The 53,459-nt window shown below is 41.4% G+C and carries 48 protein-coding genes; 10 read left to right on the forward strand and 38 right to left on the reverse strand.

Going from position 1 to position 53,459, the window contains the following annotated elements:
• The first annotated feature begins 197 nt into the window (after positions 1-197).
• Complete coding sequence (cysK, locus tag C1E99_RS05215; protein ID WP_105106482.1) at positions 198-1,124, forward strand: cysteine synthase A; 927 nt, start codon at positions 198-200, stop codon at positions 1,122-1,124.
• Positions 1,125-1,574: 450 nt separating this feature from the next.
• Entirely contained in the window at positions 1,575-1,730 is a 156-nt protein-coding gene (locus tag C1E99_RS14665; protein ID WP_161943136.1) for a hypothetical protein, read from the forward strand.
• A gap of 612 nt (positions 1,731-2,342) precedes the next feature.
• Here the strand turns inward: C1E99_RS14665 and C1E99_RS05220 are convergent.
• The 10 genes from C1E99_RS05220 to C1E99_RS05265 form a co-directional block, all read right to left on the reverse strand.
• Positions 2,343-3,572 carry an LCP family protein gene (locus C1E99_RS05220; protein ID WP_105106483.1) on the reverse strand — a complete coding sequence of 410 codons (1,230 nt, stop codon included), beginning with the start codon at positions 3,570-3,572 and terminating at the stop codon, positions 2,343-2,345.
• Positions 3,569-4,096, reverse strand: a complete 528-nt coding sequence (locus C1E99_RS05225) for a GNAT family N-acetyltransferase (RefSeq protein WP_105106484.1) — start codon at positions 4,094-4,096, stop codon at positions 3,569-3,571. Before C1E99_RS05225 ends, C1E99_RS05220 begins: the two co-directional genes overlap by 4 nt.
• Positions 4,089-4,529 (reverse strand): tRNA (adenosine(37)-N6)-threonylcarbamoyltransferase complex ATPase subunit type 1 TsaE, encoded by a 441-nt coding sequence (gene tsaE / locus C1E99_RS05230; protein WP_105206858.1) that lies wholly within the window; start codon positions 4,527-4,529, stop codon positions 4,089-4,091. The genes C1E99_RS05225 and tsaE overlap by 8 nt, the downstream gene beginning before the upstream one ends.
• A gap of 100 nt (positions 4,530-4,629) precedes the next feature.
• Positions 4,630-6,294, reverse strand: coding sequence for a DAK2 domain-containing protein (locus C1E99_RS05235; RefSeq protein WP_105206827.1), 1,665 nt, complete (start codon positions 6,292-6,294; stop codon positions 4,630-4,632).
• 2 nt (positions 6,295-6,296) lie between these two features.
• Positions 6,297-6,662, reverse strand: a complete 366-nt coding sequence (locus C1E99_RS05240) for an Asp23/Gls24 family envelope stress response protein (RefSeq protein ID WP_105206828.1) — start codon at positions 6,660-6,662, stop codon at positions 6,297-6,299.
• A gap of 124 nt (positions 6,663-6,786) precedes the next feature.
• Positions 6,787-7,689 (reverse strand): ABC transporter permease, encoded by a 903-nt coding sequence (locus C1E99_RS05245; protein WP_029187387.1) that lies wholly within the window; start codon positions 7,687-7,689, stop codon positions 6,787-6,789.
• Between the two features lie 13 nt (positions 7,690-7,702).
• Positions 7,703-8,659, reverse strand: a complete 957-nt coding sequence (opp4B, locus tag C1E99_RS05250; RefSeq protein ID WP_105206829.1) for an oligopeptide ABC transporter permease — start codon at positions 8,657-8,659, stop codon at positions 7,703-7,705.
• A gap of 1 nt (position 8,660) precedes the next feature.
• Positions 8,661-9,602 carry an ATP-binding cassette domain-containing protein gene (locus C1E99_RS05255; RefSeq protein WP_029942771.1) on the reverse strand — a complete coding sequence of 314 codons (942 nt, stop codon included), beginning with the start codon at positions 9,600-9,602 and terminating at the stop codon, positions 8,661-8,663.
• 2 nt (positions 9,603-9,604) lie between these two features.
• A complete protein-coding gene (locus C1E99_RS05260) occupies positions 9,605-10,603 on the reverse strand; it encodes an ABC transporter ATP-binding protein (protein WP_029187384.1) in 999 nt (332 codons plus the stop codon).
• 273 nt (positions 10,604-10,876) lie between these two features.
• Positions 10,877-12,670, reverse strand: a complete 1,794-nt coding sequence (locus C1E99_RS05265) for an oligopeptide ABC transporter substrate-binding protein (RefSeq protein WP_105206830.1) — start codon at positions 12,668-12,670, stop codon at positions 10,877-10,879.
• Between the two features lie 214 nt (positions 12,671-12,884).
• Here C1E99_RS05265 and pbp3 point away from each other — a divergent pair, with 214 nt between their 5' ends.
• Positions 12,885-14,126, forward strand: a complete 1,242-nt coding sequence (pbp3, locus tag C1E99_RS05270) for a D-alanyl-D-alanine carboxypeptidase PBP3 (protein WP_105206831.1) — start codon at positions 12,885-12,887, stop codon at positions 14,124-14,126.
• A 376-nt stretch (positions 14,127-14,502) separates the two neighbouring features.
• Here pbp3 and sufB read toward each other — a convergent pair whose 3' ends face one another.
• The 8 genes from sufB to C1E99_RS05310 all read right to left on the reverse strand — a co-directional run bounded on the left by sufB (position 14,503) and on the right by C1E99_RS05310 (position 22,838).
• Entirely contained in the window at positions 14,503-15,918 is a 1,416-nt protein-coding gene (gene sufB, locus C1E99_RS05275) for a Fe-S cluster assembly protein SufB (RefSeq protein ID WP_105206859.1), read from the reverse strand.
• Between the two features lie 241 nt (positions 15,919-16,159).
• Positions 16,160-16,600 (reverse strand): Fe-S cluster assembly sulfur transfer protein SufU, encoded by a 441-nt coding sequence (gene sufU, locus C1E99_RS05280; RefSeq protein WP_105206832.1) that lies wholly within the window; start codon positions 16,598-16,600, stop codon positions 16,160-16,162.
• Positions 16,587-17,810: a cysteine desulfurase gene (locus C1E99_RS05285; protein WP_105206833.1), complete on the reverse strand. Its 1,224-nt coding sequence runs from the start codon at positions 17,808-17,810 to the stop codon at positions 16,587-16,589. Before C1E99_RS05285 ends, sufU begins: the two co-directional genes overlap by 14 nt.
• A 3-nt stretch (positions 17,811-17,813) precedes the next feature.
• Positions 17,814-19,076, reverse strand: coding sequence for a Fe-S cluster assembly protein SufD (gene sufD / locus C1E99_RS05290; protein ID WP_105206860.1), 1,263 nt, complete (start codon positions 19,074-19,076; stop codon positions 17,814-17,816).
• A 16-nt stretch (positions 19,077-19,092) separates the two neighbouring features.
• Positions 19,093-19,866, reverse strand: coding sequence for a Fe-S cluster assembly ATPase SufC (gene sufC / locus C1E99_RS05295; RefSeq protein ID WP_024376584.1), 774 nt, complete (start codon positions 19,864-19,866; stop codon positions 19,093-19,095).
• A gap of 79 nt (positions 19,867-19,945) precedes the next feature.
• Entirely contained in the window at positions 19,946-21,130 is a 1,185-nt protein-coding gene (locus C1E99_RS05300; protein WP_105206834.1) for a glycosyltransferase family 4 protein, read from the reverse strand.
• Positions 21,130-21,849, reverse strand: coding sequence for an adaptor protein MecA (mecA, locus tag C1E99_RS05305; RefSeq protein WP_105206835.1), 720 nt, complete (start codon positions 21,847-21,849; stop codon positions 21,130-21,132). The genes C1E99_RS05300 and mecA overlap by 1 nt, the downstream gene beginning before the upstream one ends.
• A gap of 152 nt (positions 21,850-22,001) precedes the next feature.
• Positions 22,002-22,838, reverse strand: a complete 837-nt coding sequence (locus C1E99_RS05310; protein WP_105206836.1) for an undecaprenyl-diphosphate phosphatase — start codon at positions 22,836-22,838, stop codon at positions 22,002-22,004.
• A 126-nt stretch (positions 22,839-22,964) separates the two neighbouring features.
• Here C1E99_RS05310 and C1E99_RS05315 point away from each other — a divergent pair, with 126 nt between their 5' ends.
• Positions 22,965-24,530 (forward strand): ABC transporter substrate-binding protein/permease, encoded by a 1,566-nt coding sequence (locus tag C1E99_RS05315; protein ID WP_105206837.1) that lies wholly within the window; start codon positions 22,965-22,967, stop codon positions 24,528-24,530.
• The gene (locus C1E99_RS05320) at positions 24,523-25,266 is read left to right on the forward strand and encodes an amino acid ABC transporter ATP-binding protein (RefSeq protein ID WP_105206838.1); all 744 of its coding nucleotides are present in this window, start codon (positions 24,523-24,525) and stop codon (positions 25,264-25,266) included. The genes C1E99_RS05315 and C1E99_RS05320 overlap by 8 nt, the downstream gene beginning before the upstream one ends.
• Positions 25,267-25,799: 533 nt before the next feature.
• Here the strand turns inward: C1E99_RS05320 and C1E99_RS05330 are convergent.
• From C1E99_RS05330 to C1E99_RS05355, 6 genes are all read right to left on the reverse strand, one after another.
• Complete coding sequence (locus C1E99_RS05330) at positions 25,800-26,009, reverse strand: hypothetical protein (RefSeq protein WP_009910800.1); 210 nt, start codon at positions 26,007-26,009, stop codon at positions 25,800-25,802.
• An 82-nt stretch (positions 26,010-26,091) separates the two neighbouring features.
• Positions 26,092-26,997 carry an SPFH domain-containing protein gene (locus tag C1E99_RS05335; protein WP_105107774.1) on the reverse strand — a complete coding sequence of 302 codons (906 nt, stop codon included), beginning with the start codon at positions 26,995-26,997 and terminating at the stop codon, positions 26,092-26,094.
• 13 nt (positions 26,998-27,010) lie between these two features.
• Positions 27,011-28,261, reverse strand: a complete 1,251-nt coding sequence (gene ilvA, locus C1E99_RS05340; protein ID WP_105206839.1) for a threonine ammonia-lyase IlvA — start codon at positions 28,259-28,261, stop codon at positions 27,011-27,013.
• 322 nt (positions 28,262-28,583) lie between these two features.
• Positions 28,584-29,606 (reverse strand): ketol-acid reductoisomerase, encoded by a 1,023-nt coding sequence (gene ilvC, locus C1E99_RS05345; protein WP_105107776.1) that lies wholly within the window; start codon positions 29,604-29,606, stop codon positions 28,584-28,586.
• A gap of 190 nt (positions 29,607-29,796) precedes the next feature.
• Positions 29,797-30,273: an acetolactate synthase small subunit gene (gene ilvN, locus C1E99_RS05350; protein ID WP_105206840.1), complete on the reverse strand. Its 477-nt coding sequence runs from the start codon at positions 30,271-30,273 to the stop codon at positions 29,797-29,799.
• Positions 30,266-31,969: an acetolactate synthase large subunit gene (locus tag C1E99_RS05355; RefSeq protein ID WP_105206841.1), complete on the reverse strand. Its 1,704-nt coding sequence runs from the start codon at positions 31,967-31,969 to the stop codon at positions 30,266-30,268. Before C1E99_RS05355 ends, ilvN begins: the two co-directional genes overlap by 8 nt.
• 223 nt (positions 31,970-32,192) lie before the next feature.
• Between C1E99_RS05355 and C1E99_RS05360 the strand changes: the two genes are divergently transcribed.
• The 5 genes from C1E99_RS05360 (at position 32,193) to C1E99_RS05380 (ending at position 36,905) form a co-directional block, all read left to right on the forward strand.
• Entirely contained in the window at positions 32,193-33,245 is a 1,053-nt protein-coding gene (locus C1E99_RS05360) for a bifunctional glycosyltransferase family 2/GtrA family protein (RefSeq protein WP_105206842.1), read from the forward strand.
• Entirely contained in the window at positions 33,232-34,167 is a 936-nt protein-coding gene (locus tag C1E99_RS05365) for a phosphodiester glycosidase family protein (RefSeq protein WP_105206843.1), read from the forward strand. The genes C1E99_RS05360 and C1E99_RS05365 overlap by 14 nt, the downstream gene beginning before the upstream one ends.
• Positions 34,142-34,564: a hypothetical protein gene (locus C1E99_RS05370; RefSeq protein ID WP_105206844.1), complete on the forward strand. Its 423-nt coding sequence runs from the start codon at positions 34,142-34,144 to the stop codon at positions 34,562-34,564. Before C1E99_RS05365 ends, C1E99_RS05370 begins: the two co-directional genes overlap by 26 nt.
• 157 nt (positions 34,565-34,721) lie before the next feature.
• On the forward strand, positions 34,722-36,437 hold the full coding sequence (gene ilvD / locus C1E99_RS05375; RefSeq protein WP_105143996.1) for a dihydroxy-acid dehydratase: 1,716 nt from the start codon (positions 34,722-34,724) through the stop codon (positions 36,435-36,437).
• 54 nt (positions 36,438-36,491) lie between these two features.
• Complete coding sequence (locus C1E99_RS05380) at positions 36,492-36,905, forward strand: DUF6176 family protein (protein WP_105206845.1); 414 nt, start codon at positions 36,492-36,494, stop codon at positions 36,903-36,905.
• A 150-nt stretch (positions 36,906-37,055) separates the two neighbouring features.
• Here C1E99_RS05380 and C1E99_RS05390 read toward each other — a convergent pair whose 3' ends face one another.
• From C1E99_RS05390 to C1E99_RS05450, 14 genes are all read right to left on the reverse strand, one after another.
• Complete coding sequence (locus tag C1E99_RS05390) at positions 37,056-37,397, reverse strand: metal-sulfur cluster assembly factor (RefSeq protein ID WP_105206846.1); 342 nt, start codon at positions 37,395-37,397, stop codon at positions 37,056-37,058.
• 127 nt (positions 37,398-37,524) lie between these two features.
• A complete protein-coding gene (locus tag C1E99_RS14950) occupies positions 37,525-37,689 on the reverse strand; it encodes a hypothetical protein (RefSeq protein WP_162840731.1) in 165 nt (54 codons plus the stop codon).
• Between the two features lie 9 nt (positions 37,690-37,698).
• Entirely contained in the window at positions 37,699-39,012 is a 1,314-nt protein-coding gene (gene gtfB, locus C1E99_RS05395) for an accessory Sec system glycosylation chaperone GtfB (protein ID WP_105206847.1), read from the reverse strand.
• A gap of 3 nt (positions 39,013-39,015) precedes the next feature.
• Positions 39,016-40,515: an accessory Sec system glycosyltransferase GtfA gene (gene gtfA / locus C1E99_RS05400; protein WP_105206848.1), complete on the reverse strand. Its 1,500-nt coding sequence runs from the start codon at positions 40,513-40,515 to the stop codon at positions 39,016-39,018.
• A 19-nt stretch (positions 40,516-40,534) separates the two neighbouring features.
• Complete coding sequence (gene secA2 / locus C1E99_RS05405) at positions 40,535-42,919, reverse strand: accessory Sec system translocase SecA2 (RefSeq protein WP_105206849.1); 2,385 nt, start codon at positions 42,917-42,919, stop codon at positions 40,535-40,537.
• Positions 42,916-43,473, reverse strand: a complete 558-nt coding sequence (asp3, locus tag C1E99_RS05410) for an accessory Sec system protein Asp3 (protein ID WP_105206850.1) — start codon at positions 43,471-43,473, stop codon at positions 42,916-42,918. Before asp3 ends, secA2 begins: the two co-directional genes overlap by 4 nt.
• Positions 43,473-45,050: an accessory Sec system protein Asp2 gene (gene asp2, locus C1E99_RS05415; RefSeq protein ID WP_105206851.1), complete on the reverse strand. Its 1,578-nt coding sequence runs from the start codon at positions 45,048-45,050 to the stop codon at positions 43,473-43,475. Before asp2 ends, asp3 begins: the two co-directional genes overlap by 1 nt.
• A complete protein-coding gene (gene asp1 / locus C1E99_RS05420; protein WP_105206852.1) occupies positions 45,047-46,618 on the reverse strand; it encodes an accessory Sec system protein Asp1 in 1,572 nt (523 codons plus the stop codon). The genes asp2 and asp1 overlap by 4 nt, the downstream gene beginning before the upstream one ends.
• Positions 46,619-46,628: 10 nt before the next feature.
• Positions 46,629-47,888 (reverse strand): accessory Sec system protein translocase subunit SecY2, encoded by a 1,260-nt coding sequence (gene secY2, locus C1E99_RS05425; protein WP_105206853.1) that lies wholly within the window; start codon positions 47,886-47,888, stop codon positions 46,629-46,631.
• 117 nt (positions 47,889-48,005) lie between these two features.
• Positions 48,006-48,890, reverse strand: coding sequence for a glycosyltransferase family 2 protein (locus tag C1E99_RS05430; protein WP_105206854.1), 885 nt, complete (start codon positions 48,888-48,890; stop codon positions 48,006-48,008).
• On the reverse strand, positions 48,891-50,636 hold the full coding sequence (locus tag C1E99_RS05435) for an SP_1767 family glycosyltransferase (protein WP_105206855.1): 1,746 nt from the start codon (positions 50,634-50,636) through the stop codon (positions 48,891-48,893). It abuts the gene before it with no gap.
• Entirely contained in the window at positions 50,633-51,634 is a 1,002-nt protein-coding gene (locus C1E99_RS05440) for a sugar transferase (protein ID WP_193441792.1), read from the reverse strand. Before C1E99_RS05440 ends, C1E99_RS05435 begins: the two co-directional genes overlap by 4 nt.
• Positions 51,635-52,513, reverse strand: a complete 879-nt coding sequence (locus C1E99_RS05445) for a glycosyltransferase family 2 protein (RefSeq protein ID WP_105206856.1) — start codon at positions 52,511-52,513, stop codon at positions 51,635-51,637. It abuts the gene before it with no gap.
• Positions 52,514-52,609: 96 nt separating this feature from the next.
• Positions 52,610-53,335, reverse strand: a complete 726-nt coding sequence (locus C1E99_RS05450) for a polysaccharide pyruvyl transferase family protein (protein ID WP_105206857.1) — start codon at positions 53,333-53,335, stop codon at positions 52,610-52,612.
• Positions 53,336-53,459: the final 124 nt, after the last annotated feature.

Below are 53,459 nucleotides of genomic sequence, written 5' to 3' on the forward strand. Positions count from 1 at the left end.
AAGAAGGCCTTTTTATTTTGTCCAGATGAGGTGGTTTAAGCACCAAAACAGCTATTTTTCCCTAAAAACAGTAAAAAAGACAAACACCAAAACGATGTTTGTCTGCAATCTGAGACTATCGTTATGATAGTTTTTTTATATTATACTTTTTTCATTTTCTAACTTATACTAATAGTAACATTATTTGGAGGTGCCTTATGGCTATTTATCAGAATATTACGCAACTAGTTGGAAAAACTCCGATTATCAAACTGAACAATATTGTTCCTAAAGGAGCTGCTGAGGTCTATGTCAAATTGGAAGCTTTCAACCCAGGTTCTTCTGTCAAAGACCGTATCGCCTTGGCTATGATTGAAGATGCTGAAAAGGCTGGTACAATCAAACCTGGAGATACCATTGTCGAGCCAACCAGCGGAAATACTGGTATCGGTCTTGCTTGGGTCGGGGCAGCAAAAGGCTATAAAGTGATTATCGTTATGCCTGAAACCATGAGCATTGAGCGTCGTAAAATCATCCAAGCCTATGGAGCTGAGCTTGTCTTAACTCCTGGTAGCGAGGGAATGAAGGGGGCTATTGCCAAGGCAAAAGAGATTGCGGAAGAAAAAAATGGCTGGGTACCATTCCAGTTTGCTAATCCATCCAATCCAAAAGTTCACGAAGATACAACAGGACAGGAAATTTTGGAAGATTTTGGGGCAACTGGTCTGGATGCCTTTGTATCTGGTGTTGGTACTGGTGGAACTGTTTCAGGTGTTTCGCATGTATTAAAAGCTGCAAACCCAAACATCGCCATCTATGCCGTAGAAGCTGATGAATCGGCAGTCCTATCTGGTGAAGCACCTGGTCCACACAAGATTCAAGGAATTTCAGCTGGTTTCATTCCTGATACGCTGGATACAGCAGCCTATGATGGCATTATTCGTGTTAAATCAGATGATGCTTTAGCAACAGGTCGAGCAATTGGTGAACAGGAAGGTTTCCTTGTGGGTATTTCATCTGGAGCAGCAATTCACGCAGCTATTGAAGTTGCGAAGGAATTGGGAGCCGGTAAAAAAGTATTGGCTATTTTAGCAGATAACGGTGAACGGTACTTGTCTACTGCCCTCTACGAATTTGATAATTAAAAATTTAGTTTGCTCTTTCTATCAAAATTATTAAATCAATCATTTTGTTATCGCATTTTGAATCGTCTCATAGTTAGATTTTTTCTGGCTAACTTCGAGAGGTGGCCGTATATAAAAAGATGATAAAAACAATCATATCATAAGTATTGTAATCCCTTCATAGTTTTCAGTGAAAAACAAAAATTTCAGTGAAAACTATGAAGGGAGTTTTACTATGTCCAAAAGAATTCCAAAGTTTGTCTCTGAGAATCTAGAAATTGTTTTCAATCACTCGGAAAAAGTGAAATCACTTAGTTGTTAGTTAAGAGCACCGACCATCTTAATTGATCGGGAAGTCTCAAGGTGTGACAGAAAAATATGGAATTTCTAGTCATTATGTTTTCAGAGCATGGATAAATAGTTGTACTATTGATAAAGATATTGAAAACTACTAGTAGAGGAATGAGTCGCATGAAAAAAGGATGTAAGACAACATTTGAAAAACATGTTAAGATTGTCAACCACTCCCTTGCTCATGAGAAAGACTATCAAATAGCTGTCGAACGATTACCGACAAGCATATTCTCATATACGGATGATTGGAAGGAAATGACTCACAAAGACTAATAAATCGGTGCGGAGAGGGAATGGAAAACAATCCGCATCTCACTGAGGCTGAAGAATCCCAGCTCAATATCAAGCAACTGGAATAACAAAATCATAGTTTAGAATAGAGGTAGGATTTCTAAAAAAGTATAACTCCATCCAACAATAAAACCGTCGCCGAGACTAGACAGATTCTTAGATAAGACCAAGATCCATCCAGCCAAATAAAAAACCTGACTCCTCTATAGTTCAGGAATCAGGTACTTAATATCTTTCATTTTTTCATTGTCTACTAGAAAGGGAACTGTTCAAAATATTTAATGATTTTTTCGAGAGAAGGTTGACTAAAAAATTATAACAAACCAGCAAACGATGGTTTGAACAAAGGCAACTTATCTATAACAACAGAAACTGATCAGTAGCTAACCAATACCGTCTATGCTGAGATGCTAACACGAACTATGTAAGGTACGGTAGACTGTTCCCACCATCTAGAACGTTAATTGTCACTCACTACTCTAGATAAAGGGCCAAAAACTTTCCTCATTTACTCCATGAGCTCCAAAAGCGGGAATGGTTTTATATCAGTTAAAATCCTTACTCAAGAATGTCGAGAACTAGCCAACAGCACATTTACTGATTACTTGTTTCTGTTTGTGTACTAGTTCCGACAATTGTATCTGTAGAAATTCCCTGATTATCATTAGATTTAGTATTTATTGTACTACTTACACCACTAGGATCACTAGCAGCTGTTCCAGTAATCGCTTCTATGTCAAACGCTTCTACACCTGGACTTGCTTCTACTTCTAATAAATCGGTAAAGGCATTATAAATGTTAATCGGAGTTGGAATTCCCATTTGCGCTTCGTACACTTTAACGTTTGTTACCAAGTCTGTCGATTCTTCTAGGCCAATAGATTTTTTCAAAATGTTTTGCATATCCAATAAATGCTGACTTGGTGGTAATTGATAGTAGACCTCATTAACTAACTCATCCATACCTCTCAACTGGTAGGACTGCAAATTTCCGATTGAATCACGATAACCCAGCAAACTTGGAATTGTTGCTGTCGTTATTTCAATATTGGTTCTCATATTATTGGAAATGGCCTTCAAAATTTTCTTATATTGAGACATTCCATCCAATTGCAAGAGCTTTTTAACAATGGCTGTAATAACTTCACGTTGACGCCGTTGACGACCGATGTCTCCTTCAGGATCATCGTAACGCATCCGAGCATATACAAGAGCCTGATCACCATTCACCAATTGTTTACCTGTTGGTACAATAGCTGTATAGGCTGGCTCATACTCTGAGATGGAGATAGGGAAGCCCAGTGTGTTATTGACCTCAATCCCACCAACTGCATCGACAAGCTCTACTAGACCATCCATATTAATTTCGATATAGCGGTCAATATTGACATCCATCATTTTCTCAATGGTTGCGATTGCCATTGGAGCTTGTCCATAGCTATAGGAATGATTTAATTTCTCAATTGTTCCACTGGATTCCCCGTTCGCCTCCGCAATTTCAACCATAATGTCTCGCGTCAAGCTCATCATAGTGGTTTCTTTTGTCTGCGGATTTACCGTGACCAAGATCATTGAATCACTACGTCCTTCTTTCCAATCACCTCCACGAGTTGCCTGGTCCATATCCACACCCATCAAAAGTATGGTCAATGGTTCTGTTGCATCGATTGGTTTCACTTCGTCTTCACCATCAAGCTGTTTAAAGGTTTTTGAAATAATATCCGTAGAGAAATTCAATAAACTCGCACCATAGATCAAGCCAGCTCCAAGCGTCAATCCTACAATTGCCAAAGCCATTAAAACTATTTTTTTTCCAATTGTCATACTTCACCGATCAGCCTGCCCATATAGTAAAGGTCAAGCCATTCTCCTTCATCTGTTCTAGCTCCTCTTACTTGAGTACCTTCAATTCTAAAACCAAGTTTCTGGTATAAATGGACTGCTGCTTGATTGCGGACCTGAACCGTCAATTCCAATCGTTTCAAGACATCCATTTCTTCTGCCCAATGAATCACTTCATCTAGCAAAATAGTGCCAATTCCATGCCCCCAATAAGCTTTTTTAACCGCAATGAAAATATTTCCAATATGACTAATCCGAAACTGCTTAGAGGACTTAACAGAGATGGCACCAATCACTTCTGAACCAACTTTGGCCAGCAGGCACAGTTCACCAGGATTTTCAATACTCGCTTCAAAAATCCTTTCCATTTCTTCGGGACTAAAGCGAAATCCTGTCTCATCCATAACCAGATAGTCCGTTTCTCTAGCCACTTGATTCATAAAATCAATAAAGGCTACCGCATCGGCTGGTTCAGCCTCGCTGAAATATATTTCCTTTTTAGACATTTTGAATTTCCTCTGCTAAGACTAGACTAGTCAGGCCATGAGCTTCAAATGTCAGACGACGACCGTCACCCTCTTTTTCAATCCGAATGAGCAAATAGTCATCCAAAAGACTAGCATCCAACAATTCGCCCCATTCGATAACCGTCACACCACCACCATAGAGAAAATCATCCAGATCAATGGAATCTGGGTCATCACCAATCCGATAAACATCCAAATGATAGAGTGGCATGCGCCCCTCATACTCTCGTACAATCGTATAGGTTGGACTTTTTATCATCTGGTCAATTTCTAAGCCTTTAGCCAATCCTTTGGTCAGGGTCGTTTTGCCAGCTCCTAAATCACCTGATAAGACTAGTACCTGGTTAACTTTACAAGCCTTGCCTATTCGCTTACCAATGGCAATCAATTCATTTTCATTATGACTATACATGTCTATCATTATACCATAGCCATCTAGCTTTGTCATAGGTCTACTGGAATTTGTAGACAAATCGATAGAAAAAATCGCAAGCCAGAGCCTGCGATTTTGTTTATTCTACGCTGAAAAGATATGGGTAGACTGGTTGATTTCCTTGATGAATTTCGACCTCGACATCTTCAAATTGTTCTTCTAGCTGTTCAGCAAGAGTTTGAGCCAATTCTTCATCACCATCTTCACCGATATAAATCGTCACGATTTCGCTGTCTTCATCGAGCATTTTCTCAAATGTAGCAACAAGCGTCTCCATCATATCTGGATTAGAAACCACAATCTTGCCATCAACCATACCAAGGTTGTCATTTTCATGGATTTCAAGACCATCGATGGTTGTGTCACGGACTGCAGTTGTCACGCTACCGCTTTTCACCTCTGCAAGAGATGCCGTCATAGCCTCAAAGTTACTTTCCAAATCACGACTTGGATCAAAGGCAAGCAAGCTAGTGAAACCTTGTGGTAGAGTCTTGGTTTCCACAACCTTAACTGCAACTTCCGCAACTTCTGCTGCAGTCTGAGCCGCCATCAAGATGTTCTTGTTATTTGGCAACAAAATGACATTGCGGGCATTGACCAATTCAATAGCATTGACAAAATCTTCTGTTGATGGGTTCATGGTCTGACCACCTGAGATCACATAGTCAACGCCTTGTGATTTGAAGATTTCTGTCAATCCCTCGCCTGCCGCAACAGCAATAATGCCGTATTCTTTTTGCTCAGCTGGTTTTTGGAAAGCTTCTTCTTTCTCAACCTGCGCTTCATGTTGCTCACGCATGTTGTCCACTTTTACCTTGACCAAGCTACCATATTGAAGACCTGCCTGCATGACCAAACCTGGATCTTCTGTATGGACATGGACTTTAACGATTTCATCATCGTTGACAACTAGGAGAGAATCCCCAAGGTCATTCAGATAGTTGCGGAATTCTTCATAATCAAAGTCCTTCACATAAGTAGGGCCTTGACGAAGAGCTACCATGATTTCTGTACAGTAACCATAGGTAATATCCTCAGTCGCTACATGACCTGCAACTGACTTGTGGTGCTCAGCATTGATCATCTCAGACATAACAGCTGGAGTTGCTTCAAAATCCTCTGACGCAATGTACTCACCTGTCAAAGCTGACAAGAAGCCTTCGTAGATGTAGACCAGACCCTGGCCACCCGAATCAACAACCCCAACCTCTTTCAAGACTGGAAGCATCTCAGGTGTTTTCTTGAGGGCACGATTGGCACCTTCAAGTGTCGCACGCATTACTTCCACAGCATCATCAGTTTCTTCTGCTTTTTTCAAAGCGGCAGTGGCTGCCCCACGAGAAACCGTCAAGATGGTTCCTTCAACTGGCTTCATAACGGCCTTATAAGCCACTTCCACACCATGTTGGAAGGCTTGTGCCAAGTCTTTACCATCCAATTCAACCTTGCCTTTGACAGATTGACCAAAACCTCGGAACAATTGTGAGGTAATAACGCCAGAGTTTCCACGAGCACCCATAAGCAAACCTTTTGACAAGATTTGAGCAGCTTCACCAACTGTATTTGCTGGCTTATCTGCCACTTCTTTGGCACCATTTGTAATGGTCATGCCCATGTTAGTTCCAGTATCGCCATCTGGTACCGGGAAGACGTTCAAAGAGTTTACATATTCAGCTTGTTTATTCAGACGAGTAGATGCTGCCTGCACCATTTCTTGAAATAAACTTGTTGTAATTTTAGACACAATTATTCTCCTACGACTTTAATATTTTGGATAAAAACATTAACGGCATCAACAGAGATACCCAATTGATTTTCCAAGTTGAACTTCACTCGTTCTTGGATATTGCGAGATACTTCACTGATTTTCACACCGTAACTCATAACAGTGTAAACGTCGACTGCAATGCGACCATCTTCCAAGGTCTTAATGACAACACCCTTAGAATAATTTTCTTTGCGCAAAAGTGCCTGAAAATTATCCTTAATCGCAGACTTACTAGCCATACCGACAACACCGAAAATCTCAGTCGTAGCACCACCGACAACTGTGGCAATCACTTCATCAGTCAATTCAATCTGGCCGTCTTTTGTATTGATTTTTACAGTCATAATTCCTTACCTCAAATAGTTTTATCACTCCATTTTACCACATTTTCCAGATTCTGTAAAAAACAAGCTTGTGACAGCTGAAAGGGACAGAAAAAGAGTTCCCGAAGGAACTCAAAATTTTTGTTTACCCTAAACGTTGTTTTGCATCTGCAGCACGTTGGAAAGCCTGACCAACGTAGTTGATACAAAGCATCATAACAAGGATAAAGATAGCCGCTGGCAACCAAATCCAAGTCTTGTTTTCCAAAATGTCTGCGTTACGAGCATTTGAAATCAAAGTACCCAAACTTGGAACTGTTGATGGAAGACCGAATCCTAAATAAGTCAACGAAGTTTCGATACCGATGTTACCGGCAAAATTGAGGGTCAAGTTGACAATAATCAAAGAACTCAAGTTTGGCAAAATCTCACGGAACATAATCATAAAGTCGCTTGTTCCAAGTGTTTTGGATGCATTGACATAATCCAAGCTTGCCTCTGACAAGGTTCTTGTACGGAAGAGACGGGCCTTGGCTGTCCAATAAAAGGCACTCATAATCAAAATAAAGTGATAGATGGTGTAGTTTTTAATTACTGTTACAAAAACAATAATAAGCATGGTTACTGGCAAAATCATAATGAAATCTACAATTCGCATCAAGAAACCGTCTAAACGACCACCATAATAACCTGAGATTAGACCAACTGAGATACCAACAATACTAGTAATAATAGTAATGGTAAAACCAATAATAATCGAATTACGGGCACCGATAATCAACTGGCCAAAGATATCTTTACCACCTTCATCGGTTCCTAAGATATAACCATCAACTCCTGGTTCCAAATAACGCCCTAAAAGATTGACTTTCATCACTTGTTCTTGATCTAAAATCAATGCTCCAATGAAAACACCTAAAAGAACTGTTACCAAGATAATCAATGAAGTCAAAGCCAGCTTATCCTTCATAAATTCTCGTGCAATGACACGAAAACCACCTGGAGGAGTTGAAGCTGATTGTACTTGTTTTTTATTTTCTTTACTCACCTTACTCCTCCTTCTATTTCACACGGATACGTGGATCTACAATACTCATGATAATATCTGAAATCAAAGTTCCCAACAAAGTTCCCATACCAAAGATTAACAAGAGGGCCAAGATGACACTGTAATCACGGCTTGAGATAGAGTTGAAGAACAATTGACCAATACCAGGATAGGTAAAGATATTTTCGATAAAAATAGATCCACCAATCAAACCTGTCAATTCGTAACCCAAGAATGATGCAATAGGCAAAATAGAGTTACGGAAAATGTGACGGTTGTATACCACGCGTTCCGGCACACCTTTAGCACGAGCTGTACGGACATAGTCCTGGCTCTTGGCATCAATAATACCTGTACGAAGATATTGGATAGTAACTGTTGTTGACAAAATCGCCATCGTAATCGCCGGCAAAATCATATGATGGAGACGACTTAATATAGCTGCAAATCCTTCTACCCCACCACCGATAGAGCCACGTGTTGGGAACCATCCTAAACTAAAACCAAATAACCAGAGCATCAAAATTGCAAATACAAAAGTTGGAGTTGAGAAAGTCAAGAAATTATAAACACCAATGATTTTATCAGCAAGTGAATTTTGATAACGACCCGCAATCATACCTAAAGGAAGGGCAATAGCATAGGTCAAAATCATGGTAAGCAATGATAACCAAATTGTGTTATTCAAACGCTGCATAATCACATCGATAACTGGTTGTTTAAAGAGGAAACTTTGTCCAAAATCACCCTGCAGGAGATTTCCCACCCAGCGGAAATATTGAATAGGTATTGGATCGTAGTATCCAGCTGCAATCCGTTTTTGTTCAATAATTGCAGGGTCAATATTTGGGTCAATCATACCGGTAAATGGATCACCAGGCATCATTTTTGCAACAAAGAATGCAATGACACTCAGAATGATAATCTGAGGAATCATCATGAGTAAACGTCGTAATACTGTTTTCCACATCTTAGTTCTTACCTCCTTCTGGAAGGGCTACTTGATGAGTTGCTGAAAAAGCTTTCAAATCGTACACACGACCGTTTTCATCATAGTACTGACCTTGTTTTTCTTGGTACTCCTTTTCTGCAGCCAAACGCTTCTCTTTATTTTTCAAGCGATTCACTGGATCAATGGACGGAATAGCTGATAGGAGACGTTTGGTGTAGATATGCTGGGGATTATTATAAATATCGTTTTTATTTCCCGTTTCTACAAAACGACCACGATACATGATGAACAACTCATCACACATGTGTTGTACCACACCAAGGTCATGGGAAATAAATAGATAACTGAGTTTGAACTCATCCTGGATACGTTTCATGTAGTTCAAGACCTGCGCTTGAACAGACAAGTCTAAGGCAGAAACAGGCTCATCGGCAATAATCAAACGAGGATTACTTGCCAAGGCACGTGCCACGCCTATACGCTGACGCTGACCACCAGAAAACTCATGCGGATATTTAATTAAAGCTTCTTCATTTAGACCAATCGTATCCAATAATTGAAGAACCTTTTTCTTTTCCTCATCTGGAGACAGACGGTCAAAGTTACGAATAGGCTCTGCAATAATGTCTAAAATACGCTTTTTAGGGTTGAAACTAGAAAGTGAATCTTGGAAAATCATCTGCACATCGCGGTTAAAGTTTCCTTTTTTACCACGTGATTTATTGGTTACATTTTGCCCTTCATAGATGATTTGTCCCGAAGTAGCACGTTCCAAACCAATAATTGCCTTACCGATTGTTGATTTACCTGAACCTGATTCACCAACCAAGCCATAGGTCTTACCTTCTTCAATTTCAATATTTACACCATCTACAGCGTAGACATGGTCTGTGACACGGTTAAAGAAGCCACTACGAATTGGATAATGGACTTTTAAATCTTTTACTTCAATAAATCCCACTATTAGGCCTCCCCTTCAAAATAGAATGTCTCATGACATGTACAACGCACAAAATGGTCAGGACCAATCTCATGCATCACTGGATTTTCTTCATGAGCTGCTGCATCAATCCACGGAATACGTGGTGCAAAACGACAACCCTTACGCAACATCTTCGTAATTGGCGGTACAATTCCATCAATTACGTGCAATTCGCCACCTTCACTACCAGATTGTGGATTTGACTTCAAGAGTGAACGAGTATATGGATGTTTTGGATTGGTAAAGAGTTCCTCAACGGGAGCTACTTCGACAAACTGACCACCATACATAACTGCTACACGGTCTGCCGTTTCTGCTACTACACCCAAATCGTGGGTAATCAAGATAATACCTGAACCTGTTTCAGCCTGAATATCATTCAAAAGGTCCAAAATCTGTGCCTGAATGGTAACGTCCAAGGCTGTAGTTGGCTCATCCGCAATAATAATCGGTGGTTTACAAGAAAGAGCCATCGCAATAATAATACGCTGACGCATACCACCTGAAAGTTCATGTGGATACTGCTTAAAGGTACGCTTAGGATTCGGAATACCTACTTGAGCCAACAATTCCAAAACACGCTCCGTACGGGCATTGGCATCCAAGTCTGTATGGTAGAATAAGGCCTCGTCAATCTGTGCACCAATGGTCATCAATGGATTTAAAGAAGCCAAGGGATCCTGGAAAATCATACCAATATCGTTACCACGTACTGTGTTATACTTGGCTTCATCCATTCCAATCAATTCCATATCATTGTACTGGATGCTGCCTGTAATTTTAGTATTCAATGGATTGTGCAAACCCATAATAGTTGTTGCCAACGTTGACTTACCACAGCCAGATTCCCCAACAATTGCTAAAATTTCATTCTTTTGTAAGGAAATATCAACACCATCGACTGCATCAAAATAGTCATCTCCGATGCGGAATCCAACGTGTAAATCCTTAATGTCTAAAAGCGGTTTTTCAGTAGCCACGCTTTTTCCTCCTTTGTTCGTCAGCTATCCCAACTTCATTCATCGTTCGAGTCAAGTACCTTTCGGTATGTGGAAAGTGACCTTTTTAAATCTTCTTTAACAAACCTACCAAGTCCATATAGAGTTTGATAACGTTTACTAAACATTCAAAAATAATATATATCATTTTTGTGTACTGGTTCTACTATACCATAATTATCTGAAAATTCCAATAGCAATCTGAAAAAAGCCAACCAAGTTGGCTTTTTCAGATTCTATTGTTATCTGCTAATATTATTCTGCAGCTACACCTTTGTCAGCAGTCAATTCGATATTTTCAAGAGCAATACCCTTACCTGAAGCTGAACCATAGTTTGAATCATAGTTTTTCACGCGTTTGTTAAGCGCAGTAATTGACTCAGACTCAAATGTTGGAATCGCAAATGCTTGCTCATGAGCGTATTGTTGCCATGCTTTGTAGTTTTTGATGTTTGTTTCTTCATCGAATGAATCGGTAGAGCTAATAGCATCCAACAATTTTGTATTTTCTTCAGATACGAAACGTGACATGTTGAAGGCAGCGATAGGACCCCAAGTACCTGTTGGGTTTGGATCGTAACCAGTAGACCAGCCACCAGCATACATATCGATAGCAGGATCGTTCGCTTGAAGTGCATCGTAGAATGAGTTGATTTCAACTGTACGACCTGTGTACAATTCAACGTTCAAGCCGACTTCTTTCCACCAAGCAATGTACTGTTGTACAAGGGCTTCGTTAGCTTCAGTACGTTTACGAGCTGCAAAGGTAATCTTGAATTCTTTACCATCTTTGCCTTCACGGATTCCATCGCCATCTACATCTTTATAGCCAGCTTCGTCCAAGAGTTTCTTAGCTTTTTCTGGATCGTATGTGTATCCTTCCAATTCAGAATCATGGATATCACCGAAGAATGAGATGATCAATGAGTTAGCTGGGTGGTAAAGACCATTGTACAATGACTCGCCTGCTGTCTTGGTATCAATAGCATAGGCAATCGCTTGACGAAGATTCACATCATTCATCTTAGCATTCTCATCCATAACGTTCTTGCCAGCAGCTTCGTCATATTTACCAAGGTTGAATGAAATATATTCGTAAACTGAATCCAAAGATCCAACGATGTTCAAGTTAGAAGCATCTTTGTATGAATCCAATTGATCAACAGGCATATCTGCGATATCGTAGTTACCAGCCTTCATTTCAGAAACGATAGTATCAGGAGATACGATATCAATCTTCAATGAACTTGTTTTTGGCGTTGTACCTTTGAAGAAGTATTCGTTTGGTACGTAAGTGATAGACTCACCGTTTACGATTTCCTTGATTTTCCAAGGTCCCATACCAACAAGTTTAGCTGTACGTGAGTACTCGCTCTTTTCCCAATCTGCAACAGGAATGTCTTTATAGATATGTTCTGGTTGGATATAGGCAGGTACATCACCACCGGCATACATCATAGAAGGTGACATTTCTTTCACAGTCAATTCTACTGTGTAGTCGTCAACTTTCTTAATACCAGAGATGTCTGACGCTTTTCCGTCAACAAATTCCTGCATACCTTCAATGTTCAAGAATTTGTCATCAAAACGGACACCAGTATAGTCTTTGCTTGCCATTGACTTGATAGTGAAAATGTAGTCATTGATAGTAAATGGCTGACCATCAGACCACTTGTAGTCTTTACCAGTCAAGCTAACAGTGATTTTCTTGCCTTCTACATCAAACTCAGCTTTTGCAAGACCTGAATCATCCAACTTACGATCTCCATCGTAACCGAACATTGAAATATCAACCATTCCACCAAATGTTGAATCGATTGTATTTTCAGTCAATTCGTCAATCAAGAGACCAGATGAAGTTGTAGCTGACACCAACGCGTATTTCAATTGTGCGTCCGCAACAGCTGAACCATCTTGTTTCACTTCTGACGGGAATGATAATTCTTGTTTTTGTGAGCTAGAAGATGACTTAGAGCCACAAGCTGCCAAAACAGATGCAGATAAAAGAGTAATACCTGCTAGAGCAAAGAGTTTTGTTGTCTTTTTCATAAAACACCTCTGTTTTTCTTTTTCTATGACACATAATCTTATGTCGTTATGAAACTTATTATATCATAAAATTTTCTTAAATAAAGTCTTTTTGTCAGAAAATTTTGTAAAAACATAAATTTTCATTATTTTCTATTTTTTTGCAATTCTTTTCCTTATTTTTCTTAGATTTCTTGTGTTATAATGGGATAGATTAAATTCAGAAGGAATCTTTATGCGCAAAATTATACTACTTTTATTTACATTTTTCTCACTAACCTTTGGGATTCGCCCTGTATTGGCTGATGATTTTTCTGTGGCTGCCAAGCATGCTATTGCTATCGAAGTAAATTCTGGAAAAATTCTTTATGAACAAGATTCCGAAACAAAAGCAAGTGTCGCATCAATCAGCAAACTCCTCAGTGCCTACTTAGTCTATGAAGCAATAGGAAAAGGCGAGATCACTCTTGATACTATGGTAGACATTTCTGACTATCCCTACAGTCTCACAACAAACACGGAACTCAGTAATGTAAATTTAGATGCAAGATCGTATTCTGTGCGCGACCTATTAAATGCCTCTCTCATCAATTCTTCAAACAGTGCAATGATTGCCTTAGCTGAAAAAATTGCTGGGAGTGAAGCTGCATTTGTCGATCGTATGAAGACAAAGGTCGAAGAGTGGGGAATAAAAGATGTTAAAATTGTCAATGTCTCCGGTCTTGATAACTCCGATCTGGGTGAAAACATCTATCCAGGATCCAGTCCAGAGGATGTAAACATGTTTTCAGCCCTTGACGTTGCAATCATTGCCAGACGATTAATCCTCGACTTTCCACAGGTACTAGATATTACCTCTCTAAATGCCTATGATTTTGGTGGTATAACCTATTACAACACCAACCAAATGTTAAGCGAAGGCACCCATGCTCGCGGTGGTGTTGATGGACTAAAAACTGGAACGTCTGATTCAGCTGGATCAAGTTTTGTTGCGACAACAAACCAAGCCGGTATGAGAATTATTACCGTGGTGCTGAATGCCACAGATGGTCTGACCTCACCTGATAACCGTTTTGTCGAAACAAATAATCTTATGAATTATGTTTATGCAAATTTCTCCGTTCAACCTTTAGTAAAACAGGGTGAAGTGTTTGAAAATAGTCATATAAAGGTTTTCAATGGTGAAAAAGAAAGTGCTCCAGTAGTTGCTGCTGCCGACCTCTATGTCGTTAAGCGAAACCAAACAGACAAAACCGTCACTGCTACTTTTACGAGTGAACTGACAGAGATTGATGCACCGTTAACAGCTGGAACCTACATCGGTAAACTGCAATTGAATGACCAAGATTTAATCGGAAAAGGTTATATCGAGGATCAAGCCTCGGTAGACATGGTATTAGCCAACGATATGAAGGAAGCTGCTTGGCCCATCTCCTGGTGGAACCAATTTGTCCGCTTTGTCAACGAAAAATTATAAAAATAGTATGCCGAAAATCATTCGGCATACTATTTTTATACGATTACAAAGAAGAGCGACTCCCGTCGCTCTCTATTTCCAACGAGCGTTGGTATTTTAATGTAGAGTAGCATTCGCTACTCCCTATCTCCCACCTCGGTTGGAGAGTAAGTTGGTGAGAGTTCCTACCGGACTCCTTATTACATATCGTTTTCTTACAGAAATCGACGAGCGTGGAAGGTAACAATTCCATTTGTCAATTTATAAAGAAGAGCGACTTCCGTCGCTCCTTATCTCCAACCTCGGTTGGAGAGAGTTTCTGCGAAACTCCTTATTACATATCGCTTCCTTACAGGAAGCGACGCCAGTAGGATAAAAATAGTCTCCCAGACTATTTTTATCCTACTGACCCCTCCATTTCATATGCAATCAGTCTGTTGAGTTCGACTGCGTATTCCATTGGGAGTTCTTTTGTGAATGGTTCGACAAAGCCCATGACAATCATCTCTGTAGCTTCGGACTCGGATAGGCCACGACTCATGAGGTAGTAGAGCTGTTCTTCGGAGATTTTTGATACTTTGGCTTCGTGTTCGAGGGCCACTTGTGAGTTGTGGATTTCATTGAATGGGATGGTATCTGATTTGGAGATATCATCCATAATAATGGTGTCACACTCGATGTGGCTGATTGACTTGGCTGATTTTTTAGCAAAGGTTACTTGGCCACGGTAGTTGACTTCTCCACCGCCACGGGCAATGGATTTGGATACAATTGAGGACGATGTCCGTGGTGCATTGTGAATCATCTTAGCACCGGTATCTTGGACTTGTCCTTTATTGGCAAAAGCTATTGACAACATGGTACCACGAGCACCTTCACCTTCCAAGTATACCGCAGGGTATTTCATAGTCGTCTTGGCTCCAAGGTTTCCGTCAATCCACTCAACTGTGGCATTTTTCTCAGCACGGGCACGCTTGGTTACTAGGTTATAAACGTTATCTGACCAGTTTTGAATAGTGGTATAACGCATGTAGGCACCTTCGTGGGCAATGATTTCCACAATAGCTGCGTGGAGGCTGGCCGTTGAGTAGGTCGGTGCTGTACAGCCTTCTACATAGTGAACACTTGCCCCTTCATCTACGATGATAAGGGTGCGTTCAAACTGACCTGTTCCTTCGTTGTTGATACGGAAGTAGGTTTGCAACGGAATATCCAACTTAACACCTTTTGGTACGTAGATAAAGGTGCCACCTGACCAAACCGCTGAGTTGAGGGCAGCCAGTTTGTTATCTGACGGCGGAACAAGTTTTCCAAAGTATTTTTTGAAGAGTTCTGGATGTTCCTTGAGAGCCGTGTCGGTATCTGTAAAGATAATGCCGTGCTTGTCGTACTCTTCTTTCATATTGTGGTAGACTACTTCTGATTCGTACTGGGCAGAAGCTCCTGCCAGGTAGGCACGCTCAGCTTCTGGAATACCGATGCGTTCAAAGGTTTCTTTGATTTTGTCTGGCACATCGTCCCAGCTCCGTGCTGGTTTATCTGACGGTTTTTGATAGTAAACAATATCATCAAAATCCAGTTCAGACAGGTCTGCTCCCCAAGTCTGCATCGGCATTTTCTTGAAGGTTTCATAGGATTTCAAACGGAATTCCAACATCCATTCAGGCTCGCCTTTGATACGGGACATTTCACGAATGACTTCTTCGCTCAAGCCCTTACCAGTCGAAGCCACCAGTTCCACGTTTTCATCATGGAAACCGAATTTGTATTCCCCAAGGTCAATCGGGGTTGGTTCAATTCTTTCTTCTGACATAATATAAGATACTAAGCCCAAAAAGTATGAAAATAGCAGTTACGCTTTCTTCAAAGCTTGCTGGGCCTGTTCAATTCCAATCAGAAACTGAACAATCCTTTCTGTATGATTTTCATTTTTTGTTTATTTATAGTCTTTTAGTTTACTTTTAGTACTAGGCAACGAGCTGCAGACAGTACTGGAGTACGGCAAAGCGAGTTAACGAAGTAATAAAAGAAAAACTAAATGACTATATTGATGCTCAGTTAGCACTCTCACTTCGTTCGATTGCTTTCTTCAGGGCATTCCACGGTAATGTGGCACATTTGATGCGTTGAGGAAATTTGGCGACACCTGCAAGGAGAGAGGCGTCCCCTAGTTCCTTCTGGCGTGGGTCTTCTTGGCCTTGGACCATTTGTGAGAAGATTTCTGCTAGTTCTTGAATCTGACTGATTTCTTTGCCAAGCACTGCTTCAGTCATCATGGATGCCGAGGCGGTTGAAATGGTACACCCAACTCCGTCAAAAGCAATATCGGTAATCACATCATTTTCAATCTTGACTGATAGTTCAATCACATCGCCACAGGTTGGGTTGTGGAGCTCTAACTTTTCCACTCCGTCCAAGCTCCCGCGGTGACGAGGCGACTTGGAGTGTTCAGACACAACTGCCATATAAAGAGAATCTAATCTAGATAGGGCCATTGAAAAACTCCTTTGTCTTGATGATTGCCTCGACCAACTTATCACAGTCAGCCTTGGTATTGTAAATGTAAAAACTTGCTCGTACAGTAGCAGGCACCTGCAAATATCTGAGAAGCGGTTGGGCACAATGGTGGCCTGCCCGCACAGCAACACCTTCATAGTCCAGAGCAGTTGCTACATCGTGTGGATGCAAGTCGTCCAAGTTAAAGGCAATAACTCCCGTCCGCTTGGACAGGTCCTGACTACCATAAATGGTCAAGCCTGGAATAGCCTGCAATTTTGGAAAGACATAGTCAACCAGCTCTGCCTCGTGGGCCTGGATAGCGTCCATACCAATTTCGGTCAGGTAATCAATGGCTGCTCCCAGACCAATGGCACCTGCAATATTGGGCGTTCCTGCCTCAAACTTCCAAGGCAATTCCTTCCAAGTGGCTGACTGCTCATAGACAAAGTCAATCATCTCACCGCCGAATTCAACTGGCGACATGAGATTGAGCAATTCTTCCTTGCCGTAGAGAACGCCAATTCCTGTCGGTCCTAACATTTTATGACCCGAAAAGGCATAGAAATCCACGTCTAATTCTTGCACGTTGACGGCCATGTGGGGAACTGACTGTGCTCCGTCCACCACCAAGTAGGCACCGACTTGATGCACCAGCTCTGCTATTTCCCCAATAGGAACCACGCCACCTAGGACATTGGATACGTGAGCTAGAGAGACGAACTTGGTCTTTTCGGAGAGCATGGACTTGAGGCTGTCCACATCCAACTCGCCATCTTTTAGGGTTACATAGCGGAGCTTGGCACCTGTTTGCTGACAGGCTTGCTGCCAAGGGATGATATTGGAGTGGTGCTCTTGCACCGAGATAATCACTTCCTGGTCTGGCTGGAGAACTTCCTTAGCAAACCGGGACACCCAGTTGAGACTGGTGGTCGTTCCTCTGGTGAAGAGGATTTCCTTGCTAGACTTGGCCTGGATAAAATCAGCCACCTTCTGCCGAGCCGCCTCATAGCGAGCCGTTGCCCGTTCCGAAAGGGTGTGAACGCCACGGTGAACATTGGCATTGTCCTTCTGGTAATAATCCGCCAGCACATCTAGTACCTGCTGCGGTTTTTGAGTGGTCGCCGCATTGTCCAAATAGACCAGCGGCTCATCGTTAACAACTTGGTCTAAGATTGAAAAATCCTTGCGAATGCGTTCCAAATCCATATCTTATCTCTTTGTTAGTTTTTCTTCAATGACGGCAATCAGTTGGTCACGGACTTCCTTAACAGGAATTTCTGTGATAACAGATCCTAGGAAACCTCGAATAACCAGCCGCTCAGCAGTTGCTCGGTCTAGGCCACGACTCATAAGGTAGTACATGTCTTCTGGAGCCACCTGACCGATTGAGGCTGCGTGTCCAGCTGTGACCTCATTCTCATCGATAAGGAGAATTGGGTTAGCATCTGAGCGAGCCTTGTCAGACAGCATGAGGACACGGCTTTCCTGCTGGGCATCCGCACCTTTAGCACCACGAACAATGTGTCCGATACCATTAAACGTCAAGGTTCCACTTTCTAAGATAACCCCATGTTGCAGGATGTGACCAACCGAATTATGTCCATAGTTGGTCACGCGCGTATCCACACCTTGGACCTGACGACCTGATGACAGTCCGACAACCTTGAGGTTGGCATGGCTGCCGTTTCCTTTCAATTCGCTGTCCAAATCGGCAACCACATTTCCTTCGTTGAGCAGACCAATCGCCCAGTCAATCGTTGCATCGTTTCCGAGATAGCCGCGACGGTTGAGGTAGGTATCCAAATGCTTGCCAAGGCGGTCAATAGCCGCAAACTTGATTTGGCTACCAGCAAGGGCGATTACTTCCACGACAATATTGGCTGAAGTTGCAACTGCTCCATCTCCCAAACTTTCAAAACGCTCTAGGTAATTAAGCTTGGCATTTTTTTCAGCGATGATGAGGACGCGTTTGTTAAAGGCAACTGGACTAGTGCTGTCTTGGTAGAAAAGGGCCTCAACGGGCTGGTCGATTTCAACATTATCTGGTACGTAGAGGACCGCTGTTGCGTTAAAATAAGCTGTGTTGTAGGCTGCTAATTTGTGCTCGTCGTAGGCTACGGCAGCGCCGATGTATTTTTCAAGCACATCTGGAATGATGTCCATAGCCGATGCGAAGTCTGTAAAGACCACACCTTTTTCTACTAGGTCAACCGGCAACTGCTCTAGAACCGTTTGGCTGCCAACCTGTACCAACATAGGATTGTCACCGATAGCAGTAAAATCTGGAACAGCCCCGATTTCATCATTTGTGGCTAGGCTTCCGTCACCCAAATTCCAACGATGAAACTTGACCCGCTCGATAACCGGCAAGTCCAGCTCTGCTATTTTGTCAAAAGCCTTAAGACGCAGGTCTGTCAACCAAGTTGGTTCTGCCTGCAAGGCTGAAAATTCTTGAATCTTTTCTTTGGTCATAGCTTCCTCCAAAGACTTAAATGTCATCTTCTTTGTAGTCGATGCCAAGCTCAGCTGCAACTTGGACATAACCTTCTTTTTCCAAGCGTTGTGCCAATTCTGGTCCGCCTGAAAGCACGACACGACCTTCCATCATGACATGGACAACATCAGGAGTGATATAGTTGAGCAAGCGTTGGTAGTGGGTGATAATCATGGCACCAAAGCCTTCACCACGCATAGCATTAATTCCTTTTGACACGACTTTAAGGGCATCGATGTCCAAACCTGAGTCAATCTCATCAAGAAGGGCAAAAGTTGGTTCCAACATGAGTAATTGCAGAATCTCATTGCGTTTTTTCTCACCACCTGAGAAACCTTCGTTGAGGTAACGCTCTGCCATTTCCTCCTTCATGTTGAGGAGTTCCATTTTTTCATCCAACTTAGTAATGAAGTCACGGACAGAAATCTTGTCTTCATCTTCCTTACCAGCATTCATAGCGGCACGGAGGAACTCTGCATTAGTAATACCTGGAATTTCTGACGGGTATTGCATAGCCAAGAAAAGACCCATACGGGCACGTTCATCGACTTCTAATTCCAAGATGTTGACACCGTCAAAGAGAACTTCCCCTTGGGTCACTTCGTAGCTTGGATTGCCCATGATGGCTGCTGAAAGGGTGGATTTTCCTGTTCCGTTCGGTCCCATGATGGCTGCAATTTCACCTGTTTTAAGGGTCAAGTTGACGCCTTTTAAGATTTCTTTGCCTTCGATTTCCACATGAAGGTCTTTGATTTCTAATACTGACATGTCGGTCTCCTTTATTTATTATCTTTTTCATTATATCAAAAAAAGAGCCTGACGGCTCTTATCTTGTTTAGAAAGATTCTTATTTTCTTTTTTTTGAATGGCGACAAATAGCCCGCTTTTCTTTTAAACTAGCAATCGATTCTTGCCGGTAACTGCTATTACCAATGAAGCGAAGGACATTTAACAATGGGGTACGATTTTCACCAAAAATACCAATCAATTCACATAAGACTTCCACACCAAGTCCCATGGTTAACACCAAGAGAACTCCACCTACACGACTGGAAACATTGAGCAGGAGAGATGTCAGGGAGAATATGAAGGAAATGGCGTAAATAACCAAGACCGTTCCTCTATGTGTCAATCCTAAGGATAACAAACGGTGGTGGAGGTGCATCCGATCCGCTTCAGAAATCTTTTGACCAGATAACTTCCGACGAATAATGGCCATAACCGTATCTGTAATCGGAACTCCAAGGATAATCATTGGAGTTACCACTGCCACAGCCGTAGAATTTTTCAAGCCTTGAAGAGATAAAACACCGATCATAAAGCCAATAAACAGGGCACCGGTATCACCTAGATAGATAATGGCTGGATTATAATTATAAGGTAGAAAGCCTATAATAGCTGCTACCAGAATAAAAATAGTCAAGGTCAAAAAGATATTGCTATCATGTAGGAAAAAGTAGGAAACAATTCCCATGGTCGTCAAGGAAATAATAGACACCCCTGAAACCAGACCATCTAAGCCGTCAATCAAATTAACAGCATTTGTAATGGCAACAATCCACAGAACAGTTAGAAAAAAGGAAAGCCAAGTCGGAAAGATAATAAAGGGTCCACCAAATGGAATCTTAAAACTATCAAAATGAAATTCCGTAAAAAACCAAATGACGGAAGCGGCAATGACAATACCAAGCATTTTGGGAGCCGGAGTCAATTCCTTCACATCATCGATGAAACCAGTAACGACAATAATCGTTGAGGCTACCACGAGTGGCAAAATGTAGTCAAAATAAGTCCCGTGAAAATTTACATGGGTCACAATACCTGGCAGGAACCATAAGGCAGCTAAGGTAAAGGCAATAAAAATGGCGAGCCCACCTGCCGATGGCATAGGTACTTTATTGATACGACGAGCATTGGGATTATCCACTGCTCTGACTTTAAAGGATAGAAAACGTACCAAGGGAGTTGCAATCGCTGAAATGACCATGGTCGTAATAATGACCATGATATATTTTAATGCGAAAGGAATCATTACACAGAAACCTTTCTAAGCTCGTCTATGGCGGCAATTGGCACAAGCACATGCCCATGTTCCTGAAGATATGGTCGCGTTAGTTTACTATCGTTTGTAAACTCCAACATCCTAGATAATAAATATTCTGGATAACGCTTTGAACGATGCTCCGTATTGATCAAAACAGTCATATAATAGCGCTTGTCCAATTTATATAGTTCTGACTCTTCTATTGAATAGTCAATCGTACGAACAAAAGTTAAGACCTCTTCAAAATCATCAAATTCTAAAATATAGTAAATATAGCGTTCCTGAACTTCTTCTTCCGCCTCTTCTGCTTCTTCAACTTCTTCTAAATGACGGATAGAAGCACTATCAGCAGAACTTTTCTCACGAACTGTTTGCTCCAAACTCTTGAAAAATTCATCTGGACTCATGCTAGAAATATCTCCAAAATCCGACAAATCTGTAAACTCATCAAAATTCAAATTTTGATCCAAATCAGACTTGGTCACAAAAATGTCAACGCGATCTGGTTTTGGAGTCACACGAAAACTAAGCATTCCACTTTCACGGAAAGTCAATGGTAATTCTAATTCATCTAGAACTGTATAGAAAAATTCCTCTGTTTTTTCTTGAGGAATCAAAAAATCCGCAAGCTCCATCCCTCTTTCTTCTAAATCGTCTAATTTAATAGTGATTTTCAAAGTTGAATCACTAATTTGTTTTACTTTCATATAATACCTCTTACAATGAAACGTTTTCTAAGAACCTGAACTGTGAATCCAGTTTCTAAATTTTACCATTCATTTTCAATTCACATACATATCTCTTTCCATTATACTAAATGACAGCTTGAAAGACAAAAGAAAAGCAGGTTACCCTGCTCTTAGAACAAAAAAGTTACAAAGGAGTAGACTAGCAAAATCGCTCCCAAAATAATCCGGTAATAACCAAAGATTGTGAAATCATTTTTCTTAACAAAGTCCGTCAAGAAGCGAATAACGACCAGAGAAACGAGATAGGCTGTTAAACTTGCTGCTAGTAAAATGAAAATCTGATCCAGGGTCAAACTATTTCCATCCAAGAAATACTTAACTGCCTTTAAGCCACTGTAACCAAACATAGTTGGGATTCCAAGGAAGAAAGTAAAATCAGCTGCAACAGTACGGCTAGTACCTAAAATGATCGCTCCTAGGATAGTTGCCCCAGATCGACTCGTACCAGGAACGATACTTAAGACCTGGAAGCAACCAATCAAAAAAGCAGTCTTGTAAGACATCTTGTTCAGGTCAGTCACCTGTGGTGCCACATCTCTATTTCGATTCTCAATCCAGATAAAGGCAATACCATAGACAATTAAGGCAATCGCAATCGGTACCATAAAGTTAAAATGTGCTTCAAACCAACTGTCCAAAGGTACAGCGATAATAATGGAAGGAATACAAGCGATGACAACCTTTGCCCAGAGTTGCCAAGTTAATTGCACTTCTCTCTTAGTTTTACCAGGCTGAAAGGGATTCAACTTATTGAAATAAATAGTCATAACTGCTAGGATTGCCCCCAATTGAATGACAATATTAAACATTTCAACAAAACTTGCGCTTTGATTGAGTTTTACAAATTCTTGCACTAGAATCAAATGTCCCGTTGAAGAAACCGGCAACCATTCCGTTACCCCCTCAATAATTCCTAAGAATATGGCTTTCAACAATTCTAAAAACATAAAAAGCTCCTTTTTATCAATTCTCACTATTATACCATAAAAAATAACAAAATGATAGTTCAAGGATATTGAAATTTGTCAGAATTTTTAATAAAATGGTGTAATACTATTTAATAAGGAGTCATTATGAAACATAAACTTAGTATCTTTCTGCTAAGTCTTCTTGCCGTCTTTTCCATGGTAACAGGCGTAAAAGCAGATGAATACCTCCGGGTTGGTATGGAGGCTGCTTACGCACCTTTCAACTGGACCCAGGAGGATGACAGCAACGGTGCTGTTCCTATTGAAGGAACCAACCAGTACGCCAACGGTTATGACGTTCAAGTTGCTAAGAAAATTGCTGAAGCATTGGACAAAGAACTACTGGTTGTCAAAACCAAATGGGAAGGTCTAGTCCCTGCCTTAACCTCTGGAAAAATCGATATGATTATTGCGGGCATGAGCCCAACTGAAGAACGTAAAAAGGAAATTGCATTCTCAGATAGCTACTACACTTCCATACCTACTCTGGTTGTTCGTTCTGATAGTCAGTATGCAAACGCAACTAGTCTTGCTGACTTTTCCGGAGCAAAAATTACCGCCCAACAAGGTGTCTACCTTTATGATTTGATTGATCAAATTCAAGGAGCCAACAAGCAGACAGCCATGGGAGACTTTTCTCAGATTCGTCAAGCCTTAGAATCAGGTATCATTGATGCCTATGTTTCTGAACGTCCAGAAGCTCGTACTGCAGAAGCTGCCAACTCCGTCTTTAAAATGGTTGAGCTAACTGAAGGATTTGAAACCAATGCCGAAGACGTGACTATTGCAGTTGGCATGCGAAAAGACGATACTCGAATCACTCAAGTCAACGAAGTCCTCGCAGGATTTTCTGAAGAAGATCAAATTGCCCTCATGGATAATATGATTGAAAATCAACCTGTCGAAGAAGCTAGCGAAGGAGAAACACCTAATTTCTTCGTTCAAGTTTGGAATATTCTTGTCAACAACTGGCAACAATTACTTCGAGGAACAGGTATGACCTTGCTCATTTCCATCCTTGGAACAATTATTGGTACTGCTATTGGTCTCCTTATCGGAGTCTTCCGTACCGCTCCAAAAGCAGCCAACAAGGCTCTTGCAATCGGTCAAAAAGTTATCGGTTGGTTCATCAACATCTATATCGAAATTTTCCGTGGTACTCCAATGATTGTACAATCCATGGTTATCTACTACGGTACTGCCCAAGCTTTTGGCCTCAACCTTGACCGTACCCTTGCTGCCATCTTCATCGTATCCATCAATACTGGTGCTTACATGAGTGAGATTGTTCGCGGTGGTATCTTCGCCGTTGATAAGGGACAATTTGAAGCCGCAACAGCTCTTGGATTTACCCACAACCAAACCATGCGCAAGATTGTCTTGCCACAGGTTATTCGTAACATCCTTCCAGCAACTGGTAACGAGTTTGTCATTAACATCAAGGATACATCTGTATTGAACGTTATCTCCGTCGTAGAATTATACTTCTCAGGAAATACTGTGGCAACACAAACCTACCAATATTTCCAAACCTTTACTGTCATTGCTATCATTTACTTTATCTTGACCTTCACTGTGACCCGCATCTTGCGTGCAGTTGAAAAACGCTTTGACACAGACACCTACACAACCGGTGCCAACCAAATGCAAATCGAGGTGCCTCATGACTAACAACATCATACTTGAAATTAAAAATCTAAAGAAATCCTATGGGCAAAACCAGGTCCTTAAGGATATTTCTATCAATGTCGAAAAAGGTGAAGTCATTTCCATTATCGGATCCTCTGGTTCTGGAAAATCTACCTTCCTTCGTTCAATCAACCTTTTGGAAACTCCAACCGAAGGCAAAATCCTCTATCACGGCCAAGATGTCTTGGCCAAAGGCTATGATTTAACAACCTATCGTGAAAAATTGGGTATGGTTTTCCAATCCTTCAACCTCTTTAACAACCTTAATGTCTTGGAAAATGCTATTGTAGCACAAACGACTGTATTAAAACGCGATCGTGCAGAAGCTGAAAAAATCGCCAAAGAAAACCTCAACAAGGTCGGTATGACTGAGCAATACTGGCAAGCCAAACCAAGCCAACTGTCTGGCGGACAAAAACAACGGGTCGCCATTGCTCGTGCACTTTCCGTAGACCCAGAAGTCATTCTCTTTGACGAGCCAACCTCTGCTCTTGACCCTGAAATGGTCGGCGAGGTGCTCAAAACCATGCAGGATTTGGCAAAATCTGGCTTGACTATGATTATCGTTACGCATGAAATGGAATTTGCCCGTGATGTTTCAGACCGTGTCATCTTTATGGATAAGGGTGTCATTGCCGAAGAAGGTAGTCCACAGCAAATCTTTGAAAATCCCCAGGAAGAACGGACTCGCGAATTCCTCCAACGTTTCCTTGGATAACCTTTCAATCCTTTATTCAAATTCAAACTTATCAGCCTTTTTAACTGGTAAGTTTTTTTGTATTGTCTTTTAGTTTACTTTTGTACTAGGTAACGAGCCGCAGGCATAACTCAATGCTTTCTTATTTCTAGGTGACCAGCTGATGTACTTCGCTTTTTTTCAGGCTCAGGTATGAATAGTCCACTGGACTATTCATATCCCCTGACTGTTTGAATCCACTCCACCGGACTATTCGTATCCCCCAGACTGCTTGAACAGTCAATGAACTGTCCAAGGTTGGAGATAATACTTGCAAAGCAAGTCACTATTACAAAATCAGGCAAGGCGAGTTCAAATACTCTAGTGGAGTGTTTGAAGTTGGAAATAAGGAAACGACGTTTCAAACTACCACTCTTTTAATGATAGGCGGTAGGCTAAAAACCTCCACTGGAGCTTTTCAGTCATCGAAGTAATAAAAGTCAACTAAATGACGATAAAAAAAGAAGACCAAATGGTCTTCTCAATAAAGGTTCTAAATAAAACTATTATTTAGATTAGTTTTCAAATTTCTTGTGGTTTTTATCGTAAAAATCAATCAAACCCAAGGCAGTAGCAAATGAAATGTTGTCAATTTTAGCGCGTCCTTGTGCAAGAGCGATAACTGACATTTCACGAGCATTCGTTTCCTTGCTGATACGGTAACCAGTAATTTTCTTTTCACGAACCCAGCCAACAACTGCGGCAACTTTTTCGTAACTAGTCATGAGAAACCCCTTTCCTTTTTATTCGTGCAATTAAGTATAATACAGATAAACCTATTTTGTCAAGCAAATTGTTCGGTTTTTACTACGATTTTACTTTTAGAGACGATAATAGTTGTGTTCTGATATCTTCTACTCCTTCCGGATTAGCAGGAAGGAAAATGGTTTGATTACCTCCTTGTGCAAAATTGTTTAATGTATCCAAGTATTGGTTGGTCAACAGGATAGACATAATTTGCTCCTCAGACAGACTGACATTTGAATCTTTCAACTCTCTGATCGAATCTGCCAAGCCATCTACAATTGCCTTCCTTTGTTGGGCAATCCCCACACCATGTAGACGGTCTTTTTCAGCCTCTGCTTCTGCTGCTGTGACAATTTTTATCTTGTCTGCTTCTGCCAATTCTTGGGCCGCAACCCGTTTCCGCTGAGCTGCGTTAATTTCATTCATTGATTGCTTGACCTCGGCATCCGGCTCCACCTTGGTAATCAAGGTCTTGACAATAACATAGCCGTAGGTTGACATTTCTTCGGCCACTTGTTTTTGGACTTCCAGAGCAATTTCATCCTTTTTCTCAAAAAGCTCGTCCAAGGTTAACTTAGGAACTGAAGACCGAAGAGCATCCTCAATATAGGACTTGATCTGAGCCTCTGGATGCATAAGTTTATAATAAGCATCCGTCACATTATGTTCATTAACACGATATTGAGTGGCAACATTCATAGTCACAAATACATTGTCCTGAGTTTTGGTTTCTACCACGATTTCACTCTGCAACATCCGCAATTGAATACGAGCCGCAATCACATCTACTCCAAAGGGGATTTTAAAGTTAATACCTGAGGTAGATGTTTTTTGGTACTTCCCAAATCGCTCTACGATAGCAACCGTTTGTTGCTTGACAACATAAAGCCCTGAAACAATCAAAATAACTAGAATAAATACAATACACAGCAAGCTAACTAAAACAATGACTGGACCAGTTGACATAAGAACCTCCCATTTATACTAACATTTTGTAAAGCGAATCATTTTCATGAAGATTGATATACTGGGGATCAAAATCCTCTAAACGTGATAGGAACTGTTCATAATCCTCCTTATTGCCCAGGGCAATACCTATTAAGACTGGACCAGTACCTTTGTTAGCACGTTTGATGTATTCAAAACGAGTGATGTCATCATTAGGACCTAAAATATCATTTACAAATTCTCGAAGGGCGCCCGGACGTTGAGGAAAGTTCACAACGAAGTAATGTTTGATTCCTTCATAAATCAACGCTCTTTCTTCCATCTCTGGCATGCGGTTGATATCATTATTCCCTCCGGAAATGATACAGCAAATGGTCTGACCTTGAATTTTATCTTTAATGACTTCCAATGCAGCGACTGTTGCTGCTCCAGCAGGTTCTGCAACAATACCAAGCTTAGAATAGAGATCCAAAATAGTTCCAGAAATCCATCCTTCATCAACACCAATCAGCTTATCCACATGCTTGCGTGCAACTTCATAGGTCGATGCGCCTACTTTTTGGACAGCAATCCCGTCCGCAAACTTATCAATGCTTGCCAATTTGATAGGACGTCCCTTATCAAATGCAGCCTTCATAGATCGTGCGCCATTTGCCTCAACACCCACAATCTTTATTTCAGGAGCATGTTCTTTCAAGTACGCAGATACACCAGCGACAAGCCCACCTCCGCCGACTGGCACAAGGATTTGATCAAAACTAATGGACTGCTCCTCAGCTTCTTCTAAGATTTCATAGGCGACTGTCCCTTGTCCTGCCTGGACATTTTCATCATCAAATGGATCAATAAAGGTTTTTCCAGTCTCCTTGGTATATTCTTGAGCCGCTTGAGCGGATTCATCAAACGTATCGCCAACCAAACGAATATCTACATAGTCCCCTCCAAAGAAACGAACCTGCCCGATTTTTTGTTGGGGCGTAGTAATTGGCATAAAGATTGTTGCAGGAATCTGCATTTCTTGACAGGTATAGGCAACACCTTGGGCATGGTTACCCGCAGATGCACATACTACTCCCAATGACTTTTCTTCATCAGACAATTGTGAGATCGCATAGTATGCTCCACGAATCTTAAAAGAGCGAACACGCTGTTCATTCTCACGTTTGATATAAATCGTTGCTCCATATTTTTCGGATAAATAGCGACTGTAATCCAAAGGAGTTCGGACAACGACCCTTTTTAGAACTTCATATGCCTGTTCTACATTTTTTGCTGTAATCATATCTTCCTTCAATTTCTTTCTATCTATATTTTAACAATATTTTTAAATTTTTCCTAACAATTATACGCATATTTAAAATAATATATTGCAATCGTTTGAATCACGACTTATTATCTCAGTTTTAGCCTGTATTGTAAATAAAATGGTCAAAAGAGCTGGTCATACCAGCTCCTTTATTCCTTTTTTATTCCTAGTCAATTCTAGTAAAGCCTCTTAAATCTCACCCTGTATTTTCAGGAAAGGAGGCTATGGTCGCTCCCGAATTGCTGGGCGACCAGCTGAAAGAGTCTATTCCCAGACTCTTTCACTCCACCAGACTGTTTTAGTTGTAGATTTTGAAAGAATCGTCGTCGTTGCGGCTGACGAATGGCATTGCTTTGCGGAGTTCTGCTCCGACTTTTTCGATTTCGAGTCCTTCTGCTTCTTTGCGGTAGGCTTCCATACGTGGACGGCCTGCTTTATAATCGTTAACGAAGTCATTAGCAAATTTACCAGACTGGATATCTGCAAGGACTGCCTTCATATTTTCTTTAACTTGGTCTGTAATCACGCGTGGGCCTGATACATAGTCACCGAATTCAGCAGTGTTTGAGATAGATTGGCGCATTTTCTTGAAGCCACCTTCGTAGACAAGGTCAACGATGAGTTTCATTTCATGAAGAACTTCGAAGTAAGCCAATTCTGGTGCATAGCCTGCTTCCGTCAAGACTTCAAAACCTGCTTGCATAAGAGCTGTCAAACCACCACAAAGTACTGCTTGCTCACCAAACAAGTCTTCTTCTGTTTCTTCTTTGAAAGTTGTTTCCAAAAGACCTACGCGAGCTGAGCCAACACCTTTTGCCCAGTCCATAGCGATGTGTTTGGCATTGCCAGTTGCATCTTGGTAAACTGCGTAAAGAGCTGGTACACCAAAACCTTCTTCAAAGGTACGGCGAACCAAGTGACCTGGTCCTTTCGGCGCACACATGAAGACATCCACATCTGCTGGTACCTTGATAAATTCAAAATGAACATTGAAACCGTGGGCGAAACCAAGAGCATTCCCCGCTTCCAAGTTTGGAGCAATTTCTTCATTGTAAAGGTCCGCTTGGATTTCGTCTGGAGCCAAAATCATGATAACATCGGCTTGTTTTGCTGCTTCTGCTACTTCAAAGGTTTCAAAACCGTCTTCTTTTGCCTTATCAAATGACTTACCTGCACGCACACCGATGATAACATCGTGTCCTGTATCACGCAAATTTTGGGCATGGGCATGACCTTGCGAACCATAACCGATAACGGCGATACGCTTGCCGTCAAGTGCTGCTACTGTTACATCTTTTTCATATTGCATTGCTACTGTCATAAGTTTCTCTTTTCTATTTTTTATTTGTAGTTTTTGGCGCTCAAAGAAAATGAACGCTCTTCAACATGGTCTACCATGTACATTCCTAGTTGCTCATCTTTCTTTTAATTCTAGGCAGCGAGGCAAAGGCTATACTAATGGTATGCCAAGCCGAGCTAACGACGAAGTAAAAGACAAGTGAGCGACTTGGTTAATCTCGACTGAAACCAGTCGCTCCAGTACGGGCTATATTTTTAATACCATAAGGCTGAATCACACGCAGAAGGGCGTCAATCTTATCTCCGTCACCAGTCATTTGGATGGTAATGGAGTGCGGTGCTACATCGACAACGCTGGCACGGAAGGGTTGGATAATCGCCAAAATTTCTGCTCGCTTGGTTGGTGGAGCGACAATTTTAACCAGAATTACTTCCCTCTCCAAGTGGGGAATATCCGTCAAATCACGGACACGAACCACATCAATCAAGCGGTTGAGCTGTTTGATAATTTGCTCCACCTCGTCCATGGTTGCCACATCGACTATCACTGTAACACGGGAAATACCGTCCACTTCTGTCGGACCGACAGAGATGGATTCAATGTTGATTTGCCGACGAGATAAGACACCCGTAAAGCGGTTGAGAACGCCAGAGGAATTTCGTAATTTAGCTGTTAACATTCTACGCATTGAACTTCACCCCCAACATCTCTGCATTACTCTTGCCAGCAGGCACCATAGGTTGAACGTGCTCTGTTTTGGAAATATGAATCTCAATCAACATGGGTTTGTCTTCCAAAATGACCTTCAAATCCTCAGACAAGGTTGCTGGATTGTCAAAACTGTAATGCGCAATGCCATAAGCCTCGGCTAGAAGCTGAAAATTCGGCTCTGCATCAAAGACAGACTGGCTACGGCGTTTATCATAGAAGGATTCCTGCCACTGACGGACCATGCCGAGCGAGTGGTTGTTAATCAGAACCACCTTAATCGGGACGCCATAGCCGTTGAGAATGGCTAATTCCTGGTTGGTCATCTGGAAACCACCGTCCCCAACAAAGCAGACAACTTCCCTGTCTGGATTGGCTAACTTGGCACCAATAGCTGCTGGAATACCGAAGCCCATGGTTCCCATGCCACCTGATGTCACCAACTGGCGGGCATGCTTATATGGATAGAATTGAGCAGCCCACATCTGGTGTTGACCAACATCCGTTACGACGATGGCGTCACCCTTTGTCAACTGACCAATTATCTCAATCGCTTGTTGCGGCTTGATAACTGTCGGGTCTTCCTCATACCAGAATGGTGCTCTGCGTTTATTTTCTAAGACCTGAGCGGTCCAGTCAGCGTAATCTGTGTCCACAGTTTCCAGCTTGAGCAAGGCTTGGAGAGTTGCCTTAGCATCTCCTACGACTGGTATGGCTGTTTTCTTAACCTTACCGATTTCAGCTGGGTCGATATCAATATGGGCAACGGTTGCGTTGGGTGCATAGCTGAGAGGATTACCTGTCAAACGGTCATCAAAACGAGCTCCGATATTGATGATATAATCCGCATCATTCATAGCCATATTGGCAGCATAGGAACCATGCATACCACCCATACCTAGTGCTAATTCATGCTCAATCGGCATGGCACCTAACCCTAGCAAGGTAGAAACAACTGGGATTCTGTAACGTTCCGCAAAGGCAATCAACTCTTGATTGGCATCTGCGTAATTGACCCCACCACCTGCAAGAATAACAGGTTGCTTAGCTTGACTCAGTTGTTTCAAAATTTTCTTGACCTGTAAACCATTTGGCTCAACAGTTGGTTGATAACTTGGAAGTTGAACAGTTGGATCGTGGTAAAAATCAACTATTCTCTCTTGAATATCTTTTGGAACGTCAATGACAACCGGACCTGGACGACCTGTTGTTGCGATATGAAGAGCCTCTGTAATGACACGAGGAATATCAGCGGTATCTCTAATTTGATAATTATACTTGGTAATTGGCATGGTCATTCCCAAGACATCGGCTTCTTGAAAGGCATCCTTACCGATACCTCGTGTAGCCACTTGACCTGTAAAGACCAAGAGGGGAACACTATCTCCCATAGCGTCCGCTATTCCTGTGATGGCATTTGTTGCTCCTGGACCAGAAGTTACAATCGCTACCCCCACCTTTCCTGATGATTTAGCATAACCTTCTGCCTCGTGAACTGCTCCTTGCTCATGACGAGCCAAGATATGTTGAATACCTTCATATTGGTAAATTGCATCATATAGTGGTAAGACTGCTCCACCTGGATAACCAAATACTAAGTCAACTCCTAATTGATGCAAGGTATCCAAAATTAGATAAGACCCCGAACGTGGTTGGTCTAGTTGAATTTCTTGCACGAATATTCCTCCTCTCTGCAAATGTTATCTACTATGATAACACAAGGAAAGAGAATGTCAAGGAATTTTCTGAAAATTCCTACATTTGTTCGTAAACTTAAACTTTTCCAAAGAAATTCTTAAAGCAAACTTAAGTTAATCGCAAGCCTCATCTAGTTTTAGCTTGCTTTTAGGAAAGTCCCGTATAGTAGACTCATCAAGAAAAACACACGAGGTTTATGATATGTATTATGTAGTGATACCGGCCTACCAGCCAGATGAAAAATTAATCCAACTCTTAGAAGTAATGAAAAATAGACTGAATTGCCAGATTATCGTTGTGGATGATGGAAGTACAGGCGAATCAAGAAATATTATTGAAATCGCCAAATCTTATGCTATTGTTCTCCACCACGATGTCAACAAAGGAAAGGGACAAGCCCTACGAACAGCTTTTAGCTTTATCCAAGATTTGAGAAAGCCAGGTGTCATCGTTACAGCTGATGCAGATGGTCAACACGCTGTCAATGATATTGATCGGGTAGCACGCGCAGCAATGAATTTACCAAGTCGCCTCATCCTTGGTGTTCGTCAATTTACCAAAGACATCCCTCTCCGCAGTCGCTTCGGTAACAAACTAACCAGAGTATTGTTCAGACTACAAACCGGTGTCAATGTAACAGACACACAAACCGGCTTACGTGGTTTCCATACCGATTTGATTCCCTTTATGTTAGGAGTTGAGGGAGATCGTTATGAATACGAGATGAATATGCTGACCCAGGCCAGTCAACGCTATAAAATCACAGAAGTTCCTATTCAAACCATCTATATCGATGACAATGCTAGTTCACATTTTCGTCCTATCAAAGACGGACTACTAATTTATAAGAATCTCTTCAAGTTTGCCCTAGCATCATTTGGTGGCTTTCTAGTAGACTACGGTGTGTATGCTCTGGCATTGTTTTTGCTAACAGGACTACCGACGGCCGAACGCTTGTTAGTCGCGAATAGCATTGCACGCATTTGTAGTGCTAGCTGTAACTTTGCCCTTAACAAGAAGTTAGTCTTTAAAAATAAAGAAAGCGTCACTCGTACTGGAGCCGGCTACTTTACTTTAGCCCTTATCCTCTTCCTTTGTGACACTGCGCTTCTTTATCTCTTCCACCAAATTCTAGGACTCAATCTCTACATTGTCAAACTGGCAGTTGGTCTCTTCCTATTCCTAGCTTCTTGGTTTGTTCAAAAAAATATCATTTTTAAAGAAAGGAAATCATTTTCCCATGAAATTGCTTAAAAAACCCTTTGCTTACGCTTCAATCTTCGGAATGCTCTTAACCAGTGGATTCACCTATTCTATGCTCAAAACCTTCGTCATCTCAGAGGCCATCTCAACAGTAGCTGCAAGCAATACCACAGCAAGTAGCCAAGATACAACTACCTCTTCTTCATCGACAGCTGCTACCACCGCAACAAACGTATCTACGACAGATACCAGCTATAGGGATGACAATATCCAAATCAACTTGGAAACCATCACAACCAACAATACAACTGTCTATGTAGCAGATATCCAAGTTAGCTCGCCAGAGTATTTAAAAACAGCCTTGGCTCAAAACACTTACGGTACAAACGTAACAGCCAAAACCTCAGAAACAGCTGCTGCAAACAATGCTATCCTAGCGGTTAATGGTGATTACTACGGAGCCAACTCAACTGGTTATGTTATTAAAAATGGTGTTCTCTACCGTGATACTGTTCGCGACAACGCATCTTACGGTGACTTGGCTATCTACGCAGACGGCTCATTCGAAATCATTTATGAAAATGAGATTACTGCCCAAGAATTGATTGACAAGGGTGTGGTCAACCTCTTAGCCTTCGGACCAACCTTGGTTGAAAATGGTGAGATCGTTGTCGATACATCAACAGAAGTCGGTCGTGCCATGGCATCAAACCCTCGCTCTGCTATCGGTATCATTGATGAAAACCACTACATTATCGTTGTCGCAGATGGACGTACTTCAGAAAGTGAAGGACTCTCACTCTATCAAATGGCCGAAGTCATGAAACAGTATGGCGTGCAAACAGCCTATAACCTTGACGGTGGGGGTTCATCTACGCTTTACTTCAACAGTCAAGTAATTAACAACCCAACAACAAACGGAAATACTATCTCAGAAAGGGCGGTGAGTGACATTGTCTACATCGGTTACTAATCAAACATCAGGGCGTACTGCACGCACCTTCATCACATACTTAGCTACAACAGCCTTCCTCTTCATCTTCAGCCGAATCTATGAAAGCCTTAGTTATGGTGAAGTCTCTGTCTTTATGCACTACATGTTCTGCGTGACCCTGATTGGTGGAGCTTTACTCCTTGGTATGCTCACTCTAAAGCCAAACTTATCACGAATGACTTTTAATCTCTGGAATTCAGGTGTTGCCACCATTACAGCAGGCTTCCTGCTCCGTGGTATCATCAACCTGTCTGGTCGTTCAACCACCTTGGACCAACCCTATTGGTTTATCGGTGCAGGATTCTTAGTTCTTGCCTTGATTAGCCTCTTCTTCACTGGAAACAAGAAAGCACAGCTACGAGCAACTGCTCAGTAACAAGAACAAACTAGAACAGCCTTTAGAACATCTAAGGCTGTTTGTTTTATTTTTGCAAAATTCAGAAATTTCACATTATTTAACAAATCCTTTTTCATTTCCCTCATAACTATGGTATAATAAATAAAATAACTTTTGGAAGATAGGGAGAAGAGTAATGACTGATAAAGATACACTAAAAAACCTCCGTCATCGTAGTTCTGTCTACGATTCGATGGTCAAATCGCCCAACCGTGCTATGTTGCGTGCCACAGGCATGACCGATGATAGTTTTGAAAAACCGATTGTTGGGGTTATTTCGACTTGGGCCGAAAATACACCCTGTAACATCCACCTTCATGACTTTGGAAAATTAGCCAAAGAAGGTGTTAAGGATGCAGGTGCCTGGCCTGTTCAATACGGTACCATTACCGTTGCAGACGGGATTGCCATGGGAACTCCTGGTATGCGGTTCTCACTGACTTCTCGTGATATCATTGCTGACTCTATTGAGGCAGCTATGGGAGGGCACAACGTAGATGCCTTTGTCGCAATCGGTGGCTGTGATAAAAACATGCCTGGTTCTATGATTGCCATCGCCAACATGGATATCCCTGCCGTATTTGCCTACGGTGGAACCATCGCACCAGGTAATCTCAATGGTAAAGACATCGACTTGGTATCCGTTTTTGAAGGAATCGGAAAATGGAACAACGGTGACTTGACCGCTGAAGAGGTTCGTCAAATCGAGTGTAACGCTTGCCCTGGACCTGGTGGTTGCGGTGGTATGTACACTGCCAATACCATGGCTACTGCCATTGAGGTCATGGGCATGTCCATTCCTGGCTCTTCTTCTCACCCTGCTGAATCTCCCGAGAAAAAAGCAGATATTGAAGAAGCTGGTCGTGCTGTTGTACGCATGTTAGAACTTGGTATCAAACCATCTGACATTATGACTCGTGAAGCCTTTGAAGATGCTATTACAGTCACAATGGCTCTGGGGGGCTCCACCAATGCTACGCTCCATCTTCTAGCCATCGCCCATGCTGCTAATGTTGAATTAACACTGGAAGATTTCAACGATTTCCAAGAACGAGTACCTCACTTGGCAGACCTAAAACCATCAGGAAAATACGTCTTCCAAGACCTCTACAATGTCGGCGGTGTCCCTGCGGTCATGAAATACTTGCTCAAAAACGGCTTCCTTCATGGTGACCGCATCACCTGTACAGGTAAAACCGTTGCTGAAAACCTAGAGAATTTTGCAGACTTGACTCCAGGTCAAGATGTCATCATGCCACTTGAAAATCCAAAACGTGCAGATGGCCCACTCATCATCCTCAAAGGTAACCTTGCTCCTGAAGGTGCCGTTGCCAAGGTTTCTGGCGTGAAAGTCCGCAACCATACAGGTCCAGCCAAGGTCTTTGATTCAGAAGAGGAAGCGATTGAAGCCGTCTTGACTGACGAAATCGTAGATGGCGATGTAGTCGTTGTTCGCTATGTTGGACCAAAAGGTGGGCCTGGTATGCCTGAAATGCTGTCCCTTTCTTCTATGATTGTCGGAAAAGGTCAGGGTGACAAGGTTGCCCTTCTAACAGACGGTCGTTTCTCTGGTGGTACCTATGGACTGGTTGTTGGACACATCGCACCTGAAGCTCAGGATGGTGGACCAATTGCCTACCTCCGTACGGGTGATTTGGTGACGGTTGACCAAGATACCAAAGAAATCACCATGCACGTTTCTGACCAAGAAATCGAAGAACGCAAGAAAACTACTGTTATCCCACCACTCTACTCTCGTGGGGTTCTCGGTAAATATGCCCATACCGTATCATCTGCCTCTAAAGGAGCCGTTACCGACTTCTGGAGACCAGAACGAAGCGGTAAAAAATAAAAAGAATTCAACCCCTGTCACACAATGACCGGGGTTTTTAAAGGAGTAAATGGAATGAAACTAAACGTCGAACTCTCCCGCTTTCGTGTTAAGGAAGACAAAACCATCCAAGTAGATGAATGGATGGCCTTTCTCAACGAGCACATGGAAGACACCCTTCTCACTCTTGAAGGAGAGAAAATGTATGCCGAAACCATCTTCCGTGAGGTATTGGACGGACGCGAATACCTTTACTGGTATTCTGTTCAAGCTGAAGGAGGGATTGAAGTCGAAGATTCAGAATCCTATATTGATAAAAAACACATGGAATATTGGGAAGAGTGCATCGATCCAAGCTATGGTATGTTTGATCTAACTCCTCAAGTTGTCATGATTCCCAAAGCTATTTATGAAACCCTGGAAGAATTAGACAGACAATACGACGAAACATTTAAAAAATGGGAGTGGGAAAGAACTCGACTGGTCTAAAAAAGAGTTCGTCTTCCCACCCCCGCACAGTTGATTAGGTTAGATTTGGAGTGTGAAACACGAACAAATCTGCCAATCAACCACTGCGCTGAGATGTTGACACGAACTCTAAGAAGTGTGGCAGGACTTTTTTCCCAGCCTCATTTCTTATTATTTCGGACTGATACCAAGCGTAATCCGTCCAAGTCGGCTGATCCGTGTCATCTTCCAAGCAGGAGACCAGACAATTTCGACTTGGGCATCAGTGATGCCTTCGATTTTCTTCAAGGCTGCAACTAACTCACCTGGCATGGTATCGGCACAGGAACAGCCTGCATCGGTAAAGGTCATGATAACCTTGCAAAATCCATTCTCATCCAAATCAATTTCATAGACCAAGCCCAGATTATAAATATCCAATTCGATTTCTGGATCATAAATATTCTCTAATACTGGGACCAATTGGTCTGCAAGAGCAGCCGCTCGGTCATTGATTTTGATATCATCTCTCATTGGACTTCTCAACTTTCTACTTTTTATCATTTTCTCATATTTTTCAAGAATTTTCAAGAAAATATAACAGAATTGTCTGAATATTCAAAATGATATTTTACGACTTGTTTATGCTTTGTCTAATTGCTTACAGTTGACGTAGAAGCGAGAAGAGGACCGCAAGGGTCACCAAAAAGATGATAATTTTATAAAATAAACTTCTCCCCTTCTTTTCAGACTTCGGCTCAACATAACGTGCTTCCTGAATCTGTTGATGAATATCATCTTCAAGAAGTTGATTTTTCTTGGTCATCCTGACCTCCTATCCTAACATAGCTAAATAGGTTTCAGCCACTTCATTACTTGTTTGGGTGCGCTGGCGAGCAACTTTCTCAGGAAACTGGCCTGGCAAATTGTTCAACATTTCTACCATTTTTTGTGGTTCAGCCTGTGACACAATATGCTCATTGAGAATCAAAGAAGCATTGTGAACTGTATTTTCAAAAGCAAAGATAACCATATTTTGCTCAAAGGCTTTACGTACCACATCCATCACTTGACTTCCATGATTGATATCCAAATAAACATCACAGCTTGCATACAGGCGTTCCAATGCTTTTTGTGAAATATTTGGATAAAGCTGAACATTTTCCTTGCTATCAAAAGCCATCAAGCGTTGAGACATTTCTGTCAAAGCAGCAATGTGGAATTTGAATTCCGGCAAGGCAGACGTCAAATAATCCAGCTGTTCCACTTGATCTGTATTGGTAAAGATGAAAATCTCTTGATGTTGTTGATTAGCCCGTTTCTCTGGATAAATATAGCCGAGGTAGACTAACTTTTCAGCCTGTTCTGCAGGTAGAAGTGTCCGCATCTTCTCAAAAGTTGCCTTATCCTGTACCACAACTTTCTGAGTTCGTTGTGTCGAACTAGCAAGTAGAATTTTCATATTGCCAGGAATGTCATCCCCAATGGTTTCTTGCCAGAAGAGAATGTCCTGGCCTGGTTGTGGCATATTGTAAGAAAGGAAGAATGGAGTCGATAGGGAGTTGTACCAAATTTGTGATAAATCCCATCCCATCTCGTTGAAATAGTGTTTCAAAAATGATACACGGTTTTCAAAAAAATGAGTCTTTCCTTGCCAATTCAAGATGACATCTCCGGTCATAAAGTTTTCGACGATCACTTCTAGTCCATCTTGTGAAAAATAACTACGCGTTGTTGCCTTTTGTTCTGCCGTAAAATAAGTACGGGCATAGAGCCAACCAAACTGATTGTAATGGTCTGTGAAGCGAACTTTTTGGTTCTTATCCATCCAATCAACGTTCTTTACATAGCGTAAATGTTTCGGTTCTGCATAGAAGATTTTTGCACGCTTTTGACTATATTCCCAAATCTCCCCTTCACCATTGGTACCAGTAATCTCCCAGAAAGGAGGGACCTTGACCTGGTTAAAATAAAGGGGTTTGCCTTGGCCTGTCTCCATTTGACAATAGTATGAATAGACTGACGTTACTCCTTCTGGCAAAAAACCGTCATCATTGATGACAACCGTTGGGCCTTGAAGACCAGCTTCTTTCAAGGAAAAGTGTAAATCCTGACTAGCTGAATTGAAATAATCAAATAATAAAATCATCGCTTACACCTCCTCGATAAATGTTTGCCATGCTTCTTCGAGTCGAGCAGTTAAAAAGTCCTCCGCTCGAGAATAAGAAGCCTGATACCATTTTTCCAACTGGTTAGATTGATAAAGTGCAATCAATCTATCCGCAAATTCTTCAGCATAGATCTTGACATCGTCTGGATCTACCCTTGGAATAAGGAATCCATTTTCCCCATCCTCAACAAATGTCTGGTTCCCATAAGGAACATCCAACCCGATAATCGGCAAACCAGAGCCAATTGCCTCCATCAAGGTCAAACCGAATCCCTCACTGGTTGAGGCTGTCAAATATACCTCATATTGTTGGTAAACATCTGTCAAATCATGGTGACCTTTGAGTTGAATATAGTTCGTTGCTTCGAGTTGCTCAATCTGGGCTGCTAATTTTGATTGCTGACCACCTGCACCATAGATGTCAAATGATAACTCAGGTAGTTGCTTCTGGGCCAAGGCCACGCCTTCAACCAACCAGTCAATATGTTTTTCAGCTGCCAAACGTGAACAAGTCAGAACTGAAAATGGCTTTCTGCCTTCTGAAGATTGGCGTAAGGTATCTAGACTTCCTACTGGCAAGACAAAAATAGCTGGATCCTTATCTGTATATTTTTTAAATTGCGCAGACAGGGTATCTTTCTGTGCCTGAGTAGAAGTGATAAAGGCATCAATCTTATCAGCATTGGTAAACTGATACTCATAATAGTTATTCCATAAAATTGTATCCTCAGTCATCGAGTTGATATTGTAATGTTCCGCATGGATAACAACTGCGACCTTGGCAGCCCCTTTGTGACGGAGAATAGCTTGCCCAGTTCCAGTCGCCCGATCCACAAGGATGATATCTTGACTGGTCAACTGTAAACCATCTAGCATGTACCCAATCAACTCTTCTTTTGAAAATAGGATAGTGTCCTTAAAGCGAAAAAGCGACTGGTCTCCATCACAGTTTTCTTCATAGGCCACACTCCCATCTTCATTAAAAAATGTTCGTTGATACAACTTAGGCTGATTGTCCACCGGTGCATAATATTCTGAAAACAGTTTAGTGTAGCTAAAATAATCTTTTCGAATCAACTTACCTTTTGATAAGTATTCCACACGTTGGACATATTCTGGATGATCTTTTCTCAAAAATCCGATCACAACGATTTCCTTTTCTTTATCTTCAAATCGGATGGAATCATTGTTTTGTGAAATCTTTACCAAATTTGATGGCAGACTAGATTCAAATTGTTCAATGGTATAGGTTGTAGCCCTGACCTTCACATCTGTAAAGAAGCCATATAGCCACACCACTTCTTCATCCTTGAAACCTATATTTGCTGTAAAATGCGCAAGATTTTCTCCTTGAAACATATCGGTAAAGATAAATTTACTGTCTTGCTGAATATTTCTTAAAATGCTAGCACGATAGGCTTGAGCATACTCAACACCACTACTAGCCCAACCGATCCCACGGTTGATATTGTAAATTGTCATTACTTTCCTCACTCTACCATTAGACAAAGTAAATAGAGAATCGTCCTTCTTTGTCTACTTCAATGGTACTCAACATCACATTTCGAACAATTTTCTGCTGGATCTGCTTGGTCATTTCCTTATAGGAACGCAGGGATTCTTTATAGTACTCCGATACGCTACCTTTTTGTGCAGTAGACCTTGTCGTGATAACACCTTTCAATTGTTGCAAGGTGTCCACTTCTTCAATCCAAGCCTCATCAATGGCTTTTAGAACTGCTAAGCGATAAAACTCCAGCATACCTTCTTCATTTTGGACCAAACTTGCCTTTTTAGCCATTTCATTCTCAAATAAAGAATAAATGAGTCTTTCTACTTGCTCATCATTTTTAGCAGAAAACCCTTCTGGCATTTTCTTCAATGAGTAGGTATAGTTGTCTAAAATATAGCGACGAACCTGGCTCGAAGAGCGTTCAGGGCTCTCTTTTAAATAATCTTTGATTACTTCCTTGACAATCGCTTTTACTTTTTCAGCCATGTTTTCTTGCTCCATCATCAATCGATCTCGAAGAGCATAAACCTTATTTCGCTGAATACGCATGCTTTCATCATATTCAATTGTAAAGCGCCGAGAACTCACCGCACCATCCTCACTCTTGGTTTGAGCATGTGTCAGTGCACGTTTAAAGCGACCTGACTTTAATGGTTGACCATAGTTATTCCGATTTTCATGGTTATGTTTCTTAAAATATTTTTTCACCCAATCGGGGCCATTGCTAACAAGCAATTCATCTTCCAAGGACACAAAAAATTGTGACAAACCTGGCTCACCCTGACGTCCTGCTCGACCGCGTAACTGCCAGTCCATACGGCTATTCGGCATCCGCTCTGTACCGATAACGGCTAAGCCTCCCAGTTCTGCAACACCTTCACCAAGCTTAATATCCGTTCCACGACCAGCCATAATCGTGGCACAAGTCACGGTTCCATATTGGCCTGCTTCCTGAATGATAAGCGCCTCTTTGGCCACATTATTGGCCGTTAGAGTGCTATGAGGGATCCCTTCTTGTAGCAACATTTTCGAGTAAATTTGAGTGATTTCTACCGTCCCAGAGATCAACAATACTGGCTGACCTTTCGCATGCAACTCTTTTACCATCTCGATGGTGGCGTACAGTTTCTCAGGCAAGGTGGTATAGATTTTATCTGGATAGTCAATGCGCTGAATTGGTCTATTTGTGGGTATTGAAACGACTGGTACATGGTAGGTTTCAATCAATTCATTTTCTGCTTGATGCCCTGTACCTGTCATACCAGCAATTTTCGGAAACATATTGAAGAGACTCTGATAGGTTACGGAACCCATCGCTCGACTTTCCTTTGTCTTTTTAACATTCTCCTTGGTTTCAATTGCTTGGTGAATACCTGATTGAAGTCGAGTCCCTTCTAGAACACGCCCAGTCCTATTGTCCAGCAATTTTACTTCATCATCCTGAACGACATAGTCAAAATTCTTTCGATAAAGATAATGAGCACGCAGCGCCAAATTGATATGGCGATTTAATTCCCAAGATTCTGAAGAATAAAGTTCTTTGACATCAAAATAAGATTCTGCATAATCGTTCCCCTTTTCAGTCAGATAAACTTCTTTCTTATCTGGGTCAAAATAGAATTCTTCCTCTTCTTTCAAGGTCAAAATAAATTGGTTACAAATATCAAATAAGTTAGACTGAACTCGTGGCGAACCAGAAATAATCAATGGTGTTTGTGCACTATCAAGAAGAACGGCATCCGCCTCATCAACGATAACATAATTGAAATCGCGTAAAATCTTACCTTCTGGAGAAGAGGCTAAGTTGTGTGATAAGTAGTCAAATCCTAATATCGAGCTAGTTGTATAGGTAATATCAGCTGCATAGATTTCTGCCCGCTCCTTCTTATCTTGTTCATCCTCTTCTTTGGCACCTAGTCCAACTGTTAGGCCTAAAAATTGATAAACCTTGCCCATTTCCTCTCCATCTCGAGTCGCCAGGTAATCATTTGTCGTTACCAAAATGGCTCCCTTGCCTGTCAAGGCATTGAGATAAAGTGGCATAGTAGCTGTCAGCGTCTTTCCTTCACCGGTACGCATCTCTGCTATACAACCTTGATGGAGGGCGATTCCTCCCATCACTTGTACTTCATATGGAAGTTGGCCAAGAATCCGATAACTGGCTTCTCGAACAGTGGCAAAAGCCTCGACTAAAATATCATCGAGCGTTTCACCCTCTTCCAAGCGCTCTTTAAATCGCTGAGTTTGGCCAGCTAGCTCCTCATCAGTCAATTGATGATAACTTGCTTCCAATTGAAGAATTTTCTTTGCTATCCTTTTGATTCTGAATAACCGTACTTGGTTCAAAAAGGATGAGTTCGTTTTTATTTTCATTCGGCTCCTTCCTCTTTAAGCCCTCGAATCAGATGTTTTACAAATGCAATATCACTAGGGTAACGTTCCTTTGCATAAAAACCTCTGGGTTCGTCAGATAAGTGAATGGTTTGTGGTTTATCGAGACTATAAAGCGATAATTTATTAAATTCAACCGTGTGGCAACCTGCACTATAGAGTGTGAGGGTGTAGGTGAAAGAATCTGCAGGACAAGTAAATTCCTCTTCTCCATTTTTTAAAATAGTCAACCCAACTTCAACCCCTCGTCGGTTCAAAAATCGAATTTGAATATAGGCACGACCTGCTGGTTCAACTTGAAAGTGCTGCTTTAAGCGATAGGAGTGACCAGGTCTTAACAAGGGCAAGACTGGAGAACGTCGATTCCCTTGATAGTTGGTTCGGGATTCCCACTTCTTAATTGGCTTTCCTGATGCAAATCGTAGGTTACTAAATCGAACGCCCTTGTCCAAGTGCTGGATGACTGACCCATACAAGTAATCACCGCCATTAGCAGTGTCTCCCCAGTAGATATTTTGTACAAAATACTCCGACATTAGAGCTCCCTTCCAAAATCATGTTTGAGAAACTGATGGTACTGTGCAATAAACCACCGGTTAATGGCACGACTGTTATCATTGTGTCGCCCCTCATAGCCCTTGGCAAAAATATGTGTCTCGCTATCGGCTAAATGTTCAACCAACCGTTCCAAGGCATGACCGTCATAGTCATCCTGCTCCATGTAGGCAATGGCAAACTGCGTTTTTTCAAAGGAAACTGGCGCAAATTTATCCCAGAAATGCTGATTGAATCGTTCAATCGCCGCCTGGTCTGACCCACCGACTACATTTCGAATCATATCGCCACTGGTCTCAAACTCATCTGGACGTCTTAATTTTAAATTCGCCACTGTATCTCCCAGGTTGGTAAATGGCTTACCAACAACAACAGCATGAGGCTTAAAGTGAGCAGCGTAGTAAAGGCCTCCAAAAGCCCCCATAGATAAACCGGACAATATCAATTGATCACTTGTAAAGCCAAGATAATCCAAGGCATCTTGAATGGCGCGTTTAACATTATTTTCTAATTCATCCGTTCCTGAATAAAAACAGCCACCTTCAAGACGTGGGTCTGCAATCAAGACAAAGGGAGCTCCCATTGATTTCATCATGAAAAATCCCTCGAAACCTTCTGCCCCACGAAAACCAGAAAAGTAAACATTCAATGGTGGCTTCAAATCGCCTGGATTGAAATAAGAAAAAATTTCCTGTCTCTTGCTGTCAGAATATCCTTTTCCACCAAGAACAAACTTCCCTAATCCTTCTCTAGAATAGCGCCAGTGCGTTACTCCAAATTTCAATCGTCCACTTCCTTTTACCGCAAAGGAAACGGAGTAATAACCTACTGCTTCATCGCTTTGCAAAATATAGGGTTCCTGCATCTGCGCTTCATCAATATGAATAATGTTATGAATATCCCCAAGTGAGCCCTTCCGTAATGCAATAATTTCCATTCTGATGGAGGTATCACCAGATTCTTTTATATATTCCGGCCACAATTCCAATGACATGGAGAAGGACGGAAGATTGAAACGAAAAGTAAATAGGGTTTCATAATCCTGACCAAATTGTCCATCGAAAATGACTCCCACATTCCCATCATACTGAACTGTGCCGGTAAAGTTTGGATTGACATCTATTTCAGGAATCTTTAGCTTTGCACCATATTGTCCACTAAATAGGTTTCGGTATAGGTACTCGATTGTCTCTTGTTTCGTTCCTTGAAAAGGAAGATTGCGCAAGACCTTTTGCCGGCAAATACCAGTGTCCGATTGATTGTCCACTGATACATCCTTCTGTTTAAACAGGCTGTAAGCTTCAATCGTTGAAGAGAGGGGGGCAAGTAATTCCTCACTTACCGAGCCGGCCAAAACAATTGCGTTAAAGCGTAATCGAATTTTTGGAGGTTCTTTTTCTTCCTCTGATTGATCAACTTGTAGTTTAGCCAATTCCGCAGCAACTTGTTCATCAAGAAAGTCTTGAATCTTATCTTCTGCCACCCAAAACCATTCTAAGCTTTCAGGCAAATCGATACCGACTGACCAGTCCTCTTCACCAATTTGTACTATCTTCATGTTTTATCTTCCAGTAATTCTTTCCATTTAGCAATAATATTTCCGCTAGTGTAGTCGCCCATTTTTTGAACAGTATAGACTAGGGAACGATTCCAATTGCTCAGTCCTTCAAAGTAATATTCCACAGCCCTTGATAATTCCTCTACATTCCGAATAATCCAACCATTCTCCATATGGGAAACATACTCTGTCGGAACATGGTTGATCTGAGGAATCCCTGCACTAATGCTAGCAATCTGTGTATAAAGATGTGGATGAGGGCTTAAATCAATCACCAAGCGAGTTAAATCTAGTTCTTCGATGATCTGGTTCTCATTATTCAGAGCTGAAAACTTGATCGCGGAAAGTTCCAGAGACTCATCTTCCTCTAACTGATTTTCACCTCCGTTTGATTCAACGGAGACAAAACGCTCTAGTGAATAGTCTTTTCGAATTTTCTCTAACAATTGTTCTGACATGTGTTTGATAGGACGATTTCGCTCATAGGTCATCACATGCAGTTCAATGGCTGGATTTGCTTCCATCAAATCCAAAAGACGCGCCATCGCCTGATCATATACATCAGGTGTAATCCCATCAATAAGGAAATAAATGATCAATTCTTTGATTGTCTGACTTTGTCCTAAACGAAGACGGGTATCAAAAGGTGTGACCCTCGTCATATTTCGGACAACCAAGGAATGCTTAGCAACTTCCTGCTGAAGAGCCAGTTCAAGGGCTTCGGAGTCAATAACAATCAAGTCTGACTCTGCCATGACACGTGACAGGGATGGTGTATCGGATATATCAAAACGATTCCCAAAGAAGGAAAAAATCTTTTTATAGGCTTTAAAATGATCCAAAATTAATCCGTTATGACGGACATCTGAAGCAACGACCAAGGTATCCTGCTCTGTCAAAACCTCTGTTTTCAATACGTGCAGTCGTTCAGCAAACAACTCTTCCCAATCCTGATAAGTAGCTTTTAGAAATCTTTTATCAGAATTTGGATTCACTTCTATTTTGTGTTCTCTGTCCGTCAAATATTCACGAACCTGCCAGACACCAAACTCATTCAAATAGTCCTGAAAGTCAGCAACTCCATCTTTAAAATAGAGAATGCTAGACAAAAATCCCCTATCATCAAAGTGATATCTTTTGATTTCTTTTCCTTCTTCTAAAAAGTGAATCTGGAGCAAGTTTCCATTTTCAGCAAAATGGACATCAGCTATACTTTTTTCTCCTTGCATTGCCACCACTTTAAAAGGAGTATAGACAAAGCTAACACCTAGAGGCCATCCCAATTTTTTAAAGTCAATCACCCTGGTTTCTTCTCTACGAATATTTTGAATATCATCAAAGAAAGACCAGTAGCGACTGCTTAGTAAGTCCTGCTTGTGTAAAAAATACCGCAATTGGGGTTGGTAACTTAATAAGAGAATGGCAGACTCTTCTTTTAGATTTTGAAACATCTTCAGTTGATTGACAGCATCATCAAAACTCATGTTCTCAAAAACACGAAACCAGAGTGGCGTTTCAACAGCCCACTTCTGATCTCCACTGTACCAAGAAGGAATAAAATAATACATGTTTTCTCCTTTAAATCAAATCGTTGTACTGTTTCCAAGTCTCCATTACATTGATCTGCTCCACAATACCAATCATAAGGGTGGTCATAATATAAATATTATTAATCAACAAGGCAAAGCTCATCTGACCAGATTGGCTCCATACAATCAACATCGGCAATCCCCCCATAATAGATGTATAAATTGCACCGATAATGGTCAAACGCCACAAATATTTATTGATATACTTCTTCGTCGCAAGACCTGGACGCACACCTTCGATGAAATCACCCCCCTTTTGCATGCCCTCCGCAATCTCACCTGGATCTAAATTAAAATAGGCAAATCCGATAGCAAGAATAAATAGGAGGAAAATATAGAAGAGAATTCCTGGTAATTGAGAAATACTAAAGTTAGCTGAGAGGTATTGTAGCCATTGATTATTAGGGAAGAACCCTAAGAGGATGGCTATCAGAATCGGAGGCAGGGTCATCAGCGTCATAGCGTACATGAAGGGCATTCCGCCTGCCGGTGTCATTCTCAAGGGAATATAGGTCCTTTCGGCAAAGGAACTCACAATTGTTATCCGGCGAATCGGGATACGATACTCAGCCCGATAAACAACCAATGTTATCCAGATTAATAAACTGGAACCGAGTACGATTGCCAAAGCAATGAGGCTCCATTCTAAAGCGGTAAAACTATTTAAACTGATGAGTGCTGCGATGTTCAACAGGAAGTTCAAGGTCATATTTGAAATGATGATAACCGATGGTCCGCCGACTCCTTTTTGAGCATTGAGATTAGCCAACCAAGTCAAGACATAGCTACCAGCGATCATAATGACCATGGATGAAATACGCAACATTGTCTGGCTCGCAGATCCGAACGCCGCAATATCATAATAATCACTGACACTACTAAAACCATAGGACTGAATCAAGGCGACAATAAACATCAGACTCATTTGGTACAAGTGTGTTTGACGTTTGGTCGCGGCTTTTACAATCTCAAATAGGCTTAAAAAACGCCAGAGAATCATACTTGTCATCCATGGACTTAAGCCCAAAGAAAACAGATTCTGCATGGAAAAATTTCCACCAGATACCATAGCAAGGGTATCAAGAGAGTTGGTCAGGTCGAATCCTGTAGTGCTTATATTGTCATATAACGGTACAGTTCCAATTGGAATATATTTCCCTACCATATATATAAAGACAATACCGATAGACCAAAGTACTCGCTTTAAAATGAGCGACCCTTGGATCTTTTTCTGTAACTGTTTTAACATCTTTCTCCTCTTTCTATCATATCTAAGGATGTTGTTCTCACATATGATAGAGCGAAAACAGTTTGTTTTCGCTACCTCAGTAGTTTACAATCCCTACCTTATTTTTTCCTAAATAGCCTAAGATGGCTTGTTCCACTTCTCTAAAATTGCAATTTTTTGCAAACATTTTTGATATTCTTGCATGTGTCCAGATGCTAAGTAACTGTCCTTATGGAGATTCAATCGCCAACGGTAGGCCCTTAATTCTTCAGAAACATCAAAACCGATTAAACTAAGAATGGTGACACGTTCCTCAATACTTTTCAAGGGAAAAACATAAGTTGTTTCCACCGTTTTTGTAACGCTGGTTTCACGTTTTCGATGATAGTAGAGAGCTGTATTTGTAAATACGATACGGTCAGCCATCAGATATAGCTTCCAGGTTGTGTAATCATCTTCCACTTTTTCATCTTCTGGATAGCTGATATTTTCAAATAGGGCGGCCTTGTACAACTTACACCACGGTACAGTGAAACATTGACTGAAAGCGAATCGTCCATTGTATTCCCTAGCAAACCATTCTTGTGGAGTAAACACTTCTTGAAAATAATCTTTCTCCGTCACATGGAAGGCAAAGCTACCGCGTTCTTCCATAAACTGAGTAAAGTTGACAATGGCTATGTCAGAATCCGTTTCTTTCAAGGCACGATAGAGAACCTCTATATGGTTCGACTCCAACCAATCATCATTATCTACAAAAAGAACATAATCTCCTGTAATCAGTGGAAGGGCTGAATTACGTGCAGCACCAACGCCTCCACCACCTAGTTTTTTATTGATCAGACGGACGCGACTATCCATTTGCCGGTAGGCTTCACAAACCTCCGCACTACCATCCGTCGAGCCATCATTGACAAGAATCAACTCAATATTGCTATAGGTTTGGGAGAGAATACTATCGATACATTGTTTTAAGTAGGGGCCTGCATTATAAACAGGTACAATGACTGAAACTTTTTCCATCTAGCCCTCCCTCTTCTGGTAGGTTTCATATAAATCAATTTTTGCGCAAATAGTACGATAAAGATCGATCTGTCCTGCATAGAGGGCATCTCCACGACACTTTTTCAAGCGTGCTACATAAGATGTAATTTGAGCAGCCGGATTATAACCAAGGGCCACCATCAAAGAAATTCGCTCTTCTGCATTAGAAACCATCGTTGCTATATCATCATGCATGGCAGTTCTAGATAAACCATCAGCCCGTTGGGAATAATAGTAAGGTCCCTCGTTTGTAAAATGAATCTGATTAGCCTTCAGGTAGAGCTTGTAAATGGTTGCATCATCTTCACGAAGTCGACCAACAGGATAACGAATATCACCAAAAAGTTCCCGTTTAAACAACTTCAAAGGTGAAAAAGTAAAGGCGAGGTGCATATTGTTTTTCATATTACCCTCTAAATCCATCCACTCCTGTACAGAATAAACTTTCTGGAAGTAGGATTCCTTGGTGTGATAGAAAAGAAAACTCTGTCTCTCCTCATTGAATGAAGAAAAATTAGTTGCTGCAATGTCTGAACCTGTCGAAACTGCCGCTTGATACAAATGCTCCAAGTAAAAATCTTCTACAAAATCATCCGAATCGATAAAGGTAATATAGGCTCCCCTAGCCTCATCAATTGCACGGTTTCGAGCAGCTGACACCCCCCTATTTTCCTGATGAATAACTCGAACGCGCTGGTCTTTTTTGGCATAATCTTCTAAAACAAAAGCTGAACCATCCGACGAACCGTCATTGACCAATAACAATTCAAAATTGGTGTGGGTTTGCTTCAACAGCGAGTCCAAACAACGAGTTAGATAGGGTTTGACATTATAGACTGGGACAATCACACTGATCAGGTCCTGATTCATTTCCTTCTCCTCTTCGACTATTGGCGACTTGACTGGAACCTCAACCCATTCCAATACCTGACTGAGGTAGTCCGCATCAACTTCCTCGGCAATATTTTCATCATAATTGAATTCAGCTGTGTGCTTATGCTCCAATTTAACCTTCGTTTCAGCCTTCATTTTGAACCATTCATACTCTGAATCAATATGGCCTAGATCAATTGCCTGATAGCCTTGCATGGTCAAATCATATGAGAGCAATTTAGCTGTTGGACCCAACATCAAGATAATCAATTTGTCCTCGGCATGTCGGAGGATAGCTGAAATAATCTGATCGTAAGATGAAAAGGCGTTTCTGGACGGACAAATAATCCTTGAAACGGACTTAGCTCCATCAAACAAATCATTTCCCATACCAGAGCGAGAGGTTTCACCCTCGACAATCAATATGTCTCGATTTTCCCAGAGCCCTTTTATAGCTTCAAAATATTGATCTGACTGGCTCTTATCTACTAAATCGATATAAGGACGCGATAAGAAGGTTGAACCATACCAATCTGATTGACACTCTTCCTCATAAAACTGATGGTATTTTTCAAAATGTTTCTTCCAAAAATAGCGAGCATTACTATTATAACGCTCTAGATTTTGGAAAACATCCGGTAAGCATACCAACAACTGCTCATTACTTGGTTTTTGTAAAATTGCTTTCAAGGCCTGAGCCAAGTCCTTATCATAGGCTTGATAAGGAATACTGTGTCCAAGAATCAAATCAATCTCACCATCGCCAAAACGAGCAACGGAAGCCTTATTTTCCTGAATATAGGTCAGACTTTCTAAAATGGGTAGTACCCGAATTTCTTCTAATTTTCTCATAAACTTTCATCACACTTAGCTTTAAAAACAGCTTCAGTTAATAACCTTCTTGTAAAAAATCCCTGACGAACAAGGGAGCTAAAGGAACGAACCCTAGCTACCATAGCCTGATAGTCTTCCGCTGACATGGAATTGATTCGATCCACTGCTTCATCCAAACTATCAACAATCATCCCCAGGCCGTTATGTTCAACGATTTCTTGGTTAGCAAGTCCACGCTGGATGATGACTGGAATCCCTGCCGCCACAAAGGCTCCCAGTTTATAAGGACAGTACAAAGTCTGGTATTCCTTATCGTGATCATCCATCCATACTAAACCAAATCCACCCGCTGACATCTCTAGCAATAGCTGCTCATCTGGCCGATAAGAGAAATGTTTCACTTGATCTGGTAATTCGACTTCTTGACGAGCATACAAATTTAGCTGGACATCGTAGTTCCACGATTTGACAAAACTAAAACGATCAGGCGAACCAGGAAAGTGAATTTCTTTTTTGAAACTTGCTGGCAACTGTGGAACACTGGTCGGATGGTCCCACATTCCCTGTACAATCGTTTTAGAGACTGTTAATCCGTGTCGTTTCAGATTGTCAATCATTTGTTGACTCGGCGCCACAATCACATCCGCCTGGTTGTAGTAGGCAATTGTACGGTCCATCAAGTAGTAGTTTCCTGCAAACATTAATGGAACAACATCGTGAATGAAAATGACAATTTTAATCTGGTAGGCACGCAACTTGGCCATTAGTTTTTCATCAAATGCCGTCGTATTCCAGGTCGGAGTCTGAAAAATAACCACATCTCCATGTCGCAAGCCGGCAACGACTCCGTCCAGACGTTTGCTGAGTTCCTCTGGTGTGTCTGCATCCATTCGGTAGGCATGAATAGCCAACTCACGATAACCAAGCGTCGTCGCAATGTCAGTCACCATATTTTGACAAATTTGCGCCGTACTTGATGCAGCATGACCATTTAAGTTTGTTATATATATTCGCATTTATTTTTTACCATATTTTTCTATCATTTGCCTACGGAATTCCAATTTTTTATAAGCTACCATATCCCCCTGACGCAATTTGCTATCACGATTAATCTGTGAGCGCCATTTATAGGCTGCAATTTCCTTAGTCAAATCAAAACCAAGCAAGCCCAAAACCTCAATACGTTCTGCTACTGGCTCTGTTGAAAAAATAGTTGCTTGGTCTGCCGTTTGTGTCATGGACCCTTCATTGACTCGATAAATCAAACTGGAACGATGCATATAGGCAATCTTATCTGCAACTAGGTAGGTTTTCCAAGTTGTACGATCATCTTCTCCATACCCATCTGTTGGATAGAGAATATTGTCAAACAAGGACTTTTTATACATTTTAGACCATGGAACCGTAAAACAAAGGCTGATATTATGTCCCACACCATATTGATAATTAAACCACTCCTCAGGCGTATATACAGCCTCATAATAATCTTCTGGCCAAATATGTAGATTGTAGTGACCTGTATCTTCGTAGTATTGGGTAAAGTTTGAAATGGCTACATCACTACCTGTACGCTGCATCAAATCATATAAATCACTCACATGGTTGGGGTCAATCCAGTCGTCTGCATCTATAAATACAATGTATTCCCCTGTCGCTACATCAAGGGATGTATTCCGTGCAGCACCAAGGCCTTCATTCTGTCGCTTATGAATCACTCTCACACGCGGGTCTTGAAGTTTTAATTGCTCACAAAGAAGAGCTGAACCATCTTTGGAACCATCGTTAATCAGTAATATTTCTAAGTTTTCATAGTCTTGAGACATAATAGACTCCACACATTGTCTCAGATGTTTTTCACCATTATAAACTGGTACTATGACACTGATTTTTTCCATGCTTCCTCCCAAAAATAAACTATTTTCCATTATATTATATCATAGCATTCCCACCAAATATTTGCAAGAACCATTAAAAAAGGAGGGGAGCCCCTCCTATCTATAAATTCCCCAATGGTGATGCGCAGTCCACAAACCTGTCACCATTGACTGTACCAATTCTGGATCAAGCAATAATTCCGAAACCTCTCTGCCATTTAAAAAGCCTTCTTCATTTTTAAAGCCTGTAAATGCCTGACAGCGCTCCTCTAATTGCTTGCGAATCTCTAGATGTTTCTGTGGGTTCGATAAGGGATGATTGACATCATAGGCACCCGATAAAAAGTCCTCTACGGTCATGTGATGAGCCAATTCACGCAAACCAGCAAAACGCCCTTCTTCAAAACCTTTTTTCTGAATATTCAATACTGGTGTCCCAAGTGCCAAACACGGTAAGGTCCCATGCAAACGAGTTGTGACAACAAAGCGAGCTGATTGATAAAGATAAAGGTAATACTGAGCCACTTTCATACGACGAGATGGTGTCATATACTGATGATTAACATCCGCACTCATCCGAATGACGGGATAGACAGATTCCTTAGCCAATTTATCAAAAACAGCATTGGGCAAATCAATCGCCAAGACAAAATCCTGCTTTTTTACATTCTTTTCTGGTTGAATGGTTAATGTCAAGCAACCAGACCAGTACGAGTCCACACCGATCGATTCAAGGAAGTCTTTGGTGGCTCCACTCCTCGCACCAACTGGACCATATTTTTTGAAAAATGCTCTATTTTCTTCTGTAGAAAATTGCTCTTGCACCGGTTCATCGATAAACATCGATATCAATATGAACAGCTCCCTGTCAAGTGGACAATGAAATAATAAAAGATTAGGCGGCGGCCTTGTTCCTCATTTCAAGAGGGGCAAGGCCGTTGTTGCGCTCTTGAAAACGTTGGTGATT

It is taken from the genome of Streptococcus suis (genome assembly GCF_002964045.1).
GTDB lineage: Bacteria > Bacillota > Bacilli > Lactobacillales > Streptococcaceae > Streptococcus > Streptococcus suis_U.

Coding starts and splice junctions, on each gene's coding strand:
- cysK (WP_105106482.1), top strand. CDS start 198: ATGGCTATTTATCAGAATATTACGCAACTAGTTGGAAAAACTCCGATT.
- C1E99_RS14665 (WP_161943136.1), top strand. CDS start 1,575: ATGAAAAAAGGATGTAAGACAACATTTGAAAAACATGTTAAGATTGTC.
- C1E99_RS05220 (WP_105106483.1), bottom strand. CDS start 3,572: ATGACAATTGGAAAAAAAATAGTTTTAATGGCTTTGGCAATTGTAGGA.
- C1E99_RS05225 (WP_105106484.1), bottom strand. CDS start 4,096: ATGTCTAAAAAGGAAATATATTTCAGCGAGGCTGAACCAGCCGATGCG.
- tsaE (WP_105206858.1), bottom strand. CDS start 4,529: ATGTATAGTCATAATGAAAATGAATTGATTGCCATTGGTAAGCGAATA.
- C1E99_RS05240 (WP_105206828.1), bottom strand. CDS start 6,662: ATGACTGTAAAAATCAATACAAAAGACGGCCAGATTGAATTGACTGAT.
- opp4B (WP_105206829.1), bottom strand. CDS start 8,659: ATGTGGAAAACAGTATTACGACGTTTACTCATGATGATTCCTCAGATT.
- C1E99_RS05265 (WP_105206830.1), bottom strand. CDS start 12,670: ATGAAAAAGACAACAAAACTCTTTGCTCTAGCAGGTATTACTCTTTTA.
- pbp3 (WP_105206831.1), top strand. CDS start 12,885: ATGCGCAAAATTATACTACTTTTATTTACATTTTTCTCACTAACCTTT.
- sufB (WP_105206859.1), bottom strand. CDS start 15,918: ATGTCAGAAGAAAGAATTGAACCAACCCCGATTGACCTTGGGGAATAC.
- sufU (WP_105206832.1), bottom strand. CDS start 16,600: ATGGCCCTATCTAGATTAGATTCTCTTTATATGGCAGTTGTGTCTGAA.
- C1E99_RS05285 (WP_105206833.1), bottom strand. CDS start 17,810: ATGGATTTGGAACGCATTCGCAAGGATTTTTCAATCTTAGACCAAGTT.
- sufD (WP_105206860.1), bottom strand. CDS start 19,076: ATGACCAAAGAAAAGATTCAAGAATTTTCAGCCTTGCAGGCAGAACCA.
- sufC (WP_024376584.1), bottom strand. CDS start 19,866: ATGTCAGTATTAGAAATCAAAGACCTTCATGTGGAAATCGAAGGCAAA.
- C1E99_RS05300 (WP_105206834.1), bottom strand. CDS start 21,130: ATGATTCCTTTCGCATTAAAATATATCATGGTCATTATTACGACCATG.
- mecA (WP_105206835.1), bottom strand. CDS start 21,849: ATGAAAGTAAAACAAATTAGTGATTCAACTTTGAAAATCACTATTAAA.
- C1E99_RS05310 (WP_105206836.1), bottom strand. CDS start 22,838: ATGTTTTTAGAATTGTTGAAAGCCATATTCTTAGGAATTATTGAGGGG.
- C1E99_RS05315 (WP_105206837.1), top strand. CDS start 22,965: ATGAAACATAAACTTAGTATCTTTCTGCTAAGTCTTCTTGCCGTCTTT.
- C1E99_RS05320 (WP_105206838.1), top strand. CDS start 24,523: ATGACTAACAACATCATACTTGAAATTAAAAATCTAAAGAAATCCTAT.
- C1E99_RS05330 (WP_009910800.1), bottom strand. CDS start 26,009: ATGACTAGTTACGAAAAAGTTGCCGCAGTTGTTGGCTGGGTTCGTGAA.
- C1E99_RS05335 (WP_105107774.1), bottom strand. CDS start 26,997: ATGTCAACTGGTCCAGTCATTGTTTTAGTTAGCTTGCTGTGTATTGTA.
- ilvA (WP_105206839.1), bottom strand. CDS start 28,261: ATGATTACAGCAAAAAATGTAGAACAGGCATATGAAGTTCTAAAAAGG.
- ilvC (WP_105107776.1), bottom strand. CDS start 29,606: ATGACAGTAGCAATGCAATATGAAAAAGATGTAACAGTAGCAGCACTT.
- ilvN (WP_105206840.1), bottom strand. CDS start 30,273: ATGCGTAGAATGTTAACAGCTAAATTACGAAATTCCTCTGGCGTTCTC.
- C1E99_RS05360 (WP_105206842.1), top strand. CDS start 32,193: ATGTATTATGTAGTGATACCGGCCTACCAGCCAGATGAAAAATTAATC.
- C1E99_RS05365 (WP_105206843.1), top strand. CDS start 33,232: ATGAAATTGCTTAAAAAACCCTTTGCTTACGCTTCAATCTTCGGAATG.
- ilvD (WP_105143996.1), top strand. CDS start 34,722: ATGACTGATAAAGATACACTAAAAAACCTCCGTCATCGTAGTTCTGTC.
- C1E99_RS05380 (WP_105206845.1), top strand. CDS start 36,492: ATGAAACTAAACGTCGAACTCTCCCGCTTTCGTGTTAAGGAAGACAAA.
- C1E99_RS05390 (WP_105206846.1), bottom strand. CDS start 37,397: ATGAGAGATGATATCAAAATCAATGACCGAGCGGCTGCTCTTGCAGAC.
- C1E99_RS14950 (WP_162840731.1), bottom strand. CDS start 37,689: ATGACCAAGAAAAATCAACTTCTTGAAGATGATATTCATCAACAGATT.
- gtfB (WP_105206847.1), bottom strand. CDS start 39,012: ATGATTTTATTATTTGATTATTTCAATTCAGCTAGTCAGGATTTACAC.
- gtfA (WP_105206848.1), bottom strand. CDS start 40,515: ATGACAATTTACAATATCAACCGTGGGATCGGTTGGGCTAGTAGTGGT.
- secA2 (WP_105206849.1), bottom strand. CDS start 42,919: ATGAAAATAAAAACGAACTCATCCTTTTTGAACCAAGTACGGTTATTC.
- asp3 (WP_105206850.1), bottom strand. CDS start 43,473: ATGTCGGAGTATTTTGTACAAAATATCTACTGGGGAGACACTGCTAAT.
- asp2 (WP_105206851.1), bottom strand. CDS start 45,050: ATGAAGATAGTACAAATTGGTGAAGAGGACTGGTCAGTCGGTATCGAT.
- asp1 (WP_105206852.1), bottom strand. CDS start 46,618: ATGTATTATTTTATTCCTTCTTGGTACAGTGGAGATCAGAAGTGGGCT.
- secY2 (WP_105206853.1), bottom strand. CDS start 47,888: ATGTTAAAACAGTTACAGAAAAAGATCCAAGGGTCGCTCATTTTAAAG.
- C1E99_RS05430 (WP_105206854.1), bottom strand. CDS start 48,890: ATGGAAAAAGTTTCAGTCATTGTACCTGTTTATAATGCAGGCCCCTAC.
- C1E99_RS05435 (WP_105206855.1), bottom strand. CDS start 50,636: ATGAGAAAATTAGAAGAAATTCGGGTACTACCCATTTTAGAAAGTCTG.
- C1E99_RS05440 (WP_193441792.1), bottom strand. CDS start 51,634: ATGCGAATATATATAACAAACTTAAATGGTCATGCTGCATCAAGTACG.
- C1E99_RS05445 (WP_105206856.1), bottom strand. CDS start 52,513: ATGGAAAAAATCAGTGTCATAGTACCAGTTTATAATGGTGAAAAACAT.
- C1E99_RS05450 (WP_105206857.1), bottom strand. CDS start 53,335: ATGTTTATCGATGAACCGGTGCAAGAGCAATTTTCTACAGAAGAAAAT.